The organism is Sulfurovum sp. TSL6 (genome assembly GCF_019972115.1).
In the GTDB taxonomy this organism is placed as follows: Bacteria; Campylobacterota; Campylobacteria; order Campylobacterales; family Sulfurovaceae; genus Sulfurovum.
This window is the reverse complement of sequence record NZ_BPFJ01000002.1, coordinates 634,013-688,759: the sequence shown is the minus strand read 5'-3', so window position 1 is coordinate 688,759 and position 54,747 is coordinate 634,013. Positions and strand designations below refer to the sequence as shown.

70 protein-coding genes, 7 tRNA genes and 1 other RNA gene (2 of these 78 only partly in view) are annotated in these 54,747 nt (G+C 39.6%); 54 read left to right on the top strand and 24 right to left on the bottom strand.

The window, feature by feature from the left end; genetic code table 11:
• Nucleotides 1-121 carry the end of a protein-L-isoaspartate(D-aspartate) O-methyltransferase gene (locus LDM93_RS08545; protein WP_223891980.1) on the top strand. 515 nt of this gene lie to the left of the window's left edge, so only the last 121 of its 636 coding nucleotides appear in the window; the start codon falls outside the window, past its left edge; its stop codon occupies nt 119-121.
• 2 nt (nt 122-123) lie between these two features.
• Here the strand turns inward: LDM93_RS08545 and LDM93_RS08540 are convergent, their stop codons facing one another.
• Together LDM93_RS08540 and LDM93_RS08535 are read right to left on the bottom strand one after the other, a co-directional pair.
• A complete protein-coding gene (locus LDM93_RS08540; RefSeq protein ID WP_223891979.1) occupies nt 124-681 on the bottom strand; it encodes a DUF2953 domain-containing protein in 558 nt (185 codons plus the stop codon).
• A gap of 26 nt (nt 682-707) precedes the next feature.
• The gene (locus tag LDM93_RS08535) at nt 708-1,058 is read right to left on the bottom strand and encodes a GerW family sporulation protein (protein ID WP_223891978.1); all 351 of its coding nucleotides are present in this window, start codon (nt 1,056-1,058) and stop codon (nt 708-710) included.
• Nucleotides 1,059-1,290: 232 nt separating this feature from the next.
• Between LDM93_RS08535 and LDM93_RS08530 the strand changes: the two genes are divergently transcribed.
• Both LDM93_RS08530 and LDM93_RS08525 read left to right on the top strand, forming a co-directional pair.
• Entirely contained in the window at nt 1,291-1,944 is a 654-nt protein-coding gene (locus LDM93_RS08530) for a DUF3972 domain-containing protein (protein WP_223891977.1), read from the top strand.
• Entirely contained in the window at nt 1,944-3,038 is a 1,095-nt protein-coding gene (locus tag LDM93_RS08525) for a calcium:proton antiporter (protein WP_223891976.1), read from the top strand. The genes LDM93_RS08530 and LDM93_RS08525 overlap by 1 nt, the downstream gene beginning before the upstream one ends.
• An 18-nt stretch (nt 3,039-3,056) precedes the next feature.
• On the opposite strand, the gene LDM93_RS08520 is transcribed toward LDM93_RS08525, so the two are convergent.
• From LDM93_RS08520 to LDM93_RS08500, 5 genes are read right to left on the bottom strand one after another with little or no spacing between them, the layout of a single operon-like run.
• Entirely contained in the window at nt 3,057-3,884 is an 828-nt protein-coding gene (locus LDM93_RS08520; protein WP_223891975.1) for a DUF58 domain-containing protein, read from the bottom strand.
• The gene (locus tag LDM93_RS08515) at nt 3,884-4,831 is read right to left on the bottom strand and encodes a MoxR family ATPase (protein WP_223891974.1); all 948 of its coding nucleotides are present in this window, start codon (nt 4,829-4,831) and stop codon (nt 3,884-3,886) included. The genes LDM93_RS08520 and LDM93_RS08515 overlap by 1 nt, the downstream gene beginning before the upstream one ends.
• Nucleotides 4,828-5,973, bottom strand: a complete 1,146-nt coding sequence (locus tag LDM93_RS08510; protein ID WP_223891973.1) for a hypothetical protein — start codon at nt 5,971-5,973, stop codon at nt 4,828-4,830. Before LDM93_RS08510 ends, LDM93_RS08515 begins: the two co-directional genes overlap by 4 nt.
• Nucleotides 5,954-7,486: a VWA domain-containing protein gene (locus tag LDM93_RS08505; RefSeq protein WP_223891972.1), complete on the bottom strand. Its 1,533-nt coding sequence runs from the start codon at nt 7,484-7,486 to the stop codon at nt 5,954-5,956. Before LDM93_RS08505 ends, LDM93_RS08510 begins: the two co-directional genes overlap by 20 nt.
• The gene (locus tag LDM93_RS08500; protein ID WP_223891971.1) at nt 7,483-8,391 is read right to left on the bottom strand and encodes a VWA domain-containing protein; all 909 of its coding nucleotides are present in this window, start codon (nt 8,389-8,391) and stop codon (nt 7,483-7,485) included. The genes LDM93_RS08505 and LDM93_RS08500 overlap by 4 nt, the downstream gene beginning before the upstream one ends.
• A 44-nt stretch (nt 8,392-8,435) precedes the next feature.
• Between LDM93_RS08500 and LDM93_RS08495 the strand changes: the two genes are divergently transcribed.
• The 9 genes from LDM93_RS08495 to LDM93_RS08460 all read left to right on the top strand — a co-directional run bounded on the left by LDM93_RS08495 (nt 8,436) and on the right by LDM93_RS08460 (nt 17,568).
• Entirely contained in the window at nt 8,436-10,934 is a 2,499-nt protein-coding gene (locus tag LDM93_RS08495; RefSeq protein WP_223891970.1) for a hypothetical protein, read from the top strand.
• 138 nt (nt 10,935-11,072) lie between these two features.
• Entirely contained in the window at nt 11,073-13,196 is a 2,124-nt protein-coding gene (gene feoB / locus LDM93_RS08490; protein WP_223891969.1) for a ferrous iron transport protein B, read from the top strand.
• A gap of 1 nt (nt 13,197) precedes the next feature.
• Complete coding sequence (locus LDM93_RS08485) at nt 13,198-13,428, top strand: FeoA family protein (RefSeq protein WP_223891968.1); 231 nt, start codon at nt 13,198-13,200, stop codon at nt 13,426-13,428.
• Nucleotides 13,429-13,468: 40 nt separating this feature from the next.
• Nucleotides 13,469-13,597, top strand: a complete 129-nt coding sequence (locus LDM93_RS11355) for a hypothetical protein (RefSeq protein ID WP_255586213.1) — start codon at nt 13,469-13,471, stop codon at nt 13,595-13,597.
• Between the two features lie 182 nt (nt 13,598-13,779).
• Nucleotides 13,780-15,453, top strand: coding sequence for a murein L,D-transpeptidase (locus tag LDM93_RS08480; protein ID WP_223891967.1), 1,674 nt, complete (start codon nt 13,780-13,782; stop codon nt 15,451-15,453).
• The gene (coaE, locus tag LDM93_RS08475; protein ID WP_223891966.1) at nt 15,453-16,046 is read left to right on the top strand and encodes a dephospho-CoA kinase; all 594 of its coding nucleotides are present in this window, start codon (nt 15,453-15,455) and stop codon (nt 16,044-16,046) included. Before LDM93_RS08480 ends, coaE begins: the two co-directional genes overlap by 1 nt.
• Complete coding sequence (gene dapF / locus LDM93_RS08470) at nt 16,033-16,779, top strand: diaminopimelate epimerase (protein ID WP_223891965.1); 747 nt, start codon at nt 16,033-16,035, stop codon at nt 16,777-16,779. The genes coaE and dapF overlap by 14 nt, the downstream gene beginning before the upstream one ends.
• 27 nt (nt 16,780-16,806) lie before the next feature.
• Nucleotides 16,807-17,442: a tetratricopeptide repeat protein gene (locus LDM93_RS08465; RefSeq protein ID WP_223891964.1), complete on the top strand. Its 636-nt coding sequence runs from the start codon at nt 16,807-16,809 to the stop codon at nt 17,440-17,442.
• A gap of 50 nt (nt 17,443-17,492) precedes the next feature.
• A tRNA-Val gene (locus LDM93_RS08460) sits at nt 17,493-17,568 on the top strand.
• 80 nt (nt 17,569-17,648) lie between these two features.
• On the opposite strand, the gene LDM93_RS08455 is transcribed toward LDM93_RS08460, so the two are convergent.
• Complete coding sequence (locus LDM93_RS08455) at nt 17,649-18,110, bottom strand: hypothetical protein (RefSeq protein ID WP_223891963.1); 462 nt, start codon at nt 18,108-18,110, stop codon at nt 17,649-17,651.
• Nucleotides 18,111-18,301: 191 nt separating this feature from the next.
• On the opposite strand from LDM93_RS08455, the gene LDM93_RS08450 reads away from it, so the two are divergent.
• The 4 genes from LDM93_RS08450 (at nt 18,302) to infC (ending at nt 21,400) form a co-directional block, all read left to right on the top strand.
• Nucleotides 18,302-18,365: transfer RNA gene (locus LDM93_RS08450), tRNA-OTHER, on the top strand.
• A gap of 126 nt (nt 18,366-18,491) precedes the next feature.
• A complete protein-coding gene (locus LDM93_RS08445; protein WP_223891962.1) occupies nt 18,492-18,920 on the top strand; it encodes a uroporphyrinogen-III C-methyltransferase in 429 nt (142 codons plus the stop codon).
• A 120-nt stretch (nt 18,921-19,040) separates the two neighbouring features.
• Entirely contained in the window at nt 19,041-20,855 is a 1,815-nt protein-coding gene (thrS, locus tag LDM93_RS08440) for a threonine--tRNA ligase (protein WP_223891961.1), read from the top strand.
• Nucleotides 20,852-21,400, top strand: coding sequence for a translation initiation factor IF-3 (infC, locus tag LDM93_RS08435; protein WP_223891960.1), 549 nt, complete (start codon nt 20,852-20,854; stop codon nt 21,398-21,400). The genes thrS and infC overlap by 4 nt, the downstream gene beginning before the upstream one ends.
• A 25-nt stretch (nt 21,401-21,425) precedes the next feature.
• Here the strand turns inward: infC and LDM93_RS08430 are convergent, their stop codons facing one another.
• The gene (locus LDM93_RS08430) at nt 21,426-24,356 is read right to left on the bottom strand and encodes a DNA mismatch repair protein (RefSeq protein ID WP_223891959.1); all 2,931 of its coding nucleotides are present in this window, start codon (nt 24,354-24,356) and stop codon (nt 21,426-21,428) included.
• Between the two features lie 240 nt (nt 24,357-24,596).
• Between LDM93_RS08430 and rpmI the strand changes: the two genes are divergently transcribed.
• Together rpmI and rplT are read left to right on the top strand one after the other, a co-directional pair.
• Nucleotides 24,597-24,788 (top strand): 50S ribosomal protein L35, encoded by a 192-nt coding sequence (rpmI, locus tag LDM93_RS08425; RefSeq protein WP_223891958.1) that lies wholly within the window; start codon nt 24,597-24,599, stop codon nt 24,786-24,788.
• A 120-nt stretch (nt 24,789-24,908) separates the two neighbouring features.
• Nucleotides 24,909-25,265, top strand: coding sequence for a 50S ribosomal protein L20 (gene rplT, locus LDM93_RS08420; protein ID WP_223891957.1), 357 nt, complete (start codon nt 24,909-24,911; stop codon nt 25,263-25,265).
• A 281-nt stretch (nt 25,266-25,546) separates the two neighbouring features.
• Here rplT and LDM93_RS08415 read toward each other — a convergent pair whose 3' ends face one another.
• The 6 genes from LDM93_RS08415 to LDM93_RS08390 all read right to left on the bottom strand — a co-directional run bounded on the left by LDM93_RS08415 (nt 25,547) and on the right by LDM93_RS08390 (nt 28,222).
• Nucleotides 25,547-26,287 (bottom strand): ferredoxin-thioredoxin reductase catalytic domain-containing protein, encoded by a 741-nt coding sequence (locus LDM93_RS08415; RefSeq protein WP_223891956.1) that lies wholly within the window; start codon nt 26,285-26,287, stop codon nt 25,547-25,549.
• Nucleotides 26,287-26,781: a hypothetical protein gene (locus LDM93_RS08410; protein WP_223891955.1), complete on the bottom strand. Its 495-nt coding sequence runs from the start codon at nt 26,779-26,781 to the stop codon at nt 26,287-26,289. Before LDM93_RS08410 ends, LDM93_RS08415 begins: the two co-directional genes overlap by 1 nt.
• Before the next feature lie 110 nt (nt 26,782-26,891).
• Nucleotides 26,892-27,152 carry a hypothetical protein gene (locus LDM93_RS08405; RefSeq protein WP_223891954.1) on the bottom strand — a complete coding sequence of 87 codons (261 nt, stop codon included), beginning with the start codon at nt 27,150-27,152 and terminating at the stop codon, nt 26,892-26,894.
• A 15-nt stretch (nt 27,153-27,167) separates the two neighbouring features.
• Nucleotides 27,168-27,605 carry a DoxX family protein gene (locus tag LDM93_RS08400; protein ID WP_223891953.1) on the bottom strand — a complete coding sequence of 146 codons (438 nt, stop codon included), beginning with the start codon at nt 27,603-27,605 and terminating at the stop codon, nt 27,168-27,170.
• 128 nt (nt 27,606-27,733) lie between these two features.
• The gene (locus LDM93_RS08395) at nt 27,734-27,922 is read right to left on the bottom strand and encodes a hypothetical protein (protein ID WP_223891952.1); all 189 of its coding nucleotides are present in this window, start codon (nt 27,920-27,922) and stop codon (nt 27,734-27,736) included.
• 108 nt (nt 27,923-28,030) lie between these two features.
• A complete protein-coding gene (locus LDM93_RS08390; RefSeq protein ID WP_223891951.1) occupies nt 28,031-28,222 on the bottom strand; it encodes a hypothetical protein in 192 nt (63 codons plus the stop codon).
• A gap of 100 nt (nt 28,223-28,322) precedes the next feature.
• Between LDM93_RS08390 and LDM93_RS08385 the strand changes: the two genes are divergently transcribed.
• From LDM93_RS08385 to LDM93_RS08370, 4 genes are all read left to right on the top strand, one after another.
• Nucleotides 28,323-28,856, top strand: a complete 534-nt coding sequence (locus LDM93_RS08385; protein WP_223891950.1) for a gluconate 2-dehydrogenase subunit 3 family protein — start codon at nt 28,323-28,325, stop codon at nt 28,854-28,856.
• Nucleotides 28,853-30,535 (top strand): GMC family oxidoreductase, encoded by a 1,683-nt coding sequence (locus LDM93_RS08380; RefSeq protein WP_223891949.1) that lies wholly within the window; start codon nt 28,853-28,855, stop codon nt 30,533-30,535. Before LDM93_RS08385 ends, LDM93_RS08380 begins: the two co-directional genes overlap by 4 nt.
• A gap of 161 nt (nt 30,536-30,696) precedes the next feature.
• On the top strand, nt 30,697-31,659 hold the full coding sequence (locus tag LDM93_RS08375; protein WP_223891948.1) for a C40 family peptidase: 963 nt from the start codon (nt 30,697-30,699) through the stop codon (nt 31,657-31,659).
• A gap of 140 nt (nt 31,660-31,799) precedes the next feature.
• The gene (locus tag LDM93_RS08370; protein WP_223891947.1) at nt 31,800-32,027 is read left to right on the top strand and encodes a hypothetical protein; all 228 of its coding nucleotides are present in this window, start codon (nt 31,800-31,802) and stop codon (nt 32,025-32,027) included.
• An 84-nt stretch (nt 32,028-32,111) separates the two neighbouring features.
• Here LDM93_RS08370 and ilvD read toward each other — a convergent pair whose 3' ends face one another.
• Entirely contained in the window at nt 32,112-33,800 is a 1,689-nt protein-coding gene (gene ilvD, locus LDM93_RS08365) for a dihydroxy-acid dehydratase (protein WP_223891946.1), read from the bottom strand.
• A 170-nt stretch (nt 33,801-33,970) separates the two neighbouring features.
• Between ilvD and LDM93_RS08360 the strand changes: the two genes are divergently transcribed.
• The 6 genes from LDM93_RS08360 to LDM93_RS08335 all read left to right on the top strand — a co-directional run bounded on the left by LDM93_RS08360 (nt 33,971) and on the right by LDM93_RS08335 (nt 35,956).
• Nucleotides 33,971-34,045, top strand: a tRNA-Gly gene (locus LDM93_RS08360).
• 39 nt (nt 34,046-34,084) lie between these two features.
• Nucleotides 34,085-34,171: transfer RNA gene (locus tag LDM93_RS08355), tRNA-Leu, on the top strand.
• Nucleotides 34,172-34,188: 17 nt separating this feature from the next.
• A tRNA-Cys gene (locus LDM93_RS08350) sits at nt 34,189-34,262 on the top strand.
• A 54-nt stretch (nt 34,263-34,316) separates the two neighbouring features.
• Nucleotides 34,317-34,404: transfer RNA gene (locus tag LDM93_RS08345), tRNA-Ser, on the top strand.
• A 180-nt stretch (nt 34,405-34,584) separates the two neighbouring features.
• A complete protein-coding gene (locus tag LDM93_RS08340) occupies nt 34,585-34,968 on the top strand; it encodes a DoxX family protein (RefSeq protein WP_223891945.1) in 384 nt (127 codons plus the stop codon).
• A gap of 58 nt (nt 34,969-35,026) precedes the next feature.
• Nucleotides 35,027-35,956: a bifunctional methionine sulfoxide reductase B/A protein gene (locus LDM93_RS08335; protein WP_223891944.1), complete on the top strand. Its 930-nt coding sequence runs from the start codon at nt 35,027-35,029 to the stop codon at nt 35,954-35,956.
• 45 nt (nt 35,957-36,001) lie between these two features.
• On the opposite strand, the gene LDM93_RS08330 is transcribed toward LDM93_RS08335, so the two are convergent.
• The 8 genes from LDM93_RS08330 to LDM93_RS08295 form a co-directional block, all read right to left on the bottom strand.
• Nucleotides 36,002-36,469, bottom strand: coding sequence for a globin (locus LDM93_RS08330; RefSeq protein WP_223891943.1), 468 nt, complete (start codon nt 36,467-36,469; stop codon nt 36,002-36,004).
• An 82-nt stretch (nt 36,470-36,551) separates the two neighbouring features.
• Nucleotides 36,552-36,785: a hypothetical protein gene (locus LDM93_RS08325; protein WP_223891942.1), complete on the bottom strand. Its 234-nt coding sequence runs from the start codon at nt 36,783-36,785 to the stop codon at nt 36,552-36,554.
• 52 nt (nt 36,786-36,837) lie between these two features.
• Entirely contained in the window at nt 36,838-37,509 is a 672-nt protein-coding gene (locus LDM93_RS08320) for a M48 family metallopeptidase (protein ID WP_223891941.1), read from the bottom strand.
• A gap of 9 nt (nt 37,510-37,518) precedes the next feature.
• Nucleotides 37,519-37,968, bottom strand: coding sequence for a toxin-antitoxin system YwqK family antitoxin (locus LDM93_RS08315; RefSeq protein WP_223891940.1), 450 nt, complete (start codon nt 37,966-37,968; stop codon nt 37,519-37,521).
• A 112-nt stretch (nt 37,969-38,080) separates the two neighbouring features.
• Nucleotides 38,081-41,374, bottom strand: coding sequence for an EAL domain-containing protein (locus tag LDM93_RS08310; protein ID WP_223891939.1), 3,294 nt, complete (start codon nt 41,372-41,374; stop codon nt 38,081-38,083).
• A 249-nt stretch (nt 41,375-41,623) separates the two neighbouring features.
• Nucleotides 41,624-41,711 (bottom strand) — tRNA-Ser (locus tag LDM93_RS08305).
• A gap of 94 nt (nt 41,712-41,805) precedes the next feature.
• Nucleotides 41,806-41,903, bottom strand: an RNA gene (gene ffs, locus LDM93_RS08300) — signal recognition particle sRNA small type.
• Nucleotides 41,904-41,937: 34 nt separating this feature from the next.
• Complete coding sequence (locus tag LDM93_RS08295; RefSeq protein ID WP_223891938.1) at nt 41,938-43,014, bottom strand: AAA family ATPase; 1,077 nt, start codon at nt 43,012-43,014, stop codon at nt 41,938-41,940.
• 184 nt (nt 43,015-43,198) lie between these two features.
• On the opposite strand from LDM93_RS08295, the gene rpsJ reads away from it, so the two are divergent.
• The 26 genes from rpsJ to rpsK all read left to right on the top strand — a co-directional run.
• On the top strand, nt 43,199-43,510 hold the full coding sequence (gene rpsJ, locus LDM93_RS08290; protein WP_223891937.1) for a 30S ribosomal protein S10: 312 nt from the start codon (nt 43,199-43,201) through the stop codon (nt 43,508-43,510).
• 9 nt (nt 43,511-43,519) lie between these two features.
• A complete protein-coding gene (gene rplC, locus LDM93_RS08285) occupies nt 43,520-44,101 on the top strand; it encodes a 50S ribosomal protein L3 (protein ID WP_223891936.1) in 582 nt (193 codons plus the stop codon).
• A complete protein-coding gene (gene rplD / locus LDM93_RS08280) occupies nt 44,101-44,691 on the top strand; it encodes a 50S ribosomal protein L4 (RefSeq protein ID WP_223891935.1) in 591 nt (196 codons plus the stop codon). Before rplC ends, rplD begins: the two co-directional genes overlap by 1 nt.
• Nucleotide 44,692: 1 nt before the next feature.
• Entirely contained in the window at nt 44,693-44,974 is a 282-nt protein-coding gene (locus tag LDM93_RS08275) for a 50S ribosomal protein L23 (protein WP_223891934.1), read from the top strand.
• A gap of 9 nt (nt 44,975-44,983) precedes the next feature.
• A complete protein-coding gene (gene rplB, locus LDM93_RS08270; protein WP_223891933.1) occupies nt 44,984-45,811 on the top strand; it encodes a 50S ribosomal protein L2 in 828 nt (275 codons plus the stop codon).
• Between the two features lie 11 nt (nt 45,812-45,822).
• Complete coding sequence (gene rpsS / locus LDM93_RS08265) at nt 45,823-46,101, top strand: 30S ribosomal protein S19 (protein ID WP_008244855.1); 279 nt, start codon at nt 45,823-45,825, stop codon at nt 46,099-46,101.
• 1 nt (nt 46,102) lies between these two features.
• Nucleotides 46,103-46,441: a 50S ribosomal protein L22 gene (rplV, locus tag LDM93_RS08260; RefSeq protein ID WP_223891932.1), complete on the top strand. Its 339-nt coding sequence runs from the start codon at nt 46,103-46,105 to the stop codon at nt 46,439-46,441.
• Between the two features lies 1 nt (nt 46,442).
• On the top strand, nt 46,443-47,141 hold the full coding sequence (gene rpsC / locus LDM93_RS08255) for a 30S ribosomal protein S3 (RefSeq protein WP_223891931.1): 699 nt from the start codon (nt 46,443-46,445) through the stop codon (nt 47,139-47,141).
• Between the two features lie 2 nt (nt 47,142-47,143).
• Nucleotides 47,144-47,569 carry a 50S ribosomal protein L16 gene (rplP, locus tag LDM93_RS08250; protein ID WP_223891930.1) on the top strand — a complete coding sequence of 142 codons (426 nt, stop codon included), beginning with the start codon at nt 47,144-47,146 and terminating at the stop codon, nt 47,567-47,569.
• Nucleotides 47,556-47,747 (top strand): 50S ribosomal protein L29, encoded by a 192-nt coding sequence (gene rpmC / locus LDM93_RS08245; protein ID WP_223891929.1) that lies wholly within the window; start codon nt 47,556-47,558, stop codon nt 47,745-47,747. Before rplP ends, rpmC begins: the two co-directional genes overlap by 14 nt.
• A gap of 10 nt (nt 47,748-47,757) precedes the next feature.
• The gene (gene rpsQ, locus LDM93_RS08240) at nt 47,758-48,006 is read left to right on the top strand and encodes a 30S ribosomal protein S17 (protein ID WP_008244849.1); all 249 of its coding nucleotides are present in this window, start codon (nt 47,758-47,760) and stop codon (nt 48,004-48,006) included.
• Nucleotides 48,006-48,374 (top strand): 50S ribosomal protein L14, encoded by a 369-nt coding sequence (rplN, locus tag LDM93_RS08235; RefSeq protein WP_008244848.1) that lies wholly within the window; start codon nt 48,006-48,008, stop codon nt 48,372-48,374. The genes rpsQ and rplN overlap by 1 nt, the downstream gene beginning before the upstream one ends.
• On the top strand, nt 48,374-48,607 hold the full coding sequence (gene rplX / locus LDM93_RS08230) for a 50S ribosomal protein L24 (RefSeq protein ID WP_223891928.1): 234 nt from the start codon (nt 48,374-48,376) through the stop codon (nt 48,605-48,607). Before rplN ends, rplX begins: the two co-directional genes overlap by 1 nt.
• Before the next feature lie 4 nt (nt 48,608-48,611).
• Nucleotides 48,612-49,157 (top strand): 50S ribosomal protein L5, encoded by a 546-nt coding sequence (gene rplE, locus LDM93_RS08225; protein ID WP_223891927.1) that lies wholly within the window; start codon nt 48,612-48,614, stop codon nt 49,155-49,157.
• Nucleotides 49,157-49,342: a type Z 30S ribosomal protein S14 gene (locus LDM93_RS08220; protein ID WP_008244845.1), complete on the top strand. Its 186-nt coding sequence runs from the start codon at nt 49,157-49,159 to the stop codon at nt 49,340-49,342. The genes rplE and LDM93_RS08220 overlap by 1 nt, the downstream gene beginning before the upstream one ends.
• Nucleotides 49,343-49,355: 13 nt before the next feature.
• Nucleotides 49,356-49,751 carry a 30S ribosomal protein S8 gene (gene rpsH / locus LDM93_RS08215; protein WP_223891926.1) on the top strand — a complete coding sequence of 132 codons (396 nt, stop codon included), beginning with the start codon at nt 49,356-49,358 and terminating at the stop codon, nt 49,749-49,751.
• Between the two features lie 9 nt (nt 49,752-49,760).
• Nucleotides 49,761-50,297, top strand: a complete 537-nt coding sequence (gene rplF, locus LDM93_RS08210; RefSeq protein WP_223891925.1) for a 50S ribosomal protein L6 — start codon at nt 49,761-49,763, stop codon at nt 50,295-50,297.
• Between the two features lie 10 nt (nt 50,298-50,307).
• A complete protein-coding gene (rplR, locus tag LDM93_RS08205) occupies nt 50,308-50,664 on the top strand; it encodes a 50S ribosomal protein L18 (protein ID WP_223891924.1) in 357 nt (118 codons plus the stop codon).
• A 9-nt stretch (nt 50,665-50,673) separates the two neighbouring features.
• Entirely contained in the window at nt 50,674-51,114 is a 441-nt protein-coding gene (gene rpsE / locus LDM93_RS08200; RefSeq protein ID WP_223892060.1) for a 30S ribosomal protein S5, read from the top strand.
• Between the two features lie 10 nt (nt 51,115-51,124).
• Nucleotides 51,125-51,523 (top strand): 50S ribosomal protein L15, encoded by a 399-nt coding sequence (rplO, locus tag LDM93_RS08195; protein ID WP_223891923.1) that lies wholly within the window; start codon nt 51,125-51,127, stop codon nt 51,521-51,523.
• A 2-nt stretch (nt 51,524-51,525) separates the two neighbouring features.
• A complete protein-coding gene (gene secY, locus LDM93_RS08190) occupies nt 51,526-52,788 on the top strand; it encodes a preprotein translocase subunit SecY (RefSeq protein ID WP_223891922.1) in 1,263 nt (420 codons plus the stop codon).
• Nucleotides 52,788-53,543 (top strand): type I methionyl aminopeptidase, encoded by a 756-nt coding sequence (map, locus tag LDM93_RS08185; RefSeq protein WP_223891921.1) that lies wholly within the window; start codon nt 52,788-52,790, stop codon nt 53,541-53,543. Before secY ends, map begins: the two co-directional genes overlap by 1 nt.
• A 58-nt stretch (nt 53,544-53,601) precedes the next feature.
• Complete coding sequence (gene infA / locus LDM93_RS08180) at nt 53,602-53,820, top strand: translation initiation factor IF-1 (RefSeq protein WP_223891920.1); 219 nt, start codon at nt 53,602-53,604, stop codon at nt 53,818-53,820.
• Nucleotides 53,821-54,098: 278 nt separating this feature from the next.
• Nucleotides 54,099-54,212: a 50S ribosomal protein L36 gene (gene rpmJ, locus LDM93_RS08175; protein WP_008244830.1), complete on the top strand. Its 114-nt coding sequence runs from the start codon at nt 54,099-54,101 to the stop codon at nt 54,210-54,212.
• A 2-nt stretch (nt 54,213-54,214) separates the two neighbouring features.
• Nucleotides 54,215-54,577 (top strand): 30S ribosomal protein S13, encoded by a 363-nt coding sequence (gene rpsM / locus LDM93_RS08170; protein WP_223891919.1) that lies wholly within the window; start codon nt 54,215-54,217, stop codon nt 54,575-54,577.
• Nucleotides 54,578-54,589: 12 nt separating this feature from the next.
• Nucleotides 54,590-54,747, top strand: the 5' portion of a protein-coding gene (rpsK, locus tag LDM93_RS08165) for a 30S ribosomal protein S11 (protein ID WP_223891918.1). Its footprint extends 217 nt past the window's final position; the window shows 158 of its 375 coding nt (coding positions 1-158); its start codon is at nt 54,590-54,592; the stop codon falls past the right edge of the window.

Here is a 54,747-nt window from a genome sequence, read left to right as displayed (position 1 = left end):
GGTGGAAGAGGCAGAAAATTATCATATCATCACGCGCTACTATAAGAAAAACGGCCGTATTACATCTGAAACGATAGAACAATGTCTCTTTGTCCCCGTACTCGACGGTACGCAAAAATAAATTTATCGTTGTTTAAATAGAGAGATTTTCATAGCCCGCACTGTTATTGGAGAAAATATAAAGGCGAGAAGATAACCGATGATTTGGATCGGAAAAATACGGATCTTCGCTTTGCAATAACCTTCAAAGACTGCTTCTTGGAAATCTGTTTTGAGTATGGTATTTTCCCAAGCTAGTAGAAGTGGCGACAATATACCTACAAGTATTCCTGTCTCTGCAGGGTCACCCAGTCCGATGCGACAATGTAAGTTTAACTCTTTTATCCGACAACTGTACAAAAGATCCAAAACCAAGCGGATGAGCCGTTTGATAAACTCTTTGTTTCTGAACATTGACATAAGATGTTCTTTCCCGCTTTTTTTCTTCTTTGGTAAAACTCTTTTTTCTACTTTCCTATCCTTACTGTTCATATCTATAGTGATAAAACCGAACAGTAAGCAAAGCTTTGCCTGATAATCCAATGCTTCGTCTTTTTCTAGATAGAAACTCAGATCAACGGGAATAGTAAGTACAACCAGGCAAAAGAGTAGGAATCCAATAAAAATGGCTATAATTTCCATAGTGTTTCCGATCCATGATTTTTATGTTATTTATCTTTCTCCTGTAACGATTTACCGATAGTTTCGCCTATATGTTCGAACGCTGAAGCCATACCACTTTTGATAGACTCAACCCTTACGTCACCGTCTTTGTTGATGATTACAAGGGCAACCGGCTTAATGCCACCACCACCACCGGTACCGGCGCCAATTCCCTCATCATCACTTTTTTTGCACTTTCCGGTACCACCTCCGGCACCAAAGCCAAATCCGATACTGATCAGTGGAATCAGTGTATTGCCTTCTATGACGATCGGCTCCCCTACAACTGTTTTAGTATCCAGTACTCTTTCCAATTCCTCCAACGAGGTTTTTAATACATCTTTCACATGTTCCATCATGGTATCCTTTGTGTTGTATCACGTACGTTGTCTGATATGATTCCAGACTCCTTTGTTGTTTCATGGACCTTTATAAAGTATAGTGAACATCGCTTAACAAATAATAAACAAACAATAACTTAAATAGTTACTTCCCGGAAGAAGTTTGCTACCTGATATCTTTTTTTCTCTCCGTAAGCCTTTCATAAAACTTATGCTATCATTTACAAAATTGTAAACAGGGGAGAATATGGAAAAGTTGATGAAACCTGCTGAGTATGCACAGGAACTGGGCATCTCAAGACAAGCAGTCTATGCCAAGATTAAACGGGGAATATTGACAGCGAAAAATGTAGAGGGTAAACTTTACATTGTAGTTGACAGTGACAGTGCAGAAGAAACATCCTCTACTGAAAAAGATACTACTGTCATAACAAAGAAGCCTATTCCCACGCAAACCAGCACTTCTGTACCTCCTGCAGAGGTTAAAGACTATAAAGCATTGCTTCAAGCCAAAGAGGAAACGATCTCGGTCCTCAAAGGTACCGTCAAGGACCTCAAAAAGTCCAATAAGCAAATTTCAACAACCCTCAAAGGGGAAATTGACTTGCTCAAAGAGGCATTTTATGAAATGCGTACACTGTATGCACATCAGTTAGAGCAAAAAAAATCACAAGAGGCGATAGAAATTATCTCTGATGAAGAGAGTGTAGATGTTGAAGAAGATCGTTGGGTAGGACTTAAAAAATTCTTGAAACAACACAAGATCACGAAAGAAAAAGAACAGGCGAAGATCACAAAACGTTTGAAAAAAGCCTATAGATCAGGGGATGAACGCATCATGAGAGTGGAAGATAAACTCAAGTTCAATGCCAACAAAAGCTATAAGGATATCTTGAAATAATGCGATTACTTAAAGAATTTTCAAAAGAGTATAGTCTCTTTGCAGCGATCATCGCCTATTTTGTCATCAGTCATTTTGAACATACGCTGGTAGAGTCAACGCTAGGGAACTTTATAGGCTTTTCTGTGTTGTTCGTAGTCATTATCTATGCAGCGATGTCTGTAGCGCACCATGCAGAGATGTTGGCAGAAAAATTTGGGGAGCCTTATGGGACACTGATATTGACTATCTCTGCAGTCGTCGTGGAGATCGTCATCATCGCTATTATGATGATACATGAGCATAATCCTGTACTGGCACGTGATACCATCTATGCAGCTATTATGCTTGATATCAATGCCTTGCTGGGATTGGCAGCGATCATAGGGGGGATCAAGTATGGTGAACAGCCCTACAATATAGACTCCTCAAACTCTTATCTCTCGATGCTGCTCGTGGCTATAGGTATCGCGATGGTGGTACCGCACTTCATGGATGCCGCCCATATCGATAATTTTATGATGTTTAATGTGGCGATGTTCATCTTGCTCTATATTACCTTTACACGCATACAGGTAGCGTCACACAGATACTTTTTTGAGTATGAACATGAAGAAGACGAAGTATGTGACGAAGAGGGACACTGTACCCCTAATCCGCATAAGATCAACGGATGGTACCACAGTGTGAATTTGGTTGTGGCCATCATCATGATCGGGGTGCTTTCTGAAATTTTGGCCATATTTATGGGCAATACAATGAAAACGTTCGGGCTGCCTCTCTCTATAGCTGCGGTAGGCGTAGCCATTATCTCAGCTGCACCAGAACTGATTACTGCAGTACGTGCGGCGTTGGATAATCGTATGCAGACCGTTGTCAATATTGCGTTGGGGGCTTCTCTGGCAACCATACTGTTAACAGTACCCGCTGTGATCATTGTGACACGTTATATGGGTATGGATCTGAACCTTGCTATCACACCGGTACAAGGAGTGATGTTAGGGTTAACCCTGCTTGTCAGTATCGTTAACTTCAATGACGGTGAAACCAACATGCTTGAAGGTTTCCTGCATGTCATTTTATTTGTGGTGTTTGTTTACTTATTGTTTGTCTGAAGCTAAACGATATAGACACTATACAAAAAGTCCCACCAATTTGCTTACGACTTCGTCATCTGTGAATATCTTGACAGAGCGAATGTCATAGCGGGCAAAATGCTCAGAGAGTTTTGCATCATTCTCTTCGAGTTTCGCAAGATACCGCTCTATACTTCTTTGGCCAAAATAGGTATCCATTTTCTTGTTGTCCTGTGGATGAGAGAGTGTGACTTCTCCAAGTTTTTTAGGCACTTCTTCTTCTCTGTCTCGGAGTATTACCGCGATGACTTCGTGTTTTTGAGAGAGCAAAGAGAGATCCATCTCTTCTAAAAAGTCACTCAGAATAAAGAGAAGTGAAGGTTTATGAAGCCTTTTGAAAAGGTCTTGAACAGCGGCACTGTGGTTCAGTGCAGTATTGAGCAGAGATGCATGATAGAGTGTTTGCGAGAATTGTTCTATATCATAGAGTTGCTTGGTGGGTGGGGTCGAATAAGTTTGCTCTTGCGTATAGTGTATCCCTGTAAAGAGATCATTGTTTTGCTGTGCGGCATAGCCTAAGATGGTGGCTACTTCTGTAAGCTTCTTCTGTTTGGCATTTCCTGAGCCAAAATAGAGGCTGGCATCCATGAAGGCAGCTACTACGACGGAGAGTTCACGATTTGCATGCAACTCTTTGATATAAGGAAGACCCAACTTTGCTGAGATGGTCCAGTTGATCTTGCGGATGTCATCACCCGGCTGGTATTCTCTCAACTCTGAGAAATCATATCCCTCTCCATGAAGCTTGGAGAGATTATGTCCACTAAGCAACGTGTATACTTGGTGTCTGGCTTTGAGTTGTAGTGCTTTAAGGGCTGTATTCATCAGGGTATCGGTAAAGTCTCAATGATAGCAGAGATGATCTCATCTGTATGTATACCTTTGGCTCTGGCCTCATAGGAAAGCACGATACGGTGACGGAGTACGTTGTGGATCACATATCCAATGTCTGCAGGACTTACAAAATCATTACCACGTAAAAAGGCTTTTGCTTTGGCTGCTTTGTATAGGTCTATAGAGGCTCTTGGGCTTGCTCCGAACATAATGTTTTCAGCGATCTCCTCTAAGTCAAATTTGAGAGGGTCTCTTGTTGCAGTGATGATCTGTACCATATAGCGTTCCATTTCTTCATCGATGTGGATCTTCCCTATCTCCTCCTGAAGGGTGAACAGATCTTCTATACTCAGTACGGTTTGTACTTCACCAAAACTTTTACTTGCTGCTTTTCGCATGATCTCCAGCTCTTGGGCTTCACTGTTGTGTTGTACTACGATCTTCATCATAAACCGGTCCAACTGCGCTTCAGGGAGTGCGTAGACCCCTTCTTGTTCTATGGGGTTCTGTGTTGCCATGACCAGAAACGGGCGTTCAAGTTTAAAGGTCTCTTCAGCAATGGTGACCTGTCTCTCCTGCATCACTTCAAGCAGTGCAGACTGTACTTTGGCAGGGGCACGGTTGATCTCGTCCGCTAAGAGTAGGTGTGTAAAAAGTGGCCCTTTTTTGATACTAAAGCTATGGTTTTTCGGATTATAGATCTGTGCACCGATAATGTCTGAGGGTAAAAGGTCAGGCGTGAACTGTATACGTTTGGAATCTAATCCCAAGGCACGTGACAGCGCATTGATGGTGGTAGTCTTTGCAAGCCCAGGCACACCCTCTACAAGGATATGGCCATCACAAAGTAGTCCTATGAGTAAGCCTTCGACCATAGCTTCCTGTCCTATAACGGCTTTGCTTATTTCTTTTTTAAGTATGTTTATCTGTTCATTCATATGTTTTCTTCTGCCTCTTGTTTTACTTTGTTCAAATTAATTTTACCATTTCCGTATAAAGAAGCTTCGAGTTTCTCTATACTAGAGGTAAAACCAGTATGGTCTGCTGCGATAAGTACTTGAAGTAACGCTTTTTCATCTTTACAGTCTCGTATCTTTTGGATCAAAGGATGGTCTTCTTTCTGGCGCTTTTTCTTACTCCATTTCCAACTAAGGGCGGTGATATACCCAGCAAAAAATGCTATAACGTAACCCAAAAGTGTATTTAGCCAGGACCAGTCTTCCTTTACAGTATCGGGTGCATCTACCGTGTCAACCAAACGTTGGGTATCCACTTTCTCAATGTCAAAATGCTGTGAAGGGATCTCAAGTGTGTAACTTTTAGCTGTTTTAGGGTCAAAGGCTTTGAGCACGATAGGTGAGAGTGTAAAGCTTTGACTATGTGAAAGTGCCATGGGGTAGGTCACCGTGTTTTGTGTTCCTCCTCTGGTTGCTACAGAGTTGACAATAGGCTTTTCTGTAAAACGCGTAAAGTTACCCTCTTTTGGAAGTAATGTCTCTACGAGAGGAGGGTAACCCTTTCCTTTGATGCTTACTTGGAAAGGCAAGGGTTCATAGGCATTGGCTTGATGCTTTTTAATGTCATAGGTTAACGCAAAGTCTCCTACAAGGACGGTTCCCTCAGGGAGTGGCTTGACCCGGAGTTGCAAAGGAGGGAGATTGATCTGTGTATCCGTAGTAACCAATTTCTTTACATTGTCTCTGTCCCCGGAGAAACTATACGCCAGACTCTCATCCGTCGTTACTTTTTTAATGAGATCGAAGGTAATGTTAATATCTCCAGACCTTAAAGGGTAGATGAGGTAGACATAATGAATTTTGGCATCATGATAGTTCTCGGTTTTCTGGATATCAAGTCTTTGAAAAGTATAATCTTCACTTTGATGAATGTTAAAGTTAAAGAGCAGAACGATATCATGATTGGTTTGGTTGAGGTCAAGGGTAAGTAGAATGGGTTCTTTGACATAAGGCGTTGGTTTATCCACCTTAAACGTATAGGTAAAATCTTCTGCCTGCAGTGTAAGAAAACTTAGAAGAAAAAAGAACAGATGTAAAGATCTTTTACCAAGGTTGTTTTTCACGTATATATCCTTTATTGATAAGTTCATAGACTTTAGAACCTAGAGGGTGCTGCTCTTGGTTTCCTGCATCTAAGAGTTTACTTTTTTCCTGTTCTTTTTGTGTTTGGCTTTCGCCGCCTCCACCACTTCCCGAGCTGGGTTCATCTTCACTTTTTGACTCTTTGGTCTCTTCTTGTGATTCACTTTTACTTGAAGAAGAGTCTTGTGATTTTGGGTGTGCGATACCAAGATCTGCACTCTTTTGGTCACTCAGGAGGGCAATCAGATGTAGATTATGTTTAGCATCCGGATCTTCACCTAATTGTAAGGCTTTAGTATAGTAAATTTTGGCTTTATCATACGATTCAAGCATGGCATAGGCATTGGCAATATTGTAATAGAGTTGCTGTTTGATCTTTGGAGAAGTAGATCGTATAGATTTGTAGGTTTGGATCGCTTTTTTAAAGGCACGCTGTTTGTAGTACGTATTTGCCAGTACCATTTGGCTTTGCAAAGAACGGACCTTTATCTGCTGGATCTGTTTTTTTGTCTCATTCAGATCAGAGGCTTTGTAACTTTTGTAGGCAAGGTTCAGATGGTAGTTGTCAAGCATGGAAGCTTCTGCCTGTACCCCTAAAAATGTAAAGAGGATGAGCAAGTATTTGACAGCACGTGTATGTACCATAAAGAACAATAAAAGAGCCAATCCCAAAGGTAACTGATAAAGCTCCAGGTAATGACGTTGCATTTTTTGTACATGTTGTGCTTCATTCTCATTCTTTTGCAATGTATCACTGATCTCATCCGCTGTTGCTTGAACCGTATTTGAGGCAGTCAAGTAAGTGCCTGAAACAGAGGAAGCCAATGTTTCTAAAAGAGGGTTGACACGGGAAATAACAAGGTTGTCATCTTTGTCTTTAAGCAGGCTTCCGTCTTTGTTTTCAATGGTGGTTCCCCGTGTGGTTCCCAGCCCTAAGATGGTTAAAGAGATATCGGCATTTTGGACAAGGGTTGTCAGCTTGTCAAGGTTCTCTTCTTCTCCTCCATCTGTCATCAGTATGAGGTTTTTATGCCCTGTTTTCATTAAAGAGAGTCTCTTAAAGAGTTTTTCAAGAGAGGTGCCTTTGGTAAGGATGAACTCCGGATTGAGATTTTCAAGGGCAATGTTTATCAGGGTATGGTCCGTAGTCGGAGGAGAGAGCAGTAAAGGGTTGGTTGTAAAGGCGATGAGCATGATATTGTCACCTGGATTTGCCTGCAGCAGGGCAGTAATGGTCTCTTTGGCAAAGTCGTAACGTGTTGGACTTATGTCAGTGGCTTTCATAGAGTATGAGACATCCAAAGCAATGATCATGTCTTTGGCTTCTATGCTTGCCTCCTGCAACGCTTCTTCTTGGACAGGACGTGCAAGTGAGAGGACAAGCAGCATCAGGATGATAAGATGTACAAGGTGTATCAGTTTACGTGAACTGCTCCATAAAAGTAGGGCCAAAGGGATCAGAAACCATAAAAAGCTTGGGTAAAGCAGTGTCATTTTTCACTCCTTTTGGTCCCGAGTACCCAGAGTAAAAGCAAGAGAAACACCAGTGCCAAAGGGTAAAGTATGAGCAGTCTCTGGTTGAGATAATTCTCGCTTCTTATTGCACTGGGCTCCAGGGCATTGATCTCGTCGTATACCTTGGAAAGGGCTTTTGCAGAAGCGGCAGCATAACTTTTAGCACCACTCTGCTTAGCAATGGTTTCAAGCAGGGCTGCATCATAATCAGATCTCTTTCCTATCCCTATCGTATAGACCTTGATGCCTAGCTCTTTGGCTTCCTTGACGGCTTCTTTAGGAGAGGTTTGTCCTGCATTATGGTATCCGTCTGTGAGTAGGATGATCACTTTGTTTTTTGCCTCACCATAAGAGAGGGTGCGGATCGACTGCCTGATAGCATCACCCAGAGCAGTACTCTCTCCTGCAAGTCCGACATTGGTCATCTCAAGCAGATAAGAGAGTGATTCAAGGTCATAGGTCAGAGGGGAAGCTGTGTAGGCAAAAGTACCAAAGACGACAACTCCCATGTTGTCATCAAAACGTTTTGCAATGAAATCTTTGGAAAGTTCAGTGGTGATTTCATATTTGGTTTTCAATCGGTCTTTGACATGAAATCCGCTCTGCGCCATTGAACCGCTTGCATCGATAGCCAGAATGAGATCCCGTCCTTTTTTGTGCTGATCGGCGCTCGCATCATAGACAAAAGGTTTTGCAAGGGCAAAGACCATCAGTGTAAACAGAGCCATTTTCAGCCAGGGTTCCCAACTCAAAAGGGGACTCTGTCTTGTCACCCATGCCAACTTAGGAAAGTAGTAGGGTTTACTGTACTGTTTGCACCAAAGAAAACAGGGCAAAAGTAACAGTAGTGCCAATAGATAGGGTGAACCAAATGTAAAATGCATGGAGGTATTCTAGCACTTCTATGTTTATTTTAGTATAATAACCCATGAAAAAATTACTTACAATCACACTTTCGACGGTACTGTTTCTGCTGCTCACTATCATGGGCCTTTCTTTTTTTATATTTAGCCAAACAGGTAATGATATGCTTAAGCCCTATGTCAAAGGGCAATTAGAAGAAAGTATAGGCATGCCTGTTGAGATCACTCTATTCAAACTCGAATCGGGGACATCAAGTTTGGATATAGTCATCAACAAGCAGGCTTTTGTACATGTAACAACACAGCATGATCTATGGAGCCAGTCGTTTGAAGGTACCTATCAGATCAAAACGGACAGATTTGCTTATGAAGAGATCAAGATAAAAGACGCAGATATCAAAGGAAACTTTAAAGGGGATTCCGAAGATATCTATGTAGAGGGGAAAGGAAAAGCCCTTGGCGCAGCATTGGACTACCGCTTCAATCTCATTGATGAGGGTGCACAGAAGATCATAGCCAATGTGAAAGGTGCGCACCTTTCAGAAGTATTGCAGCTCGTAGGGTATCCTGCCTTGGCAGAAGGAAAGATAGATGTTGAGATCGATATGCCTAAAATCGGTGAAGAGGCGGCAAGCGGGTATGGACATATTGTCCTGAACAAAGCCACTTTCAATCGTGCATTGGTGAAAAAACTCTATCACTATACCCTTCCTGAAAAAAGTTACGTAAAGGGAACAGTAGATGCCACACTTGAGGGTAAAAATGCCCAATTGGTGGGTGATATACAAAGTAATCTCTTTGCATTACAGATCAAAGATGCAGTGATGAATATGGCTTCTGATGAAGCAAAAGCAGCCTACCGTCTGGATGTGAAAGATATGCGTATCTTGACAAAGAATAAGCTGGCAGGCCCTTTCAAAGTAGAAGGGAATATAGAAAAGAAAGAGGAAACCACACTTGTGACCGGTGCAAGCCGCTCTTTGGGAGGTGTGCTTGATTTTTCGCTAGGAGAAACAGCTGAGGTCACGTTAGAGAAACTCTCTTTAGAGAAGCTTCTTTCTTTTCTTAAACAGCCTGACTATGCAAAAGGTGAACTCAGTGGAACCTTGGCGTTGGAGGAGTTGGAAGAAATGTCCGGGACCTATAGGCTACAGATCGACAAAGGGGTATTAAAACCTAAAGCCGTAGAAAAAATGGCAGGATACAAGATCCCCGAAGAGAATAGATTTACCTTCGAATCTAAAGGAGAGATAGAAAATGCACTGCTTAGCGGAAATGCGATGGTAGTGTCAACACTGACCGATATCACACTTCCTTCATTCGAATATGATCTAAAACAAAAAAGTCTGATCTCAGAGTATGATATCCTCGTCCATGATATCAATGCACTGATCCCCAAGGCAAAAAATGGGAAAGCTACACCGGTCAATGTCAAGGGGACACTCAATCTCACGGATACGCTGAGTATCTCCGGTGTGACGGAAGGACTGGGTAAAAAGGTCGCGTTTGCGTATGACAGCAAAACAGCCAAAGTAGATATATCCGAGCTTTCTCTAGAGAAGGTACTTGCCTTGGGTGGATTGCCTGTGTATGTGAAAGGAACCATAGACAGTCATATAGACTTTACGAATCTTGACCCCGAAGAGGGAACTTTCTCTCTCAAAAGTAGCAAACTGGTAACGCAGCCGGGTGCAATGAAAAAATTGACAGGTGAAGCATTCACTATGAATGCGGTCGTAGAGTCTTCAGGGACATTCAAAGAGGGAAAAGGGACTATCAATACAAAAGTGGAAAGTTCCGTGGGAGATATAACGCTTGACAATATGGTCTATGATGCGCAAAACCAAACTTTGAAAAGTACTTATACCCTTGACATTCCAAGTCTAAAGGAAGTGCAACCGCTTATTGGTCAGAAACTCTACGGACCGCTTCTCTTGCAAGGAGAGTTGTCTAAAGACAAAATATTACAGGTAACGGGTGCAACGACCTCTTTAGGAGGCAAGATCAATTATACCCTTAAAGGGGATAATCTAACCAGTTCGATAAACTCTGTGCCTTTAGAAAATATTTTAGGAACACTCGGACAGAAGAAAAATTTCCTGGGATCAGCTTCAGGAAAGGCAAAGTATAACCTTAAAAAGAAATCAGGTGTCGTCGACCTTGACATTGCTTCTTTTCAGATCAAACCAAGTGATTTAACCAATATGATAAGCGTAGCGATAGGCAAGGATCCTGCACGTGTGATCTTCTCGTCCACCAAGTTTCATGCAGATATAAACAAAAATATCATTGATTATACATTGCATGCGACAGGGGCAAGAAGCAGTATTGATATTACTCAGGGAAGACTTAATTCGACCAATAATACCAACACAGCCAGGTTCAGCTTCGTGTATGAAGAACACACGGTAAGAGGAAAGATCAAAGGGTCGGTCAATAACCCAAAAATCACCATTGATACCTCTGCACTGATTAAAGATAAAATAGATGAAAAGGTACAGGAAAAACTTGATAAGGCATTGGGCGGGAAGGCTGCAGAATTCTTGAAAAGTTTGCCATTTTAATGTGGCAAGGCACTTAAATTGATAATTACTCTCAATTTAATACTTTTTTAAGAGAAGGTAGACTATACTTCATCAAAATTTAGATAAGTGATAATAGTTATCATTTATATAGGTTATAATACTCCATAAGGAAAATAGGTGGAAAAAATAACCATAGCATTGGCAGGACAGCCAAACGTAGGGAAAAGCTCACTCATCAATGCGATATCCAATGCAAAACTGAAAGTAGGTAACTTTTCAGGGGTAACCGTAGATAAAACAGAAGTAGAATTTAAGTTCTGTGATGAAGTGTCCTGTAAAGACTATGAGATACATATCATTGACCTCCCCGGCGCATACTCTCTAACGGAATACACGATAGAAGAGAAAGTCACAAAAAGCTTTTTACAAAGCGATGAGTACGATATCATCGTTAATGTGGTAGATTCCACAAATCTTCAGAGAAACCTGTTGTTTACGACACAACTGCTTGAAACAGGTAAAAAAGTCGTTGTCGCACTCAATATGGATGATGAGGCACAAAAAGAAGGCATCATGATAGATGAAAAACAACTATCTGCCATACTCGGGGTGCCATGTATCAAAACCTCTGCTGCACAAAAAATAGGTATCGAAGCGCTGAAAGCAGCCATTATTGAAGTGTATGAAAAAGAGGAGACAGGGGCAAAGGTCATCTATAGTGATCCTATAGAAGAAGAGATAGAAGCCATTGTGACCTTTTTAAAAGAGAAAAATTATAAAAGTACACTTCCCTACCGTCATTTGGCTGTGAGATTACTGCAGGAAGATGCAGATGTCTATAAAAGAATGCATGATGAACCTATCTGGATAGAGATGCTGCCTATCATTAGAGAGGGCTTGAACCATCTTTATCTACACAATAACACCAAAGACTTGGATGAGATCTTTGCGGATGAACATTTTGCTTTTGCCAAAGGAGCAAAGATGGAAGTGATGTCTGTGGGAGGGATGAAGGCTAAAAACTTTACCCAGAAGATAGACAATCTTCTCATTAATAAAATTTTAGGGATACCCCTCTTTTTATTCTTTATGTGGGGATTATTTCAGCTTACTTTTGAGTTGGGGTCTGTACCTATGGATTATATCGATACAGCTTTTGGTTGGCTTGGAGATCAGGCTAAATCAGTATTGGGAGAGGGCGAGTTAAGTTCATTAATAGCAGATGGGATGATAGCCGGGGTAGGGGCAGTCATAATGTTCTTACCTAATATTCTGATACTTTTCATAGGTATTGCCTTGCTGGAAACGACAGGATATATGAGTCGTGTTGCTTTTTTACTGGATGGTTTTTTCCATAAATTCGGTCTGCATGGAAAAAGCTTTATTCCTCTGGTCACAGGATTTGGATGTTCTGTGCCCGCATATATGGCAGCACGTACTCTTAAAAATGAAAAAGACAGGTTGATCACGCTTTTTATCATAGGCTTTATGTCTTGTGGTGCCAGACTGCCTATTTATGTGCTTTTCGCAGGGGCATTCTTTGCAGAAGAAAAAGCAGGAAATATCTTGTTTCTTATCTATATTTCGGGGGCTATTTTAGGCTTGCTTGCTGCGAAGGTGCTTAAAGTGTTCGTCTTTAAAGGTGAAGATGAACCTTTTGTGATGGAGATGCCAAAATATCGTATGCCGTCACTAAAGCTCATCTGGCACACTGTGTATGGTCAGGCGAAGTCCTATCTTAAAAAAGCAGGAACTTTTATTTTGGCTGCGGCCATCTTCATCTGGTTTGCAGGGAACTACCCTAAGAACAGTGCACTTGAAGCACAGTATGAAACCAGAATAGCACAAGCAAGCAGTGATGAGGTGAAAACACAATTACACAATGAACTCTCTGCGCAATTACTTGAAGAGAGCTATCTGGGTAAGATAGGACATGCTTCTGAACCATTTTTTGCACCGCTAGGGTTTGACTGGCGAATGGCAGTAGCACTTGAAACGGGACTGGCGGCAAAAGAGGTCGTTGTTTCTACACTGGGTGTACTTTATGCACTGGGTGAGGAAGTAGATGAAGGCAATGAAGGACTGATAAAACAGATAAAAGCGAACATCCCGTTTGCCGCAGCGATAGCATTTGTCGTGTTTGTGATGATATACTTGCCATGTTTGGCGGCTTCTATGGTCTTTGCCAGAGAGGCAGGTGGATGGAAATATCTGGTGTATCTTTTCTTTATGACCACTGCAACGGCTTGGATATTGAGTTTTATAGCGTACCGAGTGACGCTGATGATGACAGGAGTGTAAAATGGTATTGAGTGAATTACATAAAGGCGACAAAGCAGAGATCATTAAGATCCATGCAGAAAAAGCTTTAAAAGACAGATTGACCTCTTTCGGTATCATGCGCGGTGAAACGCTGTATATCAAAGGTTGTTCTATCGCCAAGCAGACGATGGAGATCGAAGTAGGTTCAACGCTCATTGCATTGCGTGCAGATGAAGCAAGCAAAATAGAAATCAGGCAAATAGAACATTAAAATTTAAGTGAAGAAGAGAATACTTGGCTCATTATGTATAATGAGTATGCATCTCTATGCAGACACTTTGGGTCATGCTTTATCCCATGCCCAGTCTGATAGCATTGTGAGACTGGGGTATCAAAGCCATGAAGTAGAAAATAACACAAACACGGAGTTTGCAATATGAGTATAGTGATGCAGTCAACTTTTTAGCCATCTATTCTGATGTCGAAAATGGAGACCTGGTCTATAAGAACCTTAAGGTCTTTGCAAATTACTGTTTTTAGACCACACATTTTTTTTCATGAAAATTATTTTGATATAATTTTTTGATATACTCTTATATCATCAAGATAAAATGGAAGGTCAATGAAAAGAATTAAACACATTATAAGAGATCTATCTCTAAGCCTTGGACTTATTGTTGCTTTCATATTTACACAAGGTGCGAAGGCAAATGTCCCTTTACAATTTCATGAGGTCGCATCAACAGTGATGATCAATTCACTGCAGACGAAACCCTCAAATAGTTTTTTAAAAAAACTATACAGACAGCTTTTCTTTGTACCTGTCTGGATAGATGAGAATTCTGTCTCTTCATTCACCAAAGAACTCTTTGGGCAAATAAACCAAGATAAAACCCTTGACAAAACGTCTAAACTCTATCAGGATGCGCACCGTTTGGAGAGAGAAGCCCGAGATATTTACGGCTCAAACGGTACATTGTCTCAAAAAGTAGACCTCGAATTTAAAATTTCACAACTGTATAAAAGGTATGCAGACTATACGTTGTATGGCAGCATCAACTGGGGTGCATATCAAGATAGACTTTATAATCTAAAGGCACAGGGTATATATGCAGGATGGATGACGTACAGACCTAAATTCGGTCCCCTGTCCCTTATTGAAACGGCTGCATTAAGCGGTAGTTTATCTGAGTTGTTCGCTCAGGCAGTACCCAAAGAGTATCACTATAAAGAACTTCAAGCATCACTCATCCAGTACCTGGAGATGCAAAAAAATGGCGGATGGCCGACAGTATCATTTGAAGGTGTTTTAAAACCGGGTGAATCGCATGATGTTGTCCCCTTCCTAAGAGAAAGACTTCGTATCACAGGAGATTATGGCAGCTGTTACAGTAAAGAAGACAATACGTATGACAACTGTTTAAAAGATGCTGTAGTGCATTTTCAAAAGCGTCATGGACTGGAAGATGAAGGCATTATCGGGACAAAGACCATGGCAGCGCTTAATGTACCGATTGAAAAACGTATTGAACAGATACGTTTAAATCTTGACCGTATTAAATGGCTTCATGAGCGCAATGCAAAACGGCACATCATCATTAATATCCCCGCATTTACACTCTTTTTTGAAGAAGATAGAGCACTGCGTCTACAGATGAAAGTGATTACGGGAACAAGAAAAAACCCTACACCGGTCTTTTCCAATACTGTACAGACCATTGTACTGAATCCACATTGGAATGTCCCTAAGAGTATAATCCAAAAAGAGATGATCCCTAAGATATTTAAAGATCCTCATGCCATGGCAAAAGAGAAAATAGAGATATATAATGGCTGGGGGCCAAATGCCAAAAAAGTACATGCAGGTTCTGTAGACTGGGGAAAGTACCGTTACAGTAAAACAGTACCGTATCGTTTTGCACAGACACCTGGATATCATAATGCTCTGGGAAAAGTGAAATTTCTTTTCCCTAATCAATTTCATGTGTACATGCATGACACACCGGGTAAAAACCTTTTTAGCAGAAATATCAGGGCCTTTAGTCACGGCTGTATCCGTCTTTCTAAACCCATGGAACTGTTGGAGACATTTTCTACTTTTAATGACAATGTAGATTTTGGGAAAGCACAGAAGAGGCTCGAGGGAAAGAAAAAAGAGTTTTTGCCTTTAACAGAAAAGGTCCCTGTAGATGTAGTTTATTTGACTGCCTATGTAGATTATGATGGTGTACTGCAGTTTAGAAATGATATATACGGATATGACAAAATGCAACTTCAGTCTTATAGAAAATGGTAATGGCTTTTAAGTATGCTATAGCTCTTACAGGAAGTATCGCTACGGGGAAAAGTTCGACAGTAAAACTTCTTGAAGCTTCAGGATTTCATATCATAGATGCCGATAAGATAGCCCATAAGATACTCGACGAACAGCATCAGGCGATAGCCGAGAAGTTTGGCGAGACATTGGTATATGAGGGCAAGGTAGACAGAAAGGCTTTGGGGGCCATTGTCTTTTCGGATCATACTAAACTTAAAGAACTTGAAGCACTGCTCCATCCGCTTATTTATGATGAGATCGAACGTCTGTCCATCGAACAGGACAGATTGGGGAAGCCCTATTTTATTGATATTCCCCTGTTTTTTGAAAACAAACGGTATCCTATAGAAAAATCTTTAGTGGTCTATACGACAAAAGAACAACAACTTAAACGTCTTATGGAAAGAGAAGGGTACACCAAAGAAGAAGCACTGAATCGTATAGAGGCACAGATACCTGTAGAAGAAAAACGTAAGCTGGCTACCTATGTTATAGATAATAGTGGTACACTTACGCAATTAGAAAAAGAATGTGAACGTGTAAAAGAGGAGATACTTAATGACAGTGACTAAATATTCAGCCAGCGGTAATGATTTTGTGATGTTCGTGGCACAAGAAAAAGCAGATAGATCAGCACTTGCCAAAAAACTGTGCCATAGGCAAAATGGTGTGGGAGCCGATGGTATGGTTGTAGTGTTGCCCCACCCTGAATATGATTTTGAATGGGAATTTTATAATGCGGACGGAAGTGTGGCAGATATGTGCGGTAATGCAAGCCGTGCTGTAGCCCACTTTGCGCTGGAAAAAGGCATTGCCAAAGACAATAAAGCAGAGTTTTTAACCGGAGCAGGTGTGATACGTGCAACTATCAATGGTCTCTACGTGGTGAGCGATATGGTTCCCCCTGATATTATCAGTGATGAGATAGAAGAGTATGGAGAAAAGTGGTGGCTGATCAATTCCGGTGTACCGCATCTTGTAGCTGTGAGAGATAACATAGAGGAGTTCAACATAGAAGAAGCACGCGTTTTACGCCATAAATATGATGCAAATGTGGATATTTGTACCGTGAAAGATGATACTCTGTATGTTCGTACCTACGAGCGTGGTGTGGAAGATGAAACCTTGGCTTGCGGAACAGGTATGGTCGCATGTTTTATACGTTGTCATAAAGAAGGTAAAGTTTCTGATAAGATGAAAGTACATCCTACAAGTGGAGAAGAACTTTATGTCAGTTATGAAGAGGGTGTTTACAGGTTTGGTGGAAAGGTAACTAAGACGTTTGTTGCTGAGACCTTGATATAATGTATCAGTTATTTTAAAGAGGAAGCTATGAAAGTTTTATCTATTTTTATCATCGCTACAGTCACGCTCTTCGCCAATGATTTTAATCAGGCTGTAGAAGACTATAACAACGGCGGTTACATCAAAGCACTGAACACCTTTTATTCCCTGGCTAAAAAAGATGATGCAAAAGCACAGTACAATGTTGGGCTTATTTATGCAAATGGCAAAGGTGTCCAGAAAGACCTTGACAAAGCAAGGAAGTGGTATGAAAAAGCGGCAAAACAGGGCAATGGACCTGCACAGTATAACCTAGCACAACTCTATCATGCTGCTGGAGAAACAGATGCCCATGGGTATGAAAAAGCACGGTATTGGTATGAAAAAGCCGTAGAAGCAGGCATAATGCAAGCATATAACAATCTTGCTGCGTTATATATAGAAGGCAAAGGAGTGAAGCAGGACCAGCAAAAGGCATTTGAATTTTTTCAAAAAGCAGCAAGTATGGGTGACAGTACTGCACAGGTCAATGTAGCCGTATTGTATGCATGGGGAGAAGGGATCACTCATGACAAAATGAAAGCCTATGACAACTTTAAAAAAGCATTAATTTCAGGTAAAAGCGAAGCGAGTGAATATCTCGACAGACTCTGTTCAGAGAGTGCCTGGGTCTGCCAAGACTAAGTCGCCTCACTTTTAAGTATCTGTTGGATATAATCTCATCTCTTAAAAATGATCGCGTAACTCAGTTGGTAGAGTACTTCCTTGACATGGAAGAAGTCGTTGGTTCAAGTCCAATCGTGATCACCACTTCAAATCTTAACACTCCCAGTACACTGTTACTTCATAACAAAACCTGTTACTTGTTTTCTACTATAATTTGATGGCTATTACCATACCTTTATAGCAGAAGAAATCGATGCATCAATATTTGTATCTTTGGCTACTGGTTGAGCATTAGGATCAAAGTCAACACCTATAACACAACTTGTATCATAGTTTAAATAATTTGGGTCATCAAGCAGTATCGCCAAATCAAATATTAAACACCCATCATTTATGTCATTTGTTCTATCATAGGTAGTACAGTCAACAGTATTTGTCTCCTCGCGGAATAGATAGTAATCGATAAAGAAACCCTGTGATGCTAATTCATCCTTTAGATACTGTTGAAAATCAGGGTCTTCACACATCCCTGTTGGTGTATGGTAAAATATTTCAATAAGGTCTCTTTCTGTCATCGGGTCAACTGCTATTCCTGAAGCTGATACTATACCGGCACCACTTCCTCCTCCACAACCAACCATAAAACTCATAGCGATAATTGCTAGTAAAGCATTTAACTTCTTCATGACATCCTCCTTTTAATTTTAAATTCATAACAATTCATTATAACAAATAAATGTAATATTTATATAATATATTTATGTAGTTAATCAATTTAATTGTAAGTTCTTGTTTTGTGAGACTTTCAAATATTTACCCACATCTGCTGTGAAAGTTTATTTTTAAATCTTATGTAAATCCTTGGATAAGGGTAACTGTAGGGGAATGCAACTTCTTTGACATAGAAGAAGTCGTTGGTTCAAGTCCAATCGTGATCACCACTCACTTTTTTGATAACATTTATCGTTTCCAAAACTTTTTTTAACTCCCCATATTGACATGTATTTTGCATTATTTGATATTTTTATGATATAGTTTCGATATAGAATTAATTTATAGGGGTTGTTTTGGGACTATTTGACTTTCTAAAAACCAAAGATACAGTACCCTATGAAAAAATATATGAAGAATTAAGTGCCTTTACAGAGGCTTCTCTGGCTATGCCTAAAATGAATAACCCCTTCCTGCTTGATGATAAGAGCAAACATTCAATGATCTTTGGCTATTTTATGGGAGTGATGGATTATATCACACAAGCCTATCAACTCAGTGAAAAAGATACACTCAAAATACGTACACAGTATCTATTAAAAAATTTTACAGATAACGACATGGAACATGCCCAAGAATTATTAAAATACTGTGATGAAATAAGAGAAACAGACGACGGCAGTAATTTTGCGTTAAGGGGAAAACTTGCAATGAGAAAATGGGTAGCAGGGGGTCCAATGGCTGCCTATGCTCCAATGGGGCTCATAAAAATATTGAATGATTAAGTAAGTGCCTGTGAGAAAAGTCCATGTCTTTATGCCATTAATTTCTTTCTATCCAACTTTTAGCTATAATAGCCGCATTTTAACGCTGCATAGTAGGCGGTGATAACACAAAGGGTTAATTTGAGTGAAAATCTTATCGGTTATATAGATGACCAAGGCAATATTATTGATACGCAGAGTGCAGGGGAGAACTGTACGGCAACACCTATAGAGTATGATAATTCTGAAGCTTCTTTGGAGATAGTACGTCACTCTACAGCGCACCTTATGGCTCAGGCTATCACAGAACTTTATCCTAATTCACAGTTCTTTGTCGGTCCCGTGGTAGATGAAGGTTTCTACTATGACTTCAGAGTAGATGAGCAAATAGGTGAGAATGATCTTAAAACGATCGAAAAAAAGATGAAAGAGCTCATTAAGAAAAAGTACAAGATCGAAAAGTACGAAATGAGTAAAGCCGAAGCATTGGAAAAGTTTGCAGATGATGACTTGAAACAAAAAGTCATGTCTCGTATCGAAGATAATACGCTGTCTATCTATAAGCAGGGTGACTTTGAAGACTTGTGTCGCGGACCGCATGTACCGGCACTCCGTTTTCTGCATAACTTCAAACTGACACGTGTGGCAGGAGCCTACCTTGGCGGGGATGAAAAAGCGGAAATGCTTACACGTATCTACGGTGTGGCTTTTGCAGATAAAGAAGCACTTAAAGCGCATATGACGATGCTTGAAGAGGCTAAAAAGCGTGACCACAGAAAGATAGGTCACGAGATGGAACTCTTTATGTTCAATGAAGCGGCAGGTCCAGGGCTTCCATTCTGGATGCCAAAAGGTGCAAAACTCCGTTATAAGCTAGAAAGTATCTTGCACAAAGCACACCTTACCCGCGGCTACGAACCAGTACGTGGACCAGAGATCCTTAAAGCAGATATGTGGAGAATTTCCGGACACTATGCTTGTTATGGTGAAAATATGTATCTTACTACGATCGATGAACAAGAGTACGGTATCAAGCCGATGAACTGTTTAGGACATATCCAAGTCTTTAAACAGACACCAAAAAGTTATCGTGATCTTCCGTTACGTTATTATGAGTATGGTGTGGTACATCGCCATGAAAAGTCAGGTGTACTGCACGGACTTCTGCGTGTGCGTGAATTTACTCAGGATGATGCACATATCTTCTGTGAACCAGAACAGATCGCTGCTGAGGTCCTTGATGTCGTAGAGTTTGTGGATTCAGTGATGAAACTGTTTGGCTTTGAGTATACGATGGAAGTAGCAACCAAGCCGGAAAAAGCGATCGGTGATGATGACGTATGGGAATTGGCAACACAGGGTCTCAAAGATGCCCTAAATGGCAACAACCTACCATTTACCATCGATGAAGGCGGGGGTGCATTTTATGGTCCTAAGATAGATATTAAGATCACTGATGCTATTGGACGTAAATGGCAGTGTGGTACGATACAGGTAGATTTTAACCTTCCTGAACGTTTTGATGTAGAGTATGTTGGAGATGACAATACACGTAAAAAACCGGTGATGATACATAGAGCGATCCTGGGATCATTTGAACGTTTTATTGGTATCCTCACTGAACACTATGCCGGAGAGTTCCCGTTCTTTTTAGCGCCTGTACAGGTCATATTTGTCCCTATTGCTGATACGCATGCAGATTACGCATTTGAACTTAAGAAAAGATTGGTTCAAGAGGGTATGGATGCTGAAGTCTATGATAAAAATGATTCTCTAAACAAGCGTGTCCGTAATGCTGAAAAGCAGCGTGTGCCGTATGTAGTGATCATCGGAGATGAGGAAGTGGCAAATAAAACAGTCGCAATCCGTGACAGAAGAGCCAAAGAACAGTATAATCTTACTGAAGAAGAATTTATGGTAAAATTAACACAACAACTTCAAGAAGGTAAAATTTGAGTAAACAACACGATAGAAACAGAGGCAGAAAAAAAGGTGATGATGTCATTATGAATGACGCTATCAGAGCGAATGAGCTTAGAGTACTCGGTGATGATGGCGAACAGTTTGGTATCATTTCTAGATCTGAAGCCATGCAAATAGCCGAAGAGAAAGGTTTAGATCTTGTTCTTATGTCACCTGATGCAAAGCCTCCTGTAGCTAAAGTAATGGACTACGGAAAGCACAAGTACGAACTTGAAAAAAAGAAAAAAGAAGCCAAAAAGAAGCAAAAGAAAATAGAAGTGAAAGAGGTAAAGTTCTCTTGTAAGATCGCTGAGAATGATATCGCCTATAAAGTAAAACATGCCAGAGAGTTCTTGGAGAAAGGAAAGCATGTAAAACTTCGTGTGTTCCTTAGAGGACGTGAGATGGCAAACCCTGAATGGGGAGTAGATGTGCTTAACCGTGTCTGGCCCATGCTCGAAGATATAGGAACTCTAGAAAGTAAACCACAACAAGAAGGGCGTTACATCAATATGTACGTCACACCTCAAAAGAAATAATTTTTTCAATCAAAGAGTATAGCTACTACTCTTTGAGGTCATAATGCAATTTTAATCCTTCACTTGTCATCACAAATCCAGAGATATTGATCTTTCCTTCATGCACCAGGTTATGATGCTTTTTGCATAGAGGGATGAGGTTGTATTTATGGTTTTTGTGGAAGTGGTCTATCTGTCCCTCTTCATTCGCATGCCTCTGCTCAGCGATATGATGGACATCTTCTACACTCTTCTCACATAAGGCACATTTACTGAGGTAAAGGTCTTTATTGTATTTGCTGCTTTTCTGTCTACGTAGCTTTTTAATATCACTTCCCCCATGGTTCAGGTTTTCTCGTATGGTTTGTGCCATTTGAAGAAATTCACTGTCCATATGTAGTGATTTTGCAAATTCAAGTCCGTAAAGACTGTCTCCCATACCTAACTGCAGTACACGGTTATAGATGAGAGTATCATTGCTTTCATCATACTTGATACCCAAATGCAAGAAGATAAGATGTTTCATGCTTTGAAGCTGAGGGATGCTTCCTAGCTGATGTAAGTGCGTAGCAAAGATAAAGGTCGATCTCAATGAGATAAGCTTTAGTATAGCACTTGAAACGATGGCAAGAGCAGATTCTGTTTCTGTACCTTGGCTTATCTCGTCACCTAAGACCAAAGAGCGCTCATTTGCACGGTTAAAGATGTTTTTGAGCTCCATCATCTCCACTGCGAATGTTGACAATCCTTTGTAAAGATTGTCTTGTGATACGATACGTGTAAAGAGTTTGTCATAGAGCCCAAAGCGCAGTTCCACCGCAGGTACAAAAAAACCAGCCTGTGCCAGGACTACTGAAATCCCTATACTTTTCATCAACGAGGATTTTCCTGAAGAGTTGATACCATACAGAAGCGTGCCTAGAACATCTTCACCATCACTGGCATTGAGGGTGATATGATTGTGTGTCGTACCATTGTTCTGGCCTAAAAAAACATCATTAGGCACATAGATACCGCGTTCATCATTGGATTCTATGATAGGATGGCGCAATGCCGTCGCCTCATAAAAATTCCCTTCTTCTATGATAGGGCGGGATAGGTTCATGCTTTTGCTGCATTTGGCATTAGAGATCGCCACATCGATGTCGGCGATGAAGACGATCAGTTTATCAAGCAGTAAAGAGAACCTGTTTTCAAGAAGATCAAGGCTCTCTATATAGCGTTGTTTGACAAGGGAAACAAGTTTGACTTGAGACGCTTCATAGTTTCGTGTGATCTCTTCAAAAAGCGGTGCTTGTACCTTGACAGCATTTTTTAAATATTTGTAATGAAAGTCTTTAAAGAAGTGATGTTGGTTGTCAATGGTGACAAAAGAGTCTTTGAGCGCTTTTTCTATAAGCGTAAATCGGTTTTTCGTGAGATTCAGAAAGTAACCTTCGCTTTCTAGATAATTTACCGTCGCATATTTGGCAGTACCTGAGAACAGCTTGTCCTGATCAAAGAGTGATTCCACATGGGTGGCAACTTGGTCCATCTTATTGACTTCTTTTTGCTGATGCTTGACAATGGTGTCAATCGCAGGGTAGACACCATCTTTAAAAAGGTTGTCATTGATCTGTTCTATGCGAAATCTTGCACAGACATCCAGTTCAAAAGTGTCCTGTAAGACTTTGAGCATCTCTTGTGTCTCAGCATAGAGATTGTCATCCATCTCAAGACCATTGCTTTGGGCATCCTCAAGAAGCTTGAGGATCGCCTCCAGGGACATCGTGATATAGGTGAGTTCTACAGGGTGCAGTTTTCGCAGTTTGATACGCCTTGTGATACGTTCAAGGTCATAGATCTGTTTCAGGTGTGTCTCAAAACGATTGATGCTAGGCAGCAGCAGTTCTGTCAGAGTATAGCGCTGTTCCAGTAATGCTTTATCGCAGATAGGGTTGAGCAATCTCTCTTTAAGGAGACGCTTCCCAAAAGCGGTAGAGGTTTTATCTATCAGGTCAAGCAGCGTGATGTCTGCAGCGTCACGGGAGATCACTGAAAGCTGTTCCATCGCATTGTTCCCGATGTACATATAACGGTTATTTCCCAAGAACTGTGGCTTGTTCATCTTCTCTATAATACTCTCATCATGTTCGATAATAAAGTCGATCAGCACCGCCAAAGACTCTGTCGTATACGGATGCCTCTCAAGGTCCAAGAACTCAATGCTGGAAAGAAAAGAGTTGATGTTGAAGACACGGGTAAAGAGTTCATTTTGAAATTGTATTTTAAAGCGTTTTGTATTGAGAGAGTAGTGCAGAGACTCAAGTTCCAAATAGTGCACGATCCACTCTTTGTCTATCTCTTTGCTGTCAAGTGTGATGATCACTTCTGAAGTTGTGTAGGTCTGTAAAAGATTAAAAGCTTCATCCAGGGCATACGTTTTGTCATCGCGGGTGGAGTGTATCTCATTACAGATGGTTTTACCCGTACTCACATCTATAGCAGCATACCCTACAGAGAAGATACCTGCATTTTCATCTATGAGTAGAGAGACAATGTTGTTTTCAGAGGGTTCACTGAGGTATTCAAAGTTTGTACCCGGAGAGATGATGTTAGACACATAGCGTTTGATATTTGGCATCTCTCCTTTTTGTTTGACCACGATAATGGTATATTTTTTGGTAGAGATGAGGCGGGAGAGATAACGGTCTAAAGAGACAGCAGGGACACCTGCAAGAAGAGGGTTGGAAACTGAGTTTTCTAACACGGCTTTACTTTTGCGTGTGAGTTGGATATTAAGCAGTTCGGCGATCTCTTTGGCTTTACCTACTTTCATCTCATCATTGTTCACTTCATAGACTTCAAAAAAAGTACCGATTTCCATCAAGACAAGGGCATCTTTCCCATACTTTTCTTCAAAATGTACTTGTAAATCAAAATAAACCTCTGTTAGAAGTTTCTTTTTTTGAGAAAGTATTTCGGTTACTTTGTCCACTAATCCCGCCCTCATTTTTAATAGATAGATTTTAACACAAATAGGGTTAGAGCTTTCACGTCATTCTCGGACTTGACCCGGGAATTTAAAACTTTTACATTCATTATGAATTCATGGATATCCGTATCAAGCACGAGGCTGGCGAGATTTTATAAATCTTTTAGATATTTTGGGTATAATACCGTCCCATTTTCTACTAAAACTATATTTAGTGGAAAAAATCCATAAGGGAGTAAGCATATGCCAAAAATGAAAAGTGTTAAAGGCGCTGTAAAGCGTTTTAAAGTGAAAAAAAGCGGCAAAATCAAAAGAGGTACGGCGTACAGAAGTCACATCCTTTCTAAAGTTGATGGTAAACATCATAGAAGTATGAGAAGTCCTAAGCACGTTGACCCTGTTGATGCAAAAAACATTAAAGAGATGATCAACTAATCATTTTTTGATAGATAATATTCCCCCGATTAGGGGCAAGTTCAAACAGAGAGAATGTTTGACACCTACTAAAACTGACTTTTAAAAAGTTACAGTACAAGTCTAAGGTAAAGGAAAACCATGAGAGTAAAAACTGGTGTCGTAAGAAGTAGAAGACACAAAAGATTATTAAAACAAGCTAGAGGGTTCTATAGCGGTAGAAGAAAACACTTCAGAAAAGCGAAAGAGCAACTTGAGCGTTCATTAGTATATGCTTACAGAGATAGAAGACAAAAAAAGAGAGATTTCAGAAGACTCTGGATCGTTCGTATCAATGCAGCTACAAGATTAAATGGAATGAACTATTCAACATTCATGCATGGTCTTAAACTTGCAAATATCGAACTTGACAGAAAAATTCTTGCTGATATGGCAATGAATGCTCCTGAAAGTTTTGCAAAAGTAGCTGAGGCTTCTAAAGCAGCACTTGCTAAATAATTAACTTTTTAGTTAACTATTTCTTGAGGGGCTTCGGCTCCTCATCCCCTTTAATTATTTCCCCAACTTTTTTAAAATTTATAATTTTGTCTTTGGATTGTATTGTATTCATTTCTTTTTTTATTTGTTGATGCAACAAATAAGAAAACGAACCCAAAAAAACAAAATGCAAAGGACTGTCGTGGGCTAATTGATAGTATTATCGTTGTGATTTGTTTGAGGGGTAAGGGCTTCCGCATTTTGGGAGAGGAGGAAAAGTTTCCTCCTAATAGGAATAGAGGTTATCCTCTTTGGGTTTCACCTGAAAAGCCGATAATCCCTGGTCTTAGGTTGCATACGTGCTCAAACCCTAAGCCTTTCATTGCATGCTGTACCTGGTAGCTTCTGCTTCCTGAGTGACAGTAAACGATGATAGGTTCTTTTTTGAGTCCTGTGAGTTCTTCTTCTACTTTTGCATAGAACTGTGAAGTAGGTACAAGTTTGTCTGTCCCTACGATATGCTCCATTTGGTACTCCATGTACTCTCTTGTATCTACCAGGGTAAAATCGATCATCCCCAGGTTTTTTGCTTCTATGAGTGCTTCAAGTTCATCTCCGTCAAGTTGTTCTTCTTTCAGAAGAGTCTCTGCTTGCTCTTTTGTCAAACCGCCAGAGTGCTGATGTACGACTTCTTCTATGGCATCATGTTGCATTTGTGCCTGGGCGTACTCTGGGGTACAGAAGATCCCACAGTGGCAGGTACCATCTTCAGGGATCTCTTTTTCCAGAGCAGGGGTACATGGGCAGACACGGTTGTCTGCGGCTTTTTGTTCTTCTTTTGTCTCTCCTATCACCATGAAACATGGACAAAATCTCTTTCCATAGATCAGTTTATTCCGTGCGAGTCCCATAGCCACACCTTCGTTGACCTCTTCATTGGGGTTGAGCACAAAACCAAACTGGTTATTGACTTTGTCTACAAAGGTCCATGTCTTTTCTAATTCAGCTTGAAATTCATCAGAGTTCATATCGATGGGTTGCATTACATTCCTTTAGTTGTAGTATTTGATTCATTCGTTTCTAGTGTTTGTGCCACTTCTTCAAATTCTTGTACAAAAATCTGCATTTTCTTTCCCCAATCTTGAAGTAGATTTTGGGTTTTGTTGAGGTCGATATGAATATGTTGTTCATTCATCTCTACTCCAGCCTCTTTGGTTTCAATGATTCCTTTTTCCAGGTCATCAGAGATTTTTTTTATGTGTACAGCCATCTTTTGATTTAAGTCTCTAAAAAAGTCTTTTGTTTTATTCGTATCAATCGTGATAATACCATCGTCCATATGGACTCCCATCTTGCTTAGCTTTGTTTCATTTTTTTCTTGCGACTCTTTTTGTTTCAGTGCCTTTTCGGCCTCAAGTTCAGCAAGCAGTTCTGCTCTAGCATGTTGTGCTATTTGGGCATCATGTGCAGCCTGTTCCTTGTCTTCACATCCTGCAAAAGATAATAATAGTGTGAGCATGATCAGTAAGTGTCGCATAGGTATCCTTTTGGGCTTAATGGATACATTATACAATGATTTATAAAAGAAAGATAAATCCCCTCTCGCATGAGATAGAGGAGACTTGAAAAAGAAGTGTTATGTGTAGATTATTCTCCACATTTACCTTTACCACATTTACCTTTGGCTGGAGCTTTTTTACCGCTATCACATTTGTCTTCAGTTTTTTTCCCATTGTCACATTTTCCATTGTCACATTTTTTTTCAGCTTTTTTTCCATTATCACATTTTCCACTGTCACATTTGGTTTCAGTTTTTTTACTGCTGTCACATTTACCACATTTTCCCTCTGCTGTTGCCAGTGTAAATGTGAGCACTATTGCTCCAAGTAATATCAGTAATTTTTTCATCGTTTTTCCTTTGTGTTATTGCTCTTCACCAAAAAGAAGGTGGTCCAAGCTAAATTTTCCGGCTCCAAATGAAGCAAATATTGCTAAAAACAGCATGTAGTATAAAGGAATCTCAAACCCATTGTCTCCTGCCGAAAAGCCATGGGATAAATGTACAGTCGTAATGGCAACAACCATCACCACAATAAGCGGCAGGGAAATTAGTCTTGTAAATAGACCTAATGTCAACAACACGACACCCAACAGTTCCGTACTGGCTGCCAGATAGGCATTCAAGGTAGGGAAAGGGATGCCTAAGGTACCGAACCAGGTGGCAACACTAGATATATCTGACCACTTTCCCATCGCGGGTCCGTAAAATCCATAGGCGATAGTAAGTCTGGCTAAAAGTAAGGCAATGTCTTCACCCTTGCTTAATATATTTCTAGTGGTAGGATAGATATCTTTTAGCATATGTAACTCCTTTATATACAATATCTGTTGTTGTTACAGTGCAAGTATAGTATGAATGATGTGTACGCTGTGTGTATTGAGTAAAAAAAAGAAGCCTGTTCTCTTTAAAAGAGAACAGAACGAAGAGCCTATTTATCACTATCTTTAGCATCTGCATTACACTTTTGAGCAGGTACTTCCGATTTTTCCATCGCACTGTCACATTTTCCAGCTTCACATTTTGTCATAGGCCCAGTGTTTGTGTTTTCTTTCTCTTCACATCCGGTAAGTGAGAACAGTGACAAACTCAGTAGTGCACAAAAGAGTAGTTTTAGCATGATAATATCCTTTAAAATAATGGTGTAGTGTAATATAAGTGTATGCGATAAATAAAACCTCTATCTACTTGATATACTCAAGCTAAAGATAAAGAGTAGTTATATTTATTAACCACATTTCTTACTAGCATCACATTTTGTCGCAGCAGCTTTTACTGTGTCTCCAGAACATTTTGTTGCTCCAGAACATTTACTGCTTGCTGAGCATTTAGTATCTGCTTCTGCAGTACTGTTTTTTGTACATCCGGTAAAAGCAAGCATTGCCAAACTTATGAACGCACTAACAATTAACTTTTTCATATTTGTCTCCTACTATTTTTTTGACACATACAGTATAATATACAACTTGTGTAGTGTCTGTGTAGTGTATTGCACCCAAAGTGCACACATGATACTTATAATGAGGAAAAATCAATATAAAGACAGAGAAGCAATGAAAAGAAGAAGATTTCTCATATTAGGTTCGGTTTTGGGACTCTCTCCCTACATGCAGGCAAAAGAGGTCAGTAATTTTGAGAAAAGGTTTAAGAAGGTAGCACCAACACTCTCTGCAGTGCAGGAGCATTTATTTCCTGAAGGAAGCAAAATACCTTCTGCGAAATCTATGAATGTAACACAATTCCTGTTTGACACTATGATGCACAAGAGTTTTGATAAAGACGTCAAAGCGTTTGTCCTTGAAGGGGCACAAGAACTGGAGAAGCGTGAAAAAGGCAGATTCATATCGATGACAGATCAGGAGAAAGAAAAAGCTTTACGGGCCTATGAAGAGACACATTATGGTCGTAATTGGTTGTCCCGTATCATGACACTGACAATGGAGGGACTCTTTAGCGATCCGATCTATGGTTCAAATATTCAAGAAGCAGGGTGGCAGGCGATATCCTCGTATGGCGGCTTTCCGAGACCTACAACAAGATATATGGAGTTATGAGTATGTATGATGTGGTTATAGTCGGCTCGGGAGCAAGTGGCGGAGCTGTAGCTTATACTTTATGCCAAGCAGGATATAAAGTAGCCGTTTTAGAAAAAGGTCGACTCATCAAACGTGAAGAGTTCTCTAAAGATGAGTTGGCTTACTGCAGGAGAGATCTGGTCACACCCAATCTGTTTGACGAATATCATACGATAGAAGAAAAAATAGATGGAGAATGGATAGCCACGCCTACGTATGAATCAGGTTGGAGTTTTTGGAACGGGAACATCGTAGGGGGATCTTCCAACTTGATGTCGGGTATGTTGCATCGGTTGCACCCTGATGATTTTAGACTCAAGAGTAAATATGGAGAGATAGAAGGAGCCAATGTGGTAGATTGGCCCATATCCTATGAGGAGTTGGAACCCTATTATACGCTTACAGAAGAGTTGGTAGGCATTTCCGGCAAAGTCGAGAAACATCCCTTTGAACCACCCCGAAGTACGGTAGATTTTACACAGCCTCCGACCAAAGAAAATGCCGTGGTGAAACTTTTTGACAAGAGTTGTCAAGCACTTGACATTATCCCTCTTGTCACACCAAGAGCTGTCCTCTCCAAAGACAAGCCCGGACGTGATGCCTGTTATTATTCAAACCGATGCGGAAGCTATGGCTGCAGTTCAGGGGCAAAGGGAAGTTCGAGAGAGGCGCTTTTGAAACCTGCTTTAGCTACGGGTAACCTGACGTTGCTGAGTAACACGTATGTGAAGTATTTACATACAGACAAAAAAGATGAGGTCGATCATGCCGTAGTGGTTGACACTGTGACAGGTAAAGAGAAAAAGATCAAAGGAAAGATCTTTGTTGTGGCTGCACAAGCGCATGAGAGTGCAAGGCTTTTACTCAACTCTGCCAATGCACATCATCCTGAAGGGTTGGGTAACAGCAGTGGAGAACTTGGTAAGAACCTCATTTTTTCCGCTGGAGGTTCCGGGCAAGGGGAACTGCATAAGGATGCTTTGAAACATATCAAATTTGAAGAGCTGATGACAACAGGGCTTTTTGTCAATCGTTCTATTCTGGACTGGTATTTTATAGACCATTGGTGGGACGGAAAATTTAAAGGCGGTTCTGTAGAGTTCATGTTCGAACATCAAAACATTATCAGTCGTGCACGTAAAAATGGTTACAAAGATGGAAAACTGGTATGGGGTAAAGATCTGGGTGAACGTTTGGTTTCTCGTTTTACAGAACAGAAAAGTATACGTTTTGAAGTCTTTAATGACTGGCTCCCTAATGATAACTGTTTTGTTTCGTTGGATCCTGTGCACAAAGACAAGTTTGGTATGCCCGTAGGCAAACTGCGTGTGGAAGGGCATCCTCAAGATATAAAAGTAGGAAATTATATTGCAAAGAAGTGTGAGAAGGTACTTGAAGAGATGGGAGCAAAAAACATTTATTCTGCTATCTCTTCTGCACCCCCTCAGAACCTGGTTGCCGGAGGATGTCGTTTTGGAAATGACCCTAAAACATCCGTACTTAACAAATATTGTCGATCTCATGATGTCAAGAATCTTTTTGTCGCTGATGCCAGTTTTATGCCTACCGGGGGTTCTGTAGCGTATACTTGGACTATTTATGCCAATGCATTTAGGGTAGCTGATTACATTGTAGAAGCATTGAAAAAAAGTGTATAATATGAGGTAAACATATAGGGTATAGGGTAGAGTATAGGTTAAGCTTGATTTAAAAGCATGTTTATTTTTGATTAATCATATATAGTTACAATCTATCAAATATTTCATAAGTATGGATTTTTATCATTTGTACTTATAGTTTAATTATGTAGGAGAATTCATTGAAGAAACTTTATGCGTTATTACTTGCCTTATCTCTCAGTACGATGACAGCTGCAGCATCGACACACACAGCCAAACAAATGATCAAACATACCGTTAAAAAAGGGGATACTCTTTCTGCTATCGCACATAAACATCATACAACCATTTCAAAAGTAAGAAAGACCAATGGACTTAAAAAAGGAGATATCCTGAGGGTAGGGAAGGTATTGAAGGTACCAACAAATGCATATGTGCCTTATACTAAAACGTACGAAAAACCGATGAAATATGTGACAAAAAAAGGGGATACTCTTTCTGCTATCGCACATAAACATCATACCTCTGTGACAAAAATAAGAAAAGCCAATGCATTGAGGAAAAGTCAAATACTTAAAATTGGGAAAGTATTATATCTCCCTCAAAATAAAAAGACGAATACGCTTGCGAAAGCAAAGAAACCAGCTTCAAACAAAAAGTTAGTTGCATCGCTTTCTGACCTGGATACAATGAGTTTAGAGAAAGAGAAGAAAGAAGAACCTAAAACGTTTTCTTTCATGGATCTTTTTAAGAGTAAGAGCAAGAAAGAAGATAAAGACGTTGATAAATGTCAGAGAATTACTTCATTGGCAAAAACAAAATTAGGAAAAAAATACGTATGGGGAGCAAGTGGTAATAAAAATTGTTATGACTGTTCTAGTTTTACAAAATTTGTCTACAAAAATATAGGTATCGATATCCCACGTACTTCAATCAGACAATCAAAATTTGGGAAATTTGTGAAAAGAAGTGAGTTGAAAAAGGGAGACCTTATCTTCTTTGATACTTCTAAAAAACGTAAAGGGTATGTGAACCATGTAGGGATTTATCTTGGGGATAATAAATTCATTCATGCTTCATCTGCAAAGAAAAAGGTTGTGATTACAAGTCTAAATAAGAACTTTTATAGCAACAGATATAAAGGAGCGAGACGTCCTTCTTAATAGGAAGTTCTCTTCTTGATGAGGGATATAGCTTCCTCATAACCCTTCTAGTGAATGAAATCCATATATGACTTTTCGAATCAGTATGAAATGCTTCAGCGAGGTAATTTTGTCTTAATAAAAAGTGTAACGGAGGCATTATGAATGCCTGTAGAAAATGTAACAATACCAATGTATCTTGGAATGGTGTATGGAAACAATGCGCAAGCTGTGGTGAAGTGCATGAAAGGGAAGGTGTTATGGAAAACGATACAATAACTTGCGTGAACCCTCTAAAAGAGAATAATAGTCTAGAAGACATTGTATCATTGCCTTTAAAGGCGACACTGATGGGAAAACTCATATCAAGACTTCACTTGATCAATTAAATCATTTTATAGGATGCTTCGCGTTTATGGAGCGAGGAGACCTCTCAAGGCAACGCTTTGAGAGGATATAACTTTATAGATGTATTATTCAGCTTCTAACACAGCTCCGGAACTGGCATTGGTTACCAAGGCTCTATATTGTCTTAGCCATTTACTTTTCAATGGCTTGACTAAAGGTTTGAAGTTGTCTCTTCTCTCCGCTATTTCTTCGAATGTAAGCTTTGCTTCCAAGATATAATTATCTACATCAATAAAGATCTCATCTCCATCTTCAAGCAAGCCTATTAGCCCGCCTTCTGCAGCCTCAGGACTAACATGTCCGATACTCGCTCCTCTAGTTGCACCAGAAAATCTTCCATCCGTGATCAATGCAACCTTGTCTCCTAGACCCATACCCATGATAAGGCTTGTAGGACTAAGCATCTCTTGCATACCAGGTCCACCACGAGGACCTTCATATCTAATAACCACAACATTACCGGCTTCTACTTTACCACCGAGAATACCTTCAATGGCTTCATCCTGCGAGTTGAAGCACACTGCCGTACCAGTAAAGACTCTGTCTCCGGTGATACCGGCTGTTTTGATCACAGCACCCTGTTCTGCAAGGTTACCGTAAAGGATAGCAAGTCCACCCACTTCAGAATATGGATTGTCAATCGTGTGGATAATATTTGTATCCAATATCTCTGCATCTTTCACTTTTTCATACAGTGTTTCTCCGGTAATGGATAGATTGTCTATGAGGATATTATCACCACGTTTCATCATTTCATGCATGACGGCATTGACCCCACCTGCTTTGTTAATGTCTTCCATGTGTACCGTCGAGAGTGATGGAGAGATCTTCGCAATGTGAGAAACACGCTTAGAGATAGCATTGATATCTTCAAGGTTGAAATCTATCTCAGCTTCTTTTGCGATAGCCAGCATATGGAGTACTGTATTTGAACTTCCACCCATAGCCATATCTACAGCAAAAGCATTACGTACGGCATTTTCATTTAAAATATTTTTCATACGATATTTTTCACGTTCGCTTTGTTCCAATTTTGCTATCTCACAGATACGTCTTGCTGCTTTTCTGTAAAGCTCTGTTCTCTCAGGTGTAAGCGCAAGTATGGTTCCGTTACCTGGAAGCGCGATACCCATGGCTTCCATCAGCGTATTCATAGAGTTTGCAGTAAACATTCCTGAACAAGACCCGCCACTTGGACAAGCATTACACTCGATATCATGAAGCTCTTCATCTGTGATCTCGCCTGTTTCATGTTTTCCCACTGCTTCAAATGCCGTTGCAAGGTCAATAGGCGTACCATCTTTCGTGTATCCTTTTTCCATAGGACCGCCAGAAACAAATACTGTAGGCACATCAACACGTAAAGCACCCATGATCATCCCTGGAACGATCTTGTCACAGTTAGGTATAGCGATCATCGCATCAAGTTTATGTGCATTCATAACGGTCTCTACAGAGTTGGCGATGATCTCACGGCTCGGGAGAGAGTAAAGCATACCATCATGTCCCATAGCTATACCGTCATCTACACCGATTGTATTAAACTCAAAAGGTACACAACCATTGGCACGTATCTCTTCTTTGATCACTTCTGCTACTTTATTAAGGAAAAAGTGCCCAGGGATGATCTCTATAAATGAATTCGCTACACCGATGAACGGTTTTTCAAAATCTTCATCTTTTACACCGGTTGCACGCAGTAGACTTCTATGTGGAGCTCTACTAAACCCCTCTTTTATTTCATCACTTCTCATGAGAAAGCCTTTTATATGTATTTTAATGGATTATAGCAGATGATTCTCAAAAAAAAGAGGGCAAATAGACTTTTTATCGTATATGTAATGTTTTTCTCTTTACATTAAAAACTTTTTTGGCTATAATCGCACTCCAATTTTAAGTTAATGCTTAGAAGTGGTATGGATTTGCGGGCGTAGCTCAGCGGTAGAGCATAACCTTGCCAAGGTTGGGGTCGACGGTTCGAACCCGTTCGCCCGCTCCATAAAAATGAATATTTCAATATATGAATGGTACCAATAATGCCCGGGTGGTGGAATGGTAGACACAGGGGACTTAAAATCCCCCGGTCATTGTGACCGTGCCGGTTCAAGTCCGGCTCCGGGTACCACTTATATATATTAGTGTGGAGCCATCGCCAAGCGGTAAGGCCGCAGCCTGCAAAGCTGCTATCCCCGGTTCAAATCCGGGTGGCTCCTCCATCATATCAACTAGAATTTATTTATCTTTGGATAATATTCTATTCTTCAAATTGTCGGGAGATGTCAGAGTGGTCGAATGTGCCGGTCTTGAAAACCGGTGAGGGTCACACCTCCGGGGGTTCGAATCCCCCTCTCCCGGCCATCCATTTTTTATAATCACTACTCAATATCAGTACAAAGTATTTTGAGGAATATTCCTTTTTTTATATAGTAAATTCTTATCATATTTACTCACTGATTACCATTATTCACTCTATTAAAATCAATAATTTTTCAAAATACTTGCTATAATCATATACTTTTTATACACAAGGATCTTCATATGTCAGAGAATATCGGAAAATTAGTATTACGTTTAATGGTCGGAGGTATGATGCTTTTTCACGGCATCGATAAAGCGTTGCATGGCATCACATCTATTAAGGGGCTACTACACTCTCAAGGCGTACCTGAAGTGTTGGCTTATGGAGTCTATGTGGGAGAAATACTTGCCCCGATCTTTTTGATCATTGGCTGGAAAAGTAGAGTGTGGGCAGGTGTGATCGTTTTCAATATGGCAGTCGCGATCTACTTAACGAAGCTTGGATCATTACTGAGTTTAGGGTCACAAGGTACCTGGGCTGTGGAACTACCGATGTTTTATCTATTCAGTGCTTTGGCTATTGTCCTTTTGGGGTCTGGAAAATATGCTATTGAAAGAGATTAGTACATTAAAATTACACATTGGCCAAGTATAGTTTCTGAAAACTATCAAAGGTAGCACAATGAAAAACATGATCTTAGTCTTACTGACAATGGGTATTACTTTTGCGGTAGCACAAGATTTCAAGCCTTGGAAAAGCAAAATAGACAAGCTCACCCCATTTGAAAAGCATGTACTTATCGATAAGGGGACTGAACGTGCTTTTTCAGGTCAATATGTAGATACCAAAGAGGACGGGACCTATATCTGCAAAGTATGTGGTGCGCCACTCTATAGCTCTAGTGATAAATTTGATTCCCACTGCGGATGGCCAAGTTTTGATGATGCTATTCCTGGAGCCATCAAAGAAGTTCCCGATGCAGACGGTAGACGTACAGAGATCGTGTGTGCCAACTGTGGGGCACATATGGGACATGTATTTAAAGGCGAGGGGTTGACTGAAAAAAATGTACGTCATTGTATCAACTCCATTTCTCTCAATTTTCAAAAAAATAAAGCACAGACTTCTGCATTAAAAAAAGCCTATTTTGCAGGCGGATGTTTTTGGGGTGTAGAGTATTATCTTGAAATGATCGAAGGGGTAAAAGAAGTGACCTCCGGTTTCATGGGTGGTCATGTGAAAAATCCGGGCTACTACGATGTTGTACGTAAAGATACCGGACATTTAGAAACAGTTGAAGTGGTATATGACCCCTCTAAAGTCTCTTATGAAACACTGGCAAAAACTTTTTTTGAGATCCATGATCCTACACAGGCAGATGGACAGGGACCGGATATAGGAAGTCAATATCTTTCTGCTATCTTTGTCAGTAACACAGAAGAACGTAAAACGATCGAGAGATTGATCGATATTTTGGAAAAGAAAGGGCTAAAGATAGCCACAAAGGTACTACCTAAAGCACCTTTTTACAGTGCTGAGGTATATCATCAGGATTACTATGCGCGTAAAGGAACAAAACCTTACTGTCACAGACGTGTAAAAAGATTTTAATCGACTTGCTAGGCTAATGAATATCCCTGATAGAGAAGAGGCATATCATGAGTCTTGTTTATTGATCATCCATAGTGAAAAGACATTAATGTAGTTCCAAAAACTTTGTATATTTTCTTCTGAACTTAATTTTTGTTCTATGATAGGTTGAAGCGCTGCTTCAAAAGTGACTAGCCAATGCAGTCTCGCATTAGGCGAGATAGGAAAAGGAGCATGTCTTCCTCTCATCTGTGGTGCACCACGGTTTTGGTTGAAGTAAGTAGGGCCTCCACAGATCTGTATGAAAAAGTCTGCCGAGTGTTGTGCGGCTTTTTTCATCTCTTCTCTGTCTTTTGGAAAGATCTCTTTGATCGGACTTTCAAAGAGCCCCATATAAAATCTATCGAGTAAGTCTCGCATACCTTCTTCACCTATATCTGTTAAGAATTCTGGATTAGGTTTGGTGACGGGAGGATTCACACCTTCCTGGTAGGGGAGTATAGAGAAATCTAAAGAGGAGTTGCTAAAATTCATAAAATGCCTTTGTGATATGTCAAATGACTGTTTTTGTAGGGTGTTATAACATGAAAAGACTTAGGTGTCAAGTACGTGAAGATCAACGACAGCCACCCGTCCCGCAACTATCACTGTTCTCTACGGCGAAGCTGTTGGTATATCCACACTCCAAACACTCAAAGGAGAGTAGTTTTGGCCCAGAACACCCACCTGATCTTTGGTCTGTAAGCTCAATGCTTTTTTGATGACATTGAGGACAAAAACCCCGTTTGATGGCATCGAGCTGTTCTTTTTTTTCTTTAAGATAGAAGATATACACAAATACGGATCCCAAAAGGATGATAAGCATAAAAGCGAGAAGGTAAAATGAATCGATAATAGACTCCTTACGTCGTATAATTTTTGAGTTCGGCGACCTGTTTTCTGTAGTCAGGTAAATAGTGTTCAACCAGTTGCCAAAAATCTTTTTGATGATGTTTGTGCCTGATATGTGCCAGTTCATGAATGATGATATATTCTATCACATCTTGTGGAAGTTTCATCATCATTGTGTTAAAACTTAAAACGTTTTTCCCGCTGCAGCTTCCCCATTGCCGTTTGGTTTTTCGAAATCGTACGTTTGTGGGGGAAAGACCCATTTTCTCTGCCCAGAATGCTACCTGAGAAGGAATATGCTTCTGTGATTCTGTTTTATAGAATCTATCGAAGTGTGTTTGAAAAAGTCTTTCATCATAGGTATGGTAGAAGAGGATAAATGCTTCCCCATCAAACTCAAGATGTGTTCTTTTTTTACTATGCTGTACCAATGTCAGAGGATAGACCCTCCCCATGAAATACAACTCCAAGTCCTTGGAAAAGTCTAAAGATTTCCCTTTCTTTTGTTGTATCTTTTCTCTGGCATTGTTGATCCAGGAAGACTTTTTGAGTAAGAGCTTTTCTATTTTTTGTTGTGTGACTTTAGGAGATTTGATGACGAGGTTCCCCTCGTCATCAAAGCTAAGATAAATATGTTTGAGTTTAGGGTTAATGATATGTGTATATTGTGGTAAAAGACTCATATCGTAGGATTAGTTAACAATTCTATCTTGACTGTATATCACTCTTCTATGAATAGACCCATCTTTATTGTATGTTTGTGCCGGCCCCTCTTTTACACCGTTCTTATATGTATAAGATACCATCACATCACCGTTTGGATAGTATGCTTCATATAAACCATCTTTTTTCCCATTGATATAATTTACTTTTGAAAGTACACGACCTCTTGTATCATACCCTATGGCAACACCATGGGGTACACCATTCCGTATAGGTGTAACGGCAAGTACATGTCCATCATATCCATACTCTTTACGAGTACCATTTTGGCCCGTGTTATCATCCATAATAAATTCAGAGCGTATCTGTCCACCCGTATAGTATTCTTTTTGTACTTTTTTCCCTGAAAGACTAGGTCCCTGACAGGCATTTAAGAAAATAAGTGCAAAGATAGTAAGAAATAGAGATAGTTTTTTCATGGAAACCCTTGATATATAATATAGTGCTATGAGTATACTATAAATTGCCTTTTTTTGCTTTTTAACCAGAGAGTATTCTTTATGAGAAAGAGATCCTCTGAAGAGAAGGAAATCATGCTTTATGATTTACAAGTATTTCATGCATCTCTTCTTTTGGTAAAGGATGACTGCAGTAGTGGCCTTGGATATTGATACAACCATGATCAACAAGGAAGTCTCTCTGCTCAGAAGTTTCTACCCCTTCAGCGATAAGATCAAGTTTAAGACTTTTTGAAAGTGCAATAATGGCTTCAACAATAGCGACATCTTCTTCATCTTCAGGGATATCTTTGACAAAGGAACGGTCAATTTTGAGCCTGTTGATCGGTAAACGTTTCAATAGAGACAAAGAGGAGTATCCTGTGCCAAAATCATCAATAGAAATCCCTATACCCAAAGCATTGATTTGATGGAGTTTTGTAATGACCTCTTCAGGTCTTTTCATCATCTGGCTTTCAGTGATCTCCAATTCTAACCATGTTGGATCAAAATCATTGTCTCGAAGGGACGCTTCAATCTGCTGGAGAAAATTTATTTTATCTAACTGCTTGATAGAAATATTTAGGCCAAGTACCCCCGGATTTAATCCCTCTTTGTACCATTGAGAGATCTGCATCATGGCAGTTTTCATGACCCACTGATCGATTTCAATTATCATACCGTTCTCTTCAGCCAGAGGTATAAACTCATCAGGCATGATCAACCCTATAATCGGATGTTCCCATCGTATGAGGACTTCCATCCCTATCAATGTATTCGTGGATGTCTTCATTTGAGGTTGATAATAAATAATAAACTCTTCATTATCGATGGCCTGCCGCAGACTCGTTTGCATCAGTATGCGTTTTAAGGCGATTTCGGTCATCTCCGGTGCATAGAACTGGTAATTGTTGCGACCTTCTTCTTTTGCTCTATACATGGCAGTATCGGCATACTTCAGAAGAGATTGGGCATCTTTGGCATCTTGCGGATAAAAACTGATACCGATACTTCCCGAAACATACAGTTCCTGCTCATTCATCACAATAGCCTTTGCCAATGTTCTGAGAATTTTCTCTCCCAATATGGATGCATCTTCGGGATGGTTTAAATCCTCCATAATAATGGTAAATTCATCACCACTTAAACGAGCCAAAGTATCTTCTCTTCGAATGATATCTTGAAGACGTTTTGCAATGATTCTTAAAACTTTGTCTCCTACTCCATGTCCCAGTGAATCATTAATATGTTTAAATTTGTCAAGATCAATAAAAAAGACTGCCAATCCTGTTTTGTGGCGTTGTGCTTTTTGGATCCCTTGCTTGAGACGCTCCATAAAAAGTGCTCGATTTGGAAGACCTGTCAGGGCATCATGATGTGCTTGATACTGTAATGCTTCTTCGGTTCTTTTACGCTCGGTGATATCTCGCAGGTATCCTACAATACCCATATTGGAACCGTTTTTATCCTTAAGAAGGGAAAGTGAGAGGTCTATGAGAACTTTCACGTTAAATTTTTTAATAAGCGTTAAAGTAGTACGGTACTCTTCCTTTTGCATCAGTTCAGGCATATTTTTGACAAATGTTTCATAGGTCTCATGGGGGAACAATAAAGATATATGTTTGCCTATCACTTCCTCTGCTTTGTACCCAAAGAGCAGTTCTGATCCTTTGTTCCATCCGCTTATATAGCCCTGTAGGTCTGTTGTGTTGACAGCTTCATGTGTTTGTTGGATCATCTGTGCCTGATGCAATAATTGCAGTTCATTTTCTTTTTGTTCTGTAATGTCTGTATGGGTACCTATCATACGAACAGCTTTACCTTGCGCATCAAACTGAACTTTCCCTCTGTCATGGATCCATACCCAATGTCCATCTTTATGTTTCAGTCTATGAATATTTTCATAATATTCTGTTTCACCATTGACATTTTTATAGACATCTGCCCAGGTTTTATCAAAATCATCAGGGTGAATACGGTCACTCCAGCTTGACACTTTATTGGGAAGTTCTTTGTCGGTATAGCCAATGATCTCTTTCCAACGAGGGGAAAAATAGACAGTATTCTCAAGAATATTCCAATCCCAGATACCATCATTGCTTCCCATGAGAGCCAACTCCATACGCTCTTTAAGTTCTTGATTTATTTTATTGCTCTCCTGGAGTGCTTTGTTCTGCTCTTGTGCTTCTTCACTGGTGATATTGATCAGATGGATCAATGCCTCTATGGAAGTCGTATTGATATCAGCCTGTTGTGGGTGACTATCCAGAGTGGGTTTGTTTATTTGATCACTCTCGCTTAACGAAACCAAGGTCATGGTCTGATTCAATAGGTTTTTTTGATTGGTGCTAAAAAACTCTCCATAGGTAAAAAAACCAGATACGGGAGAGATCTGTTGAAGCGGTAAAACTTCAGACTCGACCTCGTCACCCATAAAGTGTCTACGTGTCATACAGGAGTAGATAAAAATGGCTTCAGAAGGTTTTCGAGAAGTAGTGTTAAAAATGGTTTGCGACTTGCGTAAGATCTCTTTGGCGTTTCCATAGCCTATCCGTACTTTTTCTCCTGTATATAAGTTACCTCCAACGATCAATGACCCGTCATCCTCTTTCGCTATACATGCTCGTGACATCGTTGAACCGTTACGATTGACGATCAAAGGAAATTCAACCCCGATGCTAGGAAGACCTTTGGCGATATCTTCTCCTAGATAATAGGCATAGGTATCTACAGCGCTTTTTCCATCGATGGTATATACGCGATTACCTTCCGCTTTCGTAATCGTCAGTTCATTACCGATAGGATGCCAGTTAAAACTATAGTCTGTATGTACATGTAAGTGTTTGCTGTTCAGCGTAGCCCCCACAGCACCTTTTGAAAAGATATGTTCTTTGCTGAAGACATAGGTCTTTGCAAAGTGACTATTGTCTCCAGCATGACCTCCCGCAACGATCACGTTATCATCTATAGAAGCGATACCATGGAGAAACTCTTCTCCATTGGTATGCAAGCCATCTGTAAAAGCAATGAGCAGCTTCGTATCATCTGTGATCAACTCTTTTGCCAAATATTGTCCACTATAATAGCCGTTGACCTTATGTTCTGCAGAGGCTGCTCTAAGTGTAGTGTTTTCAAACTGACTAAAATTAAGAACGACTTTTCCTGAAGAGACTTTTCCATCCATGATCTCTCCATCAGTCGTACTCCCTATAATGACTGCATTAGGCAAGAGCATTATGAGTTCTGATAATAGCGTAGATATAAATGTTTTATCGACAATGGCAGAATATACCTGGATTAAAAGAGAAGAAGAGTTGTAAATCTTTTTATCGTGGATAAACGATTCTAATTGTCGTTTATTGATGTAATAGGTATTAAAACTTTTCATAATGTTTTACTTTCATGCATGTTAAGTGTCCCATAGTATTAATATATTGGACACTTCCTGTATTGCCAATACTGTAATATATTATAATACAGTGTATGTTAAAAAGCAAAGATGCGCAAATGAAGCAAACTATGCAAGCAGTTAAAGCAGCAGGTGCAGGAATATTTTCTGGTTTGTTAAAAATGGTTATATGCTCTTTTTTGTATGATTTATATTCTGGTAACAAAAAAGAAAAGTATATGAATTTTATGGCAGAGAGGAAGGGATTCGAACCCTCGATGAGTTGCCCCATACACGAGTTCCAGTCGTGCGCCTTCGACCACTCGGCCACCTCTCTATCATTATTTTACATGCAAATATGTCCCATTTTACTAAAGTGGGTGTTTTAGTTTAATGTTCATTGGGATTATGTATGTAAAAGAAGTAAATACCCCTTCCCAGATTACTGCGGCACACAGTAAAGAAAGGTGGGCTGCTACGTTCCCGTCCTGACCCGTTGTCTCTCAGAACCATTGCACAGGTCTGAAAAGAGGCATGCGAATTTTAGCTAAAGCTAGCTTATATTACTCTTCAGCATTGATGACACTCCATTCATTAAAAGGGATCGCTTCAAAGTAGAGTTTTTCTATCTGATAGTCGTAGGTATTGGCTACTGTGACAATGGTCACTTTTTTTATCCCATACTTTTTGTAGATAGAAAATTTGCCTTGGGACTTTACCCAGAGACTCTCTTCACTCTCAAAAGGAGCAGGAATGATCAGTTCATTGTTTTTCGTCACATATCCATGTATCCCCAGTGTTTGCACCTCAATACCGTGCTTCACAAGGGCTAAGGCTATCATAGTATCAAACTGTAAGATAAAGGGTTGTCCTATGGTAAGATACTTGGCAAAAGCAAAGTCAAAAAGCAGCATCTTTTTTCCGGATTTTTGATATCTGTCTTCGATGAATAAAACAAGTTTTTCCTCCGTAAAGAGCTTCATCGTTTTGTAAAGCCAGTCTTTTGAGACTTTAAACTTTTCCTTTGCAAAGGTATAGACCTGATGTATAGTAAGGTGTTTGGTATGGTGTTGTGCAAGCACAAGAAGAAGCTTCTGTTCATTGACATCGAAAGAACTTTTCAAAAAGTTTTTCATCACTTGTGCATTGGTTTTTTGTGACCTTGCGATCATAGGCAGGGTACCAGAGCGTAAGAAGTGGTTAAAACCACTGCTCTGAGAGACACTGGTCTCAAAGGCAAGAAACTCTTCATAGTCTAAAGGAAAAAGCTCGACAGGGATCAAGTCTTTATGCTGCAGAGGTATACGTGAAAGAACAATGAGTCTTTCCACATTGGGGAAAGAAGGAAGATAGCCTTCTGTGTAATGATCAAGTATGAGCAGGGTAATGCCTTCACGGTCTATGTATTGCTGAAGAGAGAGGGTAGAGAGTGTGTTGAATATTAAATTGGGATCTTCTAGATCTATATAGAGTGTCGTCTCTTCATCCTTATCATGCATCAGGTCTAGAATAATGGTCGTTTTCCCTGAACCACGTGCACCGTAGAGGTTAATATCACCTTTGTGAGGCAATTGGCATTTTCTTGGTACATAATTGATAGTGACATAACGTTGATTTTGATAATATTCGAGTAATTCCATGATTCCACCTAGCCTATACTTTCCTTTTAAAAAGGAAATATTTTTCAAGATTGTAGCATTTTTAGACTAAAAAGCATTGCACCTTTCAAAAACTTTGGGTATAATTCGCGTTCCTAAATTTATGTTAGAGGGTTAAACCCCTGTGTTTTAGGCACGTACTAACGAGTTCTTTTAAAGGTAAAATATGGAAAAAATTAGATTAAAGCTTAAAGCTTACGATCACAGAGTATTAGACAGATCAGTTGCTGCTATTATAGATGCAGTTAAACGTACAGGTGCAGAGATTAGAGGGCCAATTCCAATGCCAACTAAACTTAAGCGTTATACGGTTCTTAAATCACCACACGTCAACAAAGACGCACGTGAGCAATTTGAGATCAGAATTCACGGAAGAATGATCGACATCGTTTCGGCTACTTCAGATACTATTGATTCACTTATGAAGTTGGATCTAGCACCTGAAATCGAAGTTGAAATAAGATCAATGGACAAGTAGGAGTAGGAAATGGAATTTATTGTAGAAAAAATTGGTATGAGCAGAACTGTTGATGTACCAAGTGTTCCAGTTACACTTCTTAAAGTTATTGAAACGAAAGTTTGTGAAGTGAGAGAAGACGGGAAAGCACTTGTTGCGTATAACTCTAGTAAAAAACTTAATAAGAGCATCGAAGGTCAACAGACTAAGTATGGTGTATCTAAAGAGTTTAACAAATTTATGACTATCGAAGTTGCTGAAGGTACTGAAGCTGGTGATTTAAACACAGCTGTATTGGCTGAGACTGCAGTAGTAAAAACTTCTCTTAACACTAAGGGTAGAGGTTTTGCTGGTGGTATGAAGCGTCACAACTTTGGTGGTGGACCTGGTTCACACGGACATAGATTTGGTAGACGTATCGGTTCAATCGGTAATGCCGAATGGCCTGGACGTGTAATGCCTGGTAAAAAAATGCCTGGACATTACGGTAATTCACAAGTAACTGTTAAAAATGATGTAATGTCATTTGATGCTGAAAACGGTATCTTAGTATTAAAAGGTTCAATTCCTGGTCACAATGGGGCTAGAGGATTGGTAAGGATAGTTAAATAATGAAAACAACAGTAATTAAAACAACAGACCTTCCACAATCATTTTTGGAAGTTCACCCGCATAACCTTTACCTCTATTGTAAAGCGTATGCTGCTGGTCTTAGAGCTAACACTGCACAGACTAAAAATAGATCTGCTGTACGTGGTGGTGGTAAGAAACCATGGGCACAAAAAGGTGGCGGACGTGCAAGAGCAGGTTCATTGAGATCACCTCTATTTGTTGGCGGTGGTGTTGCATTTGGTCCAAGTACAAACAAGAACTATGACCAAAAAGTCAACAAAAAGCAAAAGAAACTTGCGCTTTACCATGCACTTGCAGAGATGGCAGCGAACGAAAGACTTTTTGTTGTTGACAACATTGAAATTGCATCAGGTAAAACAAAAGATGCATTGGCATTTGTAAATGGACTTGAGCAAAGAGATGTACTTGTAGTAAAAGAGATGATCGATGATAAGACTTTCTTAGCATTCAGAAATCTTCAGAACGCATACCTCATTGAATCAAATGAGCTTAATGCTTATCTTGCTGCGGCATATCACTCAATTGTGATTGAAAAAGCACTATTTGATAAATTGACTAAAGAGGCTTAAGATGGCAGATATTACAGATATTAAATCAATTATGTATACAGAGAAGAGTTTGGCTCTTCAAGAAGATGGTGTCATCGTAGTTCAAACAACTCCAAGAATGACTAAAAATGGTCTTAAAGAAGTGTTTAAAGAGTTCTTCGGGATCAATCCACTTAAAGTAAACTCAATGAGAGTAAACGGTAAAGTGAAAAGATTTAAAGGTATTGAAGGAAAGAGACCAGACTTGAAAAAGTTCTATGTCAAACTTCCAGAAGATGCAAAAATCGAAAGCTTAGCGGTATAAGGATAGAAGATGGCAATTAAAACATATAAACCAACCACACCTTCACGTCGTTATATGACTAACCTTGACAGTGGTGATATCACTGCCAAAGCAAGCGTTAGAGCTCTACTTAAGAATCTTCCAAGATCTGCAGGTAGAAACAGTAACGGTAGAATCACTTCTCGTCACAGAGAAGCAGGTGCTAAAAAACTATATAGAATCATCGATTTTAAAAGAAATAAATTTAACATCGAAGGTACAGTAGCAACTGTTGAGTACGATCCGTACAGAAACTGTAGAATTTGTCTTATCAAATATGTTGATGGTGACAGAAGATATGTACTTCAACCAAAAGGACTTAAAGTAGGCGATAAAATCATGTCAGCTGAGTCAGGACTTGATATCAAGACTGGTAATGCAATGACATTGAAGAATATCCCAGTGGGTACTTTGGTTCATAACATTGAATTAAATCCAGGTCATGGTGGTCAGATCGCACGTTCAGCGGGTGGTTATGCACAGATCATGGGTAGAGACGGTAAATACGTTTCACTTAGACTTCCATCTGGTGAAATGAGATATGTACTAGGTACATGCCTTGCTACGATCGGTACTGTGGGTAACGAAGATTTCTCAAATATCGTTATCGGTAAAGCTGGTAGAAGCAGACACCTTGGTATCAGACCACAAACACGTGGTTCTGCGATGAACCCTATCGATCACCCACACGGTGGTGGTGAAGGTAAAACAAACTCAGGACGTCATCCAGTATCTCCATGGGGTACTCCGGCTAAAGGGTTTAAAACTCGTAAGAAAAAAGCTAGTGATAAGTTAATTATCTCTAAGCGTAAAAAGTAAGGGGCTAAGATATGGCAAGATCGACAAAAAAAGGTCCATTCATCGATGGTCACCTAATGAAAAAAGTGCTTAAAGCAAAAGAAGAAGGTTCAAATAAACCTATTAAAACTTGGTCAAGAAGATCAGTGATCTTCCCTGAGTTCATTGGTTTAACGATCAACGTTCACAATGGTAGACAATTTGTACCAGTATTTGTAACTGAAAATCACGTAGGTTACAAATTAGGTGAATTTGCACCAACAAGAACATTTAAGGGCCATAAAGGTTCAGTGCAGAAGAAGGTAGGGTAATATGAGTAGAGCATTATTAAAATTCGTAAGAGTTTCACCTACTAAAGCTAGACTTATTGCTAGAGAAGTTCAAGGTATGAATGCAGAGCTTGCGCTTGCATCACTAGAGTTTATGCCTAACAAAGCAGCGGGTATCATTTCTAAAGTAATTGCATCTGCAGTTGCTAACGGTGACTTTGAACCAGAAGAAGTAACGATTACTTCTTGTAGAGTGGATAAAGCAGCGGTAATGAAAAGATGGAGACCAAGAGCTAGAGGTACAGCTTCTAGAATCATTAAACCAACAGCACACATTTTAGTTGAAGTTGGCGTAGCTGAAAAAACTGGGGAGGACGCATAATATGGGTCAAAAAGTAAATCCTATAGGTCTTAGACTTGGAATTAATAGAAACTGGGAATCAAGATGGTTTCCTGCAAAAGGTAGAACAGCAGATTTTATCGCTGAAGATTACAAAATCAGAAAATACCTTAAAAAAGAACTTTTCTATGCAGGTGTTTCTAACATCATCATCGAAAGAACAGTTAAAAAATTAAGAGTAAATATCGTGACTGCTAGACCTGGTATCATTATCGGGAAAAAAGGTGCAGATATTGAAAAATTGAAAGCAACACTTATCAAAATGCTTGGTAAAGATGTAGCGATCAACATTAAAGAAGAGAAACGTCCTCAAGCTTCAGGTCAACTTGCTGCTGAAAATGTTGCAACGCAACTTGAAAGAAGAACGGCATTTAGACGTGCAATGAAAAAAGTAATTCAAGGTGCACTTAAATCAGGTGCAAAAGGAATTAAAATTTCTGTATCTGGTCGTCTTGGTGGTGCTGAAATGGCAAGAACTGAGTGGTACCTAGAGGGTAGAGTTCCTCTTCATACACTTAGAGCGAAAATCGATTACGGTTTTGCAGAAGCACATACTACTTATGGAATCATTGGTATTAAAGTTTGGATCTTCAAAGGTGAAGTTCTTGCTAAAGGTATCCAAGCAGAGCCACAAGAAGAGAAAAAAGGTGGTAGAAAGCCATCTAGAAAAAGAGGTGAATAATCATGCTAATGCCTAAAAGAACTAAATGGAGAAAGCAGATGAAAGGCCGTAACCGCGGTAAATCTTTCAGAGGTAACAAAATCGAGTTTGGTGATATCGCGATCAAAGCAACTGAAGCTGGTAGAATCGATTCTAGACAGATCGAAGCTGCGCGTATTACGATGACCAGAAAAATTGCAAGAACAGGTAAAACTTGGATCAGAGTTTTCCCAGATAAGCCACTTACTGCTAAACCACTTGAAACAAGAATGGGTAAAGGTAAAGGTGGAGTTGATAGATGGGTAATGAACATTAAGCCAGGTAGAATCATTTTTGAAATGGCAGGCGTTGAAGAAACACTTGCAAGAGAAGCGTTAACACTTGCTATTCATAAAATGCCATTTAAGTGTAAAATTATCACTTTAAAGGATAGTAATGAACTATATTGATTTAAAAGACAAAAATGAAGCAGAACTCACAGAGATGCTTAAAGAGAAAAAACTTGAATTGTTTACACTGAATGCAAAGCAAAAGACTATGCAGCTTACAAACACTTCTGAGTTAAGAGTAGCGAAAAAAGACATCGCTAGAATTCAAACAGCATTAACTGCTGCTAGATCGAAGTAAAGGGTCAGACATGCCAAAAAGACAAATACAAGGTACTGTGATCAAAAAGGCTGGAGAAAAAACTGCAACTGTTTTAGTTGAAAGAAGAGTACTTCACCCAAGATATCACAAGACTGTAAAAAGATTTAAAAAATATCTTATTCACGATGAGAAGAACGACATCAATGTTGGAGATACAGTGAGTGCTATCGAATGTAGACCACTTTCAAAAACAAAAAGTTTCAGACTTCTTGAAATCGTGAAGAGAGGAGAAGTGTAATGATCCAAGGTTTTACAAGATTAAATGTAGCAGATAACTCTGGTGCTAAAGAAATCATGTGTATCAAGGTTCTTGGTGGATCTAAAAGAAGATATGCATCAGTAGGTGACGTTATCGTTGCTTCTGTGAAAAAAGCACTTCCAACTGGAAAAGTGAAAAAAGGTAAAGTTGTTAAAGCAGTAGTGGTTAGAACGAAGAAAGAGATCCAGAGAGAAAATGGTTCACTTATCAGATTTGACGACAATGCGGCAGTAATTATCGATGACAAAAGAGAGCCGATAGGTACACGTATCTTTGGTCCTGTAAGTCGTGAAACAAGATATGCAGGTTTTATGAAAATTGTATCACTTGCACCGGAGGTATGGTAATGGCTAAAACATTCAAAATCAAAAAGGGTGACCAGGTAATGGTTATCGCTGGTGATGATAAAGGTACAGTTGGAGAAGTTCTTCAGGTACTTACAAAAAAAGATGCAGTGATCGTTGCGGGTTGTAAAACAGCTAAAAAAGCTGTAAAACCAAGCGAAGAAAACAAAGAGGGTGGATTTGCAAACAAAGAAATGCCGATCCATATCTCAAATGTAAAAAAAGTAGAGGGATAATCCTATGAGTAGAATGAAGCAAAAGTACAATGACATCGTTCCTGCACTCAGAGAAGAGTGTGGTACTAAAAACCCGATGCAGACTCCTAAGCTTGAAAAGATAGTTATCTCTGTTGGTGCCGGTGAAGAGGGTAAAGATAACAAACTTATCCAAAACATGGCAGACACTATCTCACTTATCGCTGGTCAAAAAGCAGTGATCGTATCAGCTAGAAAATCTGTTGCAGGTTTTAAAGCTAGAGAAGGTGCTCCAACAGGTATTAGAGTAACACTTAGAGGTGAAAATATGTATAACTTCTTTGACAAACTCGTATCTATTGCTCTTCCAAGAGTAAAAGACTTTAGAGGTACACCAAGAAAAGGTTTTGACGGACGTGGTAACTATAACTTCGGTCTTCAAGAGCAATTGATGTTCCCAGAAGTTGAATTTGACAAAGTAATTAAAACACACGGTATGAATATTACAATAGTAACGAGTACTGAAGATGATAAAGAAGGGTTCATGCTTTTAGAAAAGCTTGGTATGCCTTTCGCTAAAGGGAGAAACTAATGGCTAAGAAATCAATGATAGCTAAGCAAAAGAGAAAAGCAAAGTTCTCTACGCAAGCATATACAAGATGTAACATTTGTGGTAGACCTCACTCAGTATACAGAGACTTCGGTATTTGTCGTGTGTGTTTAAGAAAAATGGCCAATGAAGGTCTTATCCCTGGCATGCGCAAAGCAAGCTGGTAAGGAGAATTAAAAGATGATGACAGACATAATTGCAGACTCTCTTACTCGTATAAGAAATGCTGCGCAAAGAAGACTAGACGTTACAACACTTCTTCACTCAAATGCGATTGAAGCAACCGTATCTATTTTTGTAGATAAAGGTTACCTTGAAAGCTACAAAGTAAAAGAAGATGGAAACAAAAAAACTATAAAAGTAGTTCTTAAATATGATGAGAATGAAAAAAGCGTGATCAATGAGATCAAAAAAATCTCTAAGCCTGGTAGACGTGTTCACCAAGGTAGAGATGATATTAGAACATTTAAAAACGGTTACGGTACTTTGGTTGTTTCGACAAGCCAGGGTGTTCTTGCTAATGATGAAGCGTTTAAACGTGGAATCGGTGGCGAAGTAATCTGTAGTATTTGGTAAGGAATAAAGATGTCAAGAATAGGAAAAAGACCAGTAACTGTGGCAAGTGGTATTGAAGTATCACTAGACGGTACGACTCTCGTGGCTAAAAAAGGCAATCTTGAAAAAAGACTTGAAACTCATGGTAGAGTTGGGATCAGTATCGATGGTTCAGAAGTGACTTTTGAAAGAAAAGGTGATGAAAAACAAGATGCAGCGTTCTGGGGAACATACAGAGCACTCTTCAACAACATTATCATTGGTTTAGATCAAGGATATACTAAATCTTTAGAGATCAATGGTGTTGGTTATAGAGCAGCTGTTCAAGGTAAAGTACTTAACCTTCAATTGGGTCACTCACATGATATTAATTTTGATATCCCAGAGGGACTTGACGTTAAAGTTGAGAAAAACATCATTACGATCAGCGGTACAGACAAACAAGCAGTAGGTCAAGCCGCTGCTGAGATTAGAGATTTCAGACCACCAGAGCCGTATAAAGGTAAAGGTGTGAAGTATACTGATGAAGTGATCATCAGAAAAGCTGGTAAAGCAGCTGGTAAGTAAGGAGCGGTAGATGTTAAAAAGTATTCAAAAAAGAAAAAATAAACTTCGCGCTCAAAGAAAAGCTAGAGTAAGAGGTAAAGTCTTCGGTACAGATACAAACCCAAGATTGTCTATATTTAAGTCAAACAAGCACTTTTATGCTCAGGCTATTGATGACACTACTGGGGTTACACTTGCTTCTGCTGATGGTAGAAAACTTGGTCTTAAAGTGAACCAGGAAGATGTAAAAAAAGTAGCTGCAGAGATGGCTAAAAACCTTGCTTCTAAAAACATTGAAACTGTTGCTTTCGACAGAAATGGTTACCTTTACCACGGTGTTGTTGCGTCATTTGCTGATGCACTTAGAGAAGCCGGAATCAAGTTTTAAGGAATCATGATGGAAGAAATAGAAAAAGAATTTGAAGAAGTAATCGTTAATATCGGTCGTGTTACTAAAGTTGTTAAGGGTGGTAGAAGATTTAGATTTACTGCACTTGTAGTGATTGGTGACAGAAACGGTACAGTTGGATACGGATTTGGTAAAGCCAAAGAAGTTCCTGATGCGATTAAAAAAGCGGTTGATGATGCTCACAAAAACCTTGTGAAAGTAAACATCAAAGGTACAACTATCGCTCATGATATTGAGCACAAATTCAACGCAAGTAGAATCGTGCTTAGACCAGCGAGTGAAGGTACAGGTGTTATCGCCGGTGGTGCTGCTAGACCAGTACTTGAGCTTGCAGGGGTAAAAGATGTCCTTTCAAAATCAATCGGCTCTAACAACCCAAATAACCTAGTAAGAGCGACAATCCAAGCACTTACTAGAATTAAAGCGTAAGGGGTAAAGTATGGGTTTACATAATTTACAACCTGCTCCAGGATCAACGAAAAACAGAAAAAGAGTTGGTCGTGGTCAAGGTTCAGGAACAGGTAAAACAGCTGGACGTGGTCAAAAAGGTCAAAAGTCTAGATCTGGTTACAAAAGAAAAAGAGGATTTGAAGGTGGTCAAATGCCACTCTACAAAAGATTGCCTAAAATCGGTTTCACTTCTTCAGTTGAGAAACCATATGTGATCAACGTAGAAAAGATCAAAGCAATCGCTGAACTTTCTGAGATTACGCTTGAGACGATCAAGTCAGTGCATAAATTACAAAAAAATGTAACGAAAGTGAAGTTGATTGGTGCATCTGCAAAAGATCTTGCAGCTAAAATCAAAGACGACGCTGTTACAACAAGCGGAAAATAATTATGGGCAATGCTTTAACTCAAAAAATCCTTATCACATTAGGATTCCTTTTTGCGTACAGAGTTTTAGCCTATATCCCAACTCCAGGTGTTGATTTGAATGTTATCAAAGAGTTCTTTGATAGCAATACAAACAATGCCCTTGGGCTAATGAATATGTTCTCTGGTAATGCCGTTGAACGTTTAAGTATCATCTCTTTAGGTATCATGCCTTATATTACTGCTTCCATCGTTATGGAACTTCTCGCAGCAACTTTCCCCGCACTCGGTCAAATGAAAAAAGAACGTGACGGTATGCAAAAATATATGCAGATCATTCGTTATTTCACTATATTTATTACTGTAGTACAAGCTATTGGTGTATCTATGGGACTTCAAAGTATGACAGGTAGAGCAGGACAGAGTGCAGTGATGATCGATCCTATGATGTTTACAGTCATTACGACCTTCTCTATGTTGGCAGGTACGATGTTATTGATGTGGATAGGTGAACAGATCACACAAAAAGGTATCGGTAATGGTATTTCATTGATTATCTTTGCTGGTATTGTATCTGGCTTGCCTTCTGCGATCGGTAATACTGTTAGAGCAGTCAATGCAGGTGAGATGAACTTCTTGGTTGTACTTGGTATTTTGGCAATTATGCTGATTACTATCTTGGCTATTATCTATGTTGAACTTGGTGAGAGAAGGGTTCCTATCTCTTATTCAAGAAAGACAATCATGCAGAATCAGACAAAGAGAGTGATGAACTACATTCCTGTAAAAGTAAACCTTTCAGGTGTGATTCCTCCTATCTTTGCTTCAGCTGTATTGATGTTCCCATTGACAATGCTTCAGTCAAGCACTACACCATTTTTAGTAGCGATTGCTGACTCATTGGCACCAGGCGGGATCACATTCAATGTGGTTACTTTCCTGCTTGTTATGTTCTTTGCATTTTTCTATGCGTCAATCGCATTTAATGCTAAAGACATTGCAGACAATTTGAAAAGACAAGGTGGATTTATCCCTGGTGTGAGACCAGGTGAACACACGAAAGAATTTTTGAATGAAGTGGCAAGTAGACTGACGGGTTCAGGTGCAGTATACCTTGCGATCATTTCTACAGTACCATTTATGATTATCTCTGGAATGGGTGCATCTTTCTACTTTGGTGGGGTTGCAGTACTGATCATTGTTCAAGTAGCGCTTGATACGATGAGAAAGATCGAAGCACAAAGAACAATGAATCAATATGATACATTGGGTAATGTAGGTTTATAATGGCTATTGCTATCAGAAAACCTGATGAGATCGCTAAGCTCAAAAGAGCTGGCGAAATCGTTGGAAAAACACTTCAATATCTTCAAAACATCGTTAAACCAGGTATGACACTGAAAGAAATTGATGCTTTAGGTGAAGCCTATATCCGTGAGCATGGTGCTATACCATCGTTTAAAGGGCTGTATGGTTTTACCGGTTCTGTATGTACTTCACTTAATGAAGTATGTATTCATGGTGTCCCTACAGATAGAGTTATAGAAGAAGGTGATGTACTCGGTTTAGATATCGGGACAAAACTGGATGGTTATTTTGGTGATGCTGCGATCACAATGGCAGTGGGTAAAATCTCTGCTGAAGATGAAGCACTTATCGAGTGTGCAAAAGGTGCTCTTTATCATGCGATAGATTCTATCAGAGAGGGTATGCGTTTTAAAGAATTGTCAAAGATTCTTGAAGATTATATCGTTTCGGCAGGATATATCCCATTGCGTGATTATTGTGGTCATGGTATCGGCACGAAAGCACATGATGAACCAAATATACCTAACTATCTTGAGGGAAAAACAAATCAGGGACCCAAAATTAAAAATGGAATGGTCTTTTGTTTGGAACCAATGGTATGTCAAAAAAGCGGTACACCTGTATTGCTTGATGACAAATGGTCAGTTCTTAGTGAAGATAGACTGAGATCAGCACACTATGAGCACCAGGTTGCTGTAGTAGACGGTAAAGCTATCATATTGACTGAAGCTTAAGCTTCATGATTTTGACAGAACTTAAGAAACTAAAGTAGAAAATTCATAAAGGAATACAATGGCTAAAGATGATGTAATTGAAATTGACGGTAAAGTAGTTGAAGCATTACCAAATGCGACATTCAGAGTAGAATTGGATAATGGACACATTGTCCTTTGTCATATTGCTGGTAAGATGAGAATGCACTACATTAAAATTCTTCCAGGCGATACTGTAAAAGTAGAACTTACTCCATACAGTCTTGATAAAGGTCGTATCACATTTAGATACAAATAGGACGGGAACTTTTCCGTTCAACCTGCATTTACACTTTTGTTGTAAATGCATCCCCTTCTATTTTTAATCCTCCTCACATTTTAATATAAGATAAACTTAATAAATATTTCGGTATAATCCCCATCCCTAAAACTATTAGGCTTTAGGAAACTGCGCGAAGAATCTTTGATTAAGTTGCACCGATTACTCAAGGGTTGGATTATGATACATCAATAATCCACGCAAAACAGGGATGTTTGTTAAACATTCTAGGTGCAAATATATCGTAGGAGTAACCAATGAAGGTTAGACCATCAGTGAAAAAAATGTGTGATGACTGTAAAGTTATTAAACGCAAGGGTATCGTACGCGTGATTTGTAAAAATCCAAAACATAAACAAAGACAAGGATAAACATGGCACGTATTGCAGGTGTTGATTTACCACAAAAGAAAAGAATGGAGTATGCACTTACTTACATTTTTGGTATTGGCTTGACAACATCAAGAAAAATTCTTGATAGAACAGGTGTTGACTATAACAAAAGAGTACATGAACTTACAGATGCTGAAGCAGCAACGATTCGTAATGATATTCAAGAAAATGTTATGGTTGAAGGTGATCTTAGAAAAAAAGTGAGTTTGGATATCAAAGCACTTATGGATCTAGGTTCGTATAGAGGTCTTAGACACAGAAGAGGTTTACCTTGTCGTGGACAAAAGACAAAGACAAATGCGCGTACTCGTAAAGGTAAGCGTAAAACTGTCGGCGCGGCATAAGGAGTACATTAGATGGCTAAGAAAAAAGCAAAAAAAAGTATTGCTAAAGGTGTAGTATATGTTGCTGCAACTTTCAATAACACTGTAATTACAGTGACTGACGAAATGGGAAATGTTATCTCTTGGAGCAGTGCTGGTGCACTAGGTTTCAAAGGTAGTAAGAAATCAAC

Coding starts and splice junctions, on each gene's coding strand:
- LDM93_RS08540 (WP_223891979.1), bottom strand. CDS start 681: ATGGAAATTATAGCCATTTTTATTGGATTCCTACTCTTTTGCCTGGTT.
- LDM93_RS08535 (WP_223891978.1), bottom strand. CDS start 1,058: ATGGAACATGTGAAAGATGTATTAAAAACCTCGTTGGAGGAATTGGAA.
- LDM93_RS08530 (WP_223891977.1), top strand. CDS start 1,291: ATGGAAAAGTTGATGAAACCTGCTGAGTATGCACAGGAACTGGGCATC.
- LDM93_RS08525 (WP_223891976.1), top strand. CDS start 1,944: ATGCGATTACTTAAAGAATTTTCAAAAGAGTATAGTCTCTTTGCAGCG.
- LDM93_RS08520 (WP_223891975.1), bottom strand. CDS start 3,884: ATGAATACAGCCCTTAAAGCACTACAACTCAAAGCCAGACACCAAGTA.
- LDM93_RS08515 (WP_223891974.1), bottom strand. CDS start 4,831: ATGAATGAACAGATAAACATACTTAAAAAAGAAATAAGCAAAGCCGTT.
- LDM93_RS08505 (WP_223891972.1), bottom strand. CDS start 7,486: ATGACACTGCTTTACCCAAGCTTTTTATGGTTTCTGATCCCTTTGGCC.
- LDM93_RS08500 (WP_223891971.1), bottom strand. CDS start 8,391: ATGCATTTTACATTTGGTTCACCCTATCTATTGGCACTACTGTTACTT.
- LDM93_RS08495 (WP_223891970.1), top strand. CDS start 8,436: ATGAAAAAATTACTTACAATCACACTTTCGACGGTACTGTTTCTGCTG.
- LDM93_RS08485 (WP_223891968.1), top strand. CDS start 13,198: ATGGTATTGAGTGAATTACATAAAGGCGACAAAGCAGAGATCATTAAG.
- LDM93_RS11355 (WP_255586213.1), top strand. CDS start 13,469: ATGAGTATGCATCTCTATGCAGACACTTTGGGTCATGCTTTATCCCAT.
- LDM93_RS08480 (WP_223891967.1), top strand. CDS start 13,780: ATGAAAAGAATTAAACACATTATAAGAGATCTATCTCTAAGCCTTGGA.
- coaE (WP_223891966.1), top strand. CDS start 15,453: ATGGCTTTTAAGTATGCTATAGCTCTTACAGGAAGTATCGCTACGGGG.
- dapF (WP_223891965.1), top strand. CDS start 16,033: ATGACAGTGACTAAATATTCAGCCAGCGGTAATGATTTTGTGATGTTC.
- LDM93_RS08465 (WP_223891964.1), top strand. CDS start 16,807: ATGAAAGTTTTATCTATTTTTATCATCGCTACAGTCACGCTCTTCGCC.
- LDM93_RS08455 (WP_223891963.1), bottom strand. CDS start 18,110: ATGAAGAAGTTAAATGCTTTACTAGCAATTATCGCTATGAGTTTTATG.
- rpmI (WP_223891958.1), top strand. CDS start 24,597: ATGCCAAAAATGAAAAGTGTTAAAGGCGCTGTAAAGCGTTTTAAAGTG.
- rplT (WP_223891957.1), top strand. CDS start 24,909: ATGAGAGTAAAAACTGGTGTCGTAAGAAGTAGAAGACACAAAAGATTA.
- LDM93_RS08415 (WP_223891956.1), bottom strand. CDS start 26,287: ATGCAACCCATCGATATGAACTCTGATGAATTTCAAGCTGAATTAGAA.
- LDM93_RS08410 (WP_223891955.1), bottom strand. CDS start 26,781: ATGCGACACTTACTGATCATGCTCACACTATTATTATCTTTTGCAGGA.
- LDM93_RS08405 (WP_223891954.1), bottom strand. CDS start 27,152: ATGAAAAAATTACTGATATTACTTGGAGCAATAGTGCTCACATTTACA.
- LDM93_RS08400 (WP_223891953.1), bottom strand. CDS start 27,605: ATGCTAAAAGATATCTATCCTACCACTAGAAATATATTAAGCAAGGGT.
- LDM93_RS08395 (WP_223891952.1), bottom strand. CDS start 27,922: ATGCTAAAACTACTCTTTTGTGCACTACTGAGTTTGTCACTGTTCTCA.
- LDM93_RS08390 (WP_223891951.1), bottom strand. CDS start 28,222: ATGAAAAAGTTAATTGTTAGTGCGTTCATAAGTTTGGCAATGCTTGCT.
- LDM93_RS08385 (WP_223891950.1), top strand. CDS start 28,323: ATGAGGAAAAATCAATATAAAGACAGAGAAGCAATGAAAAGAAGAAGA.
- LDM93_RS08380 (WP_223891949.1), top strand. CDS start 28,853: ATGAGTATGTATGATGTGGTTATAGTCGGCTCGGGAGCAAGTGGCGGA.
- LDM93_RS08370 (WP_223891947.1), top strand. CDS start 31,800: ATGAATGCCTGTAGAAAATGTAACAATACCAATGTATCTTGGAATGGT.
- ilvD (WP_223891946.1), bottom strand. CDS start 33,800: ATGAGAAGTGATGAAATAAAAGAGGGGTTTAGTAGAGCTCCACATAGA.
- LDM93_RS08340 (WP_223891945.1), top strand. CDS start 34,585: ATGTCAGAGAATATCGGAAAATTAGTATTACGTTTAATGGTCGGAGGT.
- LDM93_RS08335 (WP_223891944.1), top strand. CDS start 35,027: ATGAAAAACATGATCTTAGTCTTACTGACAATGGGTATTACTTTTGCG.
- LDM93_RS08330 (WP_223891943.1), bottom strand. CDS start 36,469: ATGAATTTTAGCAACTCCTCTTTAGATTTCTCTATACTCCCCTACCAG.
- LDM93_RS08320 (WP_223891941.1), bottom strand. CDS start 37,509: ATGAGTCTTTTACCACAATATACACATATCATTAACCCTAAACTCAAA.
- LDM93_RS08315 (WP_223891940.1), bottom strand. CDS start 37,968: ATGAAAAAACTATCTCTATTTCTTACTATCTTTGCACTTATTTTCTTA.
- LDM93_RS08310 (WP_223891939.1), bottom strand. CDS start 41,374: ATGAAAAGTTTTAATACCTATTACATCAATAAACGACAATTAGAATCG.
- LDM93_RS08295 (WP_223891938.1), bottom strand. CDS start 43,014: ATGGAATTACTCGAATATTATCAAAATCAACGTTATGTCACTATCAAT.
- rpsJ (WP_223891937.1), top strand. CDS start 43,199: ATGGAAAAAATTAGATTAAAGCTTAAAGCTTACGATCACAGAGTATTA.
- rplC (WP_223891936.1), top strand. CDS start 43,520: ATGGAATTTATTGTAGAAAAAATTGGTATGAGCAGAACTGTTGATGTA.
- rplD (WP_223891935.1), top strand. CDS start 44,101: ATGAAAACAACAGTAATTAAAACAACAGACCTTCCACAATCATTTTTG.
- LDM93_RS08275 (WP_223891934.1), top strand. CDS start 44,693: ATGGCAGATATTACAGATATTAAATCAATTATGTATACAGAGAAGAGT.
- rplB (WP_223891933.1), top strand. CDS start 44,984: ATGGCAATTAAAACATATAAACCAACCACACCTTCACGTCGTTATATG.
- rpsS (WP_008244855.1), top strand. CDS start 45,823: ATGGCAAGATCGACAAAAAAAGGTCCATTCATCGATGGTCACCTAATG.
- rplV (WP_223891932.1), top strand. CDS start 46,103: ATGAGTAGAGCATTATTAAAATTCGTAAGAGTTTCACCTACTAAAGCT.
- rpsC (WP_223891931.1), top strand. CDS start 46,443: ATGGGTCAAAAAGTAAATCCTATAGGTCTTAGACTTGGAATTAATAGA.
- rplP (WP_223891930.1), top strand. CDS start 47,144: ATGCTAATGCCTAAAAGAACTAAATGGAGAAAGCAGATGAAAGGCCGT.
- rpmC (WP_223891929.1), top strand. CDS start 47,556: ATGAACTATATTGATTTAAAAGACAAAAATGAAGCAGAACTCACAGAG.
- rpsQ (WP_008244849.1), top strand. CDS start 47,758: ATGCCAAAAAGACAAATACAAGGTACTGTGATCAAAAAGGCTGGAGAA.
- rplN (WP_008244848.1), top strand. CDS start 48,006: ATGATCCAAGGTTTTACAAGATTAAATGTAGCAGATAACTCTGGTGCT.
- rplX (WP_223891928.1), top strand. CDS start 48,374: ATGGCTAAAACATTCAAAATCAAAAAGGGTGACCAGGTAATGGTTATC.
- rplE (WP_223891927.1), top strand. CDS start 48,612: ATGAGTAGAATGAAGCAAAAGTACAATGACATCGTTCCTGCACTCAGA.
- LDM93_RS08220 (WP_008244845.1), top strand. CDS start 49,157: ATGGCTAAGAAATCAATGATAGCTAAGCAAAAGAGAAAAGCAAAGTTC.
- rpsH (WP_223891926.1), top strand. CDS start 49,356: ATGATGACAGACATAATTGCAGACTCTCTTACTCGTATAAGAAATGCT.
- rplF (WP_223891925.1), top strand. CDS start 49,761: ATGTCAAGAATAGGAAAAAGACCAGTAACTGTGGCAAGTGGTATTGAA.
- rplR (WP_223891924.1), top strand. CDS start 50,308: ATGTTAAAAAGTATTCAAAAAAGAAAAAATAAACTTCGCGCTCAAAGA.
- rpsE (WP_223892060.1), top strand. CDS start 50,674: ATGGAAGAAATAGAAAAAGAATTTGAAGAAGTAATCGTTAATATCGGT.
- rplO (WP_223891923.1), top strand. CDS start 51,125: ATGGGTTTACATAATTTACAACCTGCTCCAGGATCAACGAAAAACAGA.
- secY (WP_223891922.1), top strand. CDS start 51,526: ATGGGCAATGCTTTAACTCAAAAAATCCTTATCACATTAGGATTCCTT.
- map (WP_223891921.1), top strand. CDS start 52,788: ATGGCTATTGCTATCAGAAAACCTGATGAGATCGCTAAGCTCAAAAGA.
- infA (WP_223891920.1), top strand. CDS start 53,602: ATGGCTAAAGATGATGTAATTGAAATTGACGGTAAAGTAGTTGAAGCA.
- rpmJ (WP_008244830.1), top strand. CDS start 54,099: ATGAAGGTTAGACCATCAGTGAAAAAAATGTGTGATGACTGTAAAGTT.
- rpsM (WP_223891919.1), top strand. CDS start 54,215: ATGGCACGTATTGCAGGTGTTGATTTACCACAAAAGAAAAGAATGGAG.